The organism is Caldanaerovirga acetigignens (assembly GCF_900142995.1).
GTDB classification, from domain to species: domain Bacteria; phylum Bacillota; class Thermosediminibacteria; order Thermosediminibacterales; family Thermosediminibacteraceae; genus Fervidicola; species Fervidicola acetigignens.
Genome location: NZ_FRCR01000002.1, coordinates 1 through 57,671, shown reverse-complemented (window position 1 = coordinate 57,671; position 57,671 = coordinate 1). Strand labels below are relative to the sequence as shown.

Annotated in this window: 44 protein-coding genes, 1 rRNA gene and 1 riboswitch (1 of these 46 running past the window's edge); of the genes, 35 read left to right on the top strand and 10 right to left on the bottom strand. The window is 47.4% G+C overall.

Annotated features, from left to right (window positions below):
• From BUB66_RS01810 to BUB66_RS01770, 9 genes are all read left to right on the top strand, one after another.
• Nucleotides 1-186, top strand: the 3' portion of a protein-coding gene (locus tag BUB66_RS01810) for a UxaA family hydrolase (RefSeq protein WP_073253776.1). Its footprint begins 1,302 nt before the window's first position; 186 of the gene's 1,488 nt are visible here — the last part of the coding sequence; its start codon lies beyond the left edge, outside the window; the stop codon is at nucleotides 184-186.
• Between the two features lie 110 nt (nucleotides 187-296).
• Nucleotides 297-1,058, top strand: a complete 762-nt coding sequence (locus BUB66_RS01805) for an IclR family transcriptional regulator (protein WP_244269709.1) — start codon at nucleotides 297-299, stop codon at nucleotides 1,056-1,058.
• A gap of 101 nt (nucleotides 1,059-1,159) precedes the next feature.
• Nucleotides 1,160-1,810: a bifunctional 2-keto-4-hydroxyglutarate aldolase/2-keto-3-deoxy-6-phosphogluconate aldolase gene (locus BUB66_RS01800; RefSeq protein WP_425291864.1), complete on the top strand. Its 651-nt coding sequence runs from the start codon at nucleotides 1,160-1,162 to the stop codon at nucleotides 1,808-1,810.
• Nucleotides 1,811-1,890: 80 nt separating this feature from the next.
• Nucleotides 1,891-2,916, top strand: a complete 1,026-nt coding sequence (locus BUB66_RS01795) for a sugar kinase (RefSeq protein WP_073253770.1) — start codon at nucleotides 1,891-1,893, stop codon at nucleotides 2,914-2,916.
• A gap of 68 nt (nucleotides 2,917-2,984) precedes the next feature.
• Complete coding sequence (locus BUB66_RS01790; protein ID WP_073253767.1) at nucleotides 2,985-3,740, top strand: fumarylacetoacetate hydrolase family protein; 756 nt, start codon at nucleotides 2,985-2,987, stop codon at nucleotides 3,738-3,740.
• A 215-nt stretch (nucleotides 3,741-3,955) separates the two neighbouring features.
• A complete protein-coding gene (locus BUB66_RS01785) occupies nucleotides 3,956-5,137 on the top strand; it encodes a polysaccharide deacetylase family protein (protein WP_073253765.1) in 1,182 nt (393 codons plus the stop codon).
• Nucleotides 5,138-5,399: 262 nt separating this feature from the next.
• Nucleotides 5,400-12,275 carry an IPT/TIG domain-containing protein gene (locus BUB66_RS11985; RefSeq protein WP_073253762.1) on the top strand — a complete coding sequence of 2,292 codons (6,876 nt, stop codon included), beginning with the start codon at nucleotides 5,400-5,402 and terminating at the stop codon, nucleotides 12,273-12,275.
• A gap of 6 nt (nucleotides 12,276-12,281) precedes the next feature.
• The gene (locus tag BUB66_RS01775) at nucleotides 12,282-14,732 is read left to right on the top strand and encodes an S-layer homology domain-containing protein (protein WP_073253759.1); all 2,451 of its coding nucleotides are present in this window, start codon (nucleotides 12,282-12,284) and stop codon (nucleotides 14,730-14,732) included.
• A 20-nt stretch (nucleotides 14,733-14,752) separates the two neighbouring features.
• A complete protein-coding gene (locus tag BUB66_RS01770; RefSeq protein WP_073253756.1) occupies nucleotides 14,753-16,243 on the top strand; it encodes an S-layer homology domain-containing protein in 1,491 nt (496 codons plus the stop codon).
• 81 nt (nucleotides 16,244-16,324) lie between these two features.
• On the opposite strand, the gene BUB66_RS01765 is transcribed toward BUB66_RS01770, so the two are convergent.
• Together BUB66_RS01765 and BUB66_RS01760 are read right to left on the bottom strand one after the other, a co-directional pair.
• Nucleotides 16,325-17,689 carry a PFL family protein gene (locus BUB66_RS01765; protein WP_073253753.1) on the bottom strand — a complete coding sequence of 455 codons (1,365 nt, stop codon included), beginning with the start codon at nucleotides 17,687-17,689 and terminating at the stop codon, nucleotides 16,325-16,327.
• Nucleotides 17,690-17,700: 11 nt separating this feature from the next.
• The gene (locus BUB66_RS01760; RefSeq protein WP_425291863.1) at nucleotides 17,701-18,006 is read right to left on the bottom strand and encodes an ACT domain-containing protein; all 306 of its coding nucleotides are present in this window, start codon (nucleotides 18,004-18,006) and stop codon (nucleotides 17,701-17,703) included.
• Between the two features lie 324 nt (nucleotides 18,007-18,330).
• Between BUB66_RS01760 and BUB66_RS01755 the strand changes: the two genes are divergently transcribed.
• From BUB66_RS01755 to BUB66_RS01710, 10 genes are all read left to right on the top strand, one after another.
• Nucleotides 18,331-18,558, top strand: a complete 228-nt coding sequence (locus tag BUB66_RS01755; RefSeq protein WP_073253750.1) for a CLC_0170 family protein — start codon at nucleotides 18,331-18,333, stop codon at nucleotides 18,556-18,558.
• A 17-nt stretch (nucleotides 18,559-18,575) separates the two neighbouring features.
• Nucleotides 18,576-20,183 (top strand): spore germination protein, encoded by a 1,608-nt coding sequence (locus BUB66_RS01750; RefSeq protein ID WP_073253747.1) that lies wholly within the window; start codon nucleotides 18,576-18,578, stop codon nucleotides 20,181-20,183.
• Nucleotides 20,170-21,267: a GerAB/ArcD/ProY family transporter gene (locus tag BUB66_RS01745; RefSeq protein WP_073253744.1), complete on the top strand. Its 1,098-nt coding sequence runs from the start codon at nucleotides 20,170-20,172 to the stop codon at nucleotides 21,265-21,267. The genes BUB66_RS01750 and BUB66_RS01745 overlap by 14 nt, the downstream gene beginning before the upstream one ends.
• On the top strand, nucleotides 21,264-22,397 hold the full coding sequence (locus BUB66_RS01740; protein WP_073253741.1) for a Ger(x)C family spore germination protein: 1,134 nt from the start codon (nucleotides 21,264-21,266) through the stop codon (nucleotides 22,395-22,397). The genes BUB66_RS01745 and BUB66_RS01740 overlap by 4 nt, the downstream gene beginning before the upstream one ends.
• A gap of 43 nt (nucleotides 22,398-22,440) precedes the next feature.
• A complete protein-coding gene (spoIIR, locus tag BUB66_RS01735; RefSeq protein ID WP_073253738.1) occupies nucleotides 22,441-23,208 on the top strand; it encodes a stage II sporulation protein R in 768 nt (255 codons plus the stop codon).
• A 201-nt stretch (nucleotides 23,209-23,409) separates the two neighbouring features.
• A complete protein-coding gene (locus BUB66_RS01730; protein WP_073253736.1) occupies nucleotides 23,410-24,918 on the top strand; it encodes an aminotransferase class I/II-fold pyridoxal phosphate-dependent enzyme in 1,509 nt (502 codons plus the stop codon).
• A gap of 156 nt (nucleotides 24,919-25,074) precedes the next feature.
• A complete protein-coding gene (locus tag BUB66_RS01725; RefSeq protein WP_073253733.1) occupies nucleotides 25,075-25,266 on the top strand; it encodes a small, acid-soluble spore protein, alpha/beta type in 192 nt (63 codons plus the stop codon).
• A gap of 119 nt (nucleotides 25,267-25,385) precedes the next feature.
• On the top strand, nucleotides 25,386-26,627 hold the full coding sequence (locus BUB66_RS01720; protein WP_073253730.1) for an outer membrane protein assembly factor BamB family protein: 1,242 nt from the start codon (nucleotides 25,386-25,388) through the stop codon (nucleotides 26,625-26,627).
• Nucleotides 26,628-26,700: 73 nt separating this feature from the next.
• Nucleotides 26,701-27,510 carry a glutamate racemase gene (gene murI / locus BUB66_RS01715; RefSeq protein ID WP_073253728.1) on the top strand — a complete coding sequence of 270 codons (810 nt, stop codon included), beginning with the start codon at nucleotides 26,701-26,703 and terminating at the stop codon, nucleotides 27,508-27,510.
• Between the two features lie 88 nt (nucleotides 27,511-27,598).
• Nucleotides 27,599-28,609 carry an asparaginase gene (locus BUB66_RS01710; protein ID WP_084098554.1) on the top strand — a complete coding sequence of 337 codons (1,011 nt, stop codon included), beginning with the start codon at nucleotides 27,599-27,601 and terminating at the stop codon, nucleotides 28,607-28,609.
• Here BUB66_RS01710 and BUB66_RS01705 read toward each other — a convergent pair.
• The 6 genes from BUB66_RS01705 to BUB66_RS01680 form a co-directional block, all read right to left on the bottom strand.
• Entirely contained in the window at nucleotides 28,595-29,263 is a 669-nt protein-coding gene (locus tag BUB66_RS01705; RefSeq protein WP_073253725.1) for an aspartate/glutamate racemase family protein, read from the bottom strand. The genes BUB66_RS01710 and BUB66_RS01705 overlap by 15 nt on opposite strands.
• A gap of 15 nt (nucleotides 29,264-29,278) precedes the next feature.
• Nucleotides 29,279-30,115, bottom strand: a complete 837-nt coding sequence (locus tag BUB66_RS01700; protein ID WP_073253722.1) for a MetQ/NlpA family ABC transporter substrate-binding protein — start codon at nucleotides 30,113-30,115, stop codon at nucleotides 29,279-29,281.
• Between the two features lie 36 nt (nucleotides 30,116-30,151).
• Nucleotides 30,152-30,805: a methionine ABC transporter permease gene (locus BUB66_RS01695; RefSeq protein WP_073253719.1), complete on the bottom strand. Its 654-nt coding sequence runs from the start codon at nucleotides 30,803-30,805 to the stop codon at nucleotides 30,152-30,154.
• Nucleotides 30,798-31,832, bottom strand: coding sequence for a methionine ABC transporter ATP-binding protein (locus tag BUB66_RS01690; protein ID WP_073253716.1), 1,035 nt, complete (start codon nucleotides 31,830-31,832; stop codon nucleotides 30,798-30,800). Before BUB66_RS01690 ends, BUB66_RS01695 begins: the two co-directional genes overlap by 8 nt.
• Nucleotides 31,833-31,902: 70 nt before the next feature.
• Nucleotides 31,903-32,017: riboswitch (SAM riboswitch) on the bottom strand.
• Nucleotides 32,018-32,446: 429 nt separating this feature from the next.
• Nucleotides 32,447-33,175: a hypothetical protein gene (locus BUB66_RS01685; RefSeq protein WP_143156178.1), complete on the bottom strand. Its 729-nt coding sequence runs from the start codon at nucleotides 33,173-33,175 to the stop codon at nucleotides 32,447-32,449.
• Between the two features lie 190 nt (nucleotides 33,176-33,365).
• Complete coding sequence (locus tag BUB66_RS01680; protein ID WP_244269726.1) at nucleotides 33,366-34,388, bottom strand: DNA methyltransferase; 1,023 nt, start codon at nucleotides 34,386-34,388, stop codon at nucleotides 33,366-33,368.
• Between the two features lie 461 nt (nucleotides 34,389-34,849).
• Between BUB66_RS01680 and tsaA the strand changes: the two genes are divergently transcribed.
• The 10 genes from tsaA (at nucleotide 34,850) to BUB66_RS01630 (ending at nucleotide 43,776) form a co-directional block, all read left to right on the top strand.
• Nucleotides 34,850-35,293 (top strand): tRNA (N6-threonylcarbamoyladenosine(37)-N6)-methyltransferase TrmO, encoded by a 444-nt coding sequence (gene tsaA / locus BUB66_RS01675; RefSeq protein ID WP_073253711.1) that lies wholly within the window; start codon nucleotides 34,850-34,852, stop codon nucleotides 35,291-35,293.
• Complete coding sequence (locus BUB66_RS01670) at nucleotides 35,294-36,421, top strand: iron ABC transporter substrate-binding protein (protein ID WP_073253708.1); 1,128 nt, start codon at nucleotides 35,294-35,296, stop codon at nucleotides 36,419-36,421.
• Between the two features lie 24 nt (nucleotides 36,422-36,445).
• Nucleotides 36,446-37,519, top strand: a complete 1,074-nt coding sequence (locus BUB66_RS01665) for a FecCD family ABC transporter permease (protein WP_073253705.1) — start codon at nucleotides 36,446-36,448, stop codon at nucleotides 37,517-37,519.
• Nucleotides 37,516-38,268, top strand: coding sequence for an ABC transporter ATP-binding protein (locus BUB66_RS01660; protein WP_073253702.1), 753 nt, complete (start codon nucleotides 37,516-37,518; stop codon nucleotides 38,266-38,268). The genes BUB66_RS01665 and BUB66_RS01660 overlap by 4 nt, the downstream gene beginning before the upstream one ends.
• Before the next feature lie 39 nt (nucleotides 38,269-38,307).
• Nucleotides 38,308-38,847 (top strand): FmdE family protein, encoded by a 540-nt coding sequence (locus tag BUB66_RS01655; RefSeq protein WP_425291862.1) that lies wholly within the window; start codon nucleotides 38,308-38,310, stop codon nucleotides 38,845-38,847.
• A gap of 139 nt (nucleotides 38,848-38,986) precedes the next feature.
• Nucleotides 38,987-40,693: an arginine--tRNA ligase gene (argS, locus tag BUB66_RS01650; protein ID WP_073254194.1), complete on the top strand. Its 1,707-nt coding sequence runs from the start codon at nucleotides 38,987-38,989 to the stop codon at nucleotides 40,691-40,693.
• Nucleotides 40,694-40,735: 42 nt separating this feature from the next.
• Nucleotides 40,736-40,906: a hypothetical protein gene (locus tag BUB66_RS12115; RefSeq protein ID WP_159431491.1), complete on the top strand. Its 171-nt coding sequence runs from the start codon at nucleotides 40,736-40,738 to the stop codon at nucleotides 40,904-40,906.
• Nucleotides 40,867-41,205, top strand: coding sequence for a helix-turn-helix domain-containing protein (locus tag BUB66_RS01640; RefSeq protein WP_073253696.1), 339 nt, complete (start codon nucleotides 40,867-40,869; stop codon nucleotides 41,203-41,205). The genes BUB66_RS12115 and BUB66_RS01640 overlap by 40 nt, the downstream gene beginning before the upstream one ends.
• Nucleotides 41,206-41,381: 176 nt before the next feature.
• On the top strand, nucleotides 41,382-42,023 hold the full coding sequence (locus BUB66_RS01635) for an MBL fold metallo-hydrolase (protein ID WP_073253693.1): 642 nt from the start codon (nucleotides 41,382-41,384) through the stop codon (nucleotides 42,021-42,023).
• A 136-nt stretch (nucleotides 42,024-42,159) separates the two neighbouring features.
• A complete protein-coding gene (locus tag BUB66_RS01630; RefSeq protein ID WP_073253691.1) occupies nucleotides 42,160-43,776 on the top strand; it encodes a CTP synthase in 1,617 nt (538 codons plus the stop codon).
• 122 nt (nucleotides 43,777-43,898) lie between these two features.
• Here BUB66_RS01630 and BUB66_RS01625 read toward each other — a convergent pair whose 3' ends face one another.
• A complete protein-coding gene (locus tag BUB66_RS01625) occupies nucleotides 43,899-44,327 on the bottom strand; it encodes an exoribonuclease R (RefSeq protein WP_073253688.1) in 429 nt (142 codons plus the stop codon).
• 147 nt (nucleotides 44,328-44,474) lie between these two features.
• Here BUB66_RS01625 and BUB66_RS01620 point away from each other — a divergent pair, with 147 nt between their 5' ends.
• The 3 genes from BUB66_RS01620 to BUB66_RS01605 all read left to right on the top strand — a co-directional run bounded on the left by BUB66_RS01620 (nucleotide 44,475) and on the right by BUB66_RS01605 (nucleotide 54,124).
• Nucleotides 44,475-46,853: a Lon protease family protein gene (locus tag BUB66_RS01620; protein WP_073253685.1), complete on the top strand. Its 2,379-nt coding sequence runs from the start codon at nucleotides 44,475-44,477 to the stop codon at nucleotides 46,851-46,853.
• 434 nt (nucleotides 46,854-47,287) lie between these two features.
• Nucleotides 47,288-50,005, top strand: coding sequence for an S-layer homology domain-containing protein (locus BUB66_RS01615; RefSeq protein WP_073253682.1), 2,718 nt, complete (start codon nucleotides 47,288-47,290; stop codon nucleotides 50,003-50,005).
• A gap of 810 nt (nucleotides 50,006-50,815) precedes the next feature.
• On the top strand, nucleotides 50,816-54,124 hold the full coding sequence (locus BUB66_RS01605; RefSeq protein WP_073253677.1) for a M6 family metalloprotease domain-containing protein: 3,309 nt from the start codon (nucleotides 50,816-50,818) through the stop codon (nucleotides 54,122-54,124).
• 41 nt (nucleotides 54,125-54,165) lie between these two features.
• Here the strand turns inward: BUB66_RS01605 and BUB66_RS01600 are convergent, their stop codons facing one another.
• Complete coding sequence (locus BUB66_RS01600; protein ID WP_073253674.1) at nucleotides 54,166-54,873, bottom strand: B3/B4 domain-containing protein; 708 nt, start codon at nucleotides 54,871-54,873, stop codon at nucleotides 54,166-54,168.
• Nucleotides 54,874-55,030: 157 nt separating this feature from the next.
• On the opposite strand from BUB66_RS01600, the gene BUB66_RS01595 reads away from it, so the two are divergent.
• From BUB66_RS01595 to BUB66_RS01585, 3 genes are all read left to right on the top strand, one after another.
• Nucleotides 55,031-56,212: an MFS transporter gene (locus BUB66_RS01595; RefSeq protein ID WP_073253671.1), complete on the top strand. Its 1,182-nt coding sequence runs from the start codon at nucleotides 55,031-55,033 to the stop codon at nucleotides 56,210-56,212.
• Nucleotides 56,213-56,356: 144 nt separating this feature from the next.
• Nucleotides 56,357-56,791, top strand: coding sequence for an MFS transporter (locus BUB66_RS01590; RefSeq protein ID WP_073253667.1), 435 nt, complete (start codon nucleotides 56,357-56,359; stop codon nucleotides 56,789-56,791).
• A gap of 463 nt (nucleotides 56,792-57,254) precedes the next feature.
• A 16S ribosomal RNA gene (locus BUB66_RS01585) occupies nucleotides 57,255-57,671 on the top strand; the annotation flags it as partial.

Sequence of the window (57,671 nt, the reverse complement as noted above, 5' to 3'; positions counted from 1 at the left end):
ATATACAAAAAGAAACAGCACTGGATGGACTTTAACGCGGGGAAGCTGCTGGAAGGGAAGGCAATTGAAGAATTGGCTGACGAGCTCATGGATTACGTAATAAAAGTGGCATCGGGGATGCCTACGAAAGCAGAAACCCTGGGTTTCAGGGAAATTGCCATATTTAAAAACGGCGTGACTTTGTGATATCTAAAAGAGCAATCAAAGTATTGACTTGAAAATTATGAAATGATAAGAATAAATTGCCCGTTTTAATGACAACTACGGGACAACGAAATGAGGGGGAAATCTTGCCTGTGGAAAACACGGTCCAGTCTATAGAGAGAGCCATAAGAATAATGGAAGAGCTGGCAACAGAAAAAGAGGGCATGGGAGTTACGGAACTTTCGCACAGAGTTCAACTTCACAAGAGCACCGTGCACCGCATCCTCAATACTCTATTGCAGTACGGTTACGTCGAGCAAAATCCCAATACGGAAAGATATCGCCTCGGGATGAAGCTCCTTTACCTGGGCGGGGCGATCCTTGACAGGATGGACATAAGGCGCGAGGCCCACGACGCATTGAATGCCCTTGCTGAAGAGGTAAACGAAACGGTGCATCTTGTCGTGCCTGAAGGCGACAGGGCTATATATGTTGACAAAATAGACAGCAAGAGGACCATAAGGATGTATTCTCAGATAGGTAGAAGAGCGCCTTACCATGCATCGGCTGTGGGAAAGGCGATTTTGGCTTTTCTCCCGCAAGAAGAAGTAGAGAGGATAATCTCAAAAGGTCTTGAAAAATACACAAAAAATACAATAACCGACCCCGAAAAGCTAAAAAAGCACCTGGAGATGATAAGGCAGAAAGGATATGCGGTGGACGACGAAGAAAACGAGGTTGGAATCCGCTGTGTAGGGGCGCCCGTATTTGACCACACGGGAATGGTAATAGCAGCCATAAGCATCTCGGGACCCATCGTTACAGTAACGAAAGAGAAGATAGCCGAGCTTTCAGAAAAGGTCATGGAAAGTGCCCGTCGGATATCGGAAAAAATGGGATGGAAGGCAGGGTAATAAAAATTTTGAATTAAAGAAGGATTTTCCGACTAAATGTAGAATATTTTTTTATGCAACATTATGAAACATAGTTTTATATTATGAAACAAGGAGGGTGTATTGTGGATAGGTTCGAAATAGTGCAGCGGATAATAAACTGCGGTGTGGTGGCGGTGGTCAGGGCCGAAACCCCCGAGCAGGCTATGAAAATTGCCGAGGCCGTAAAAGCAGGAGGAATCGACGCCATCGAGATAACAATGACCGTTCCGGGGGCAATAGACGTGATAAAAGAACTTTCAAAAGCTTACCCGGGAGGGGAGATAGTAATCGGGGCAGGCACGGTACTCGACGCTGAAACGGCGAGAGCAGCCATGCTAGCGGGGGCGGAGTTTTTCGTGAGCCCGGGCTTTGACCCAGATATGGTAAGGCTTTGCAACAGATACCGCAAAGTGACCATGCCCGGAGCTATGTCCGTGACGGAGATAATAAAAGTTATGGAATCCGGCGCGGATTTTGTAAAATTGTTCCCGGGAAGTTCCTTCGGCCCGTCTTTAGTCAAGGCGGTAAAAGCACCGCTTCCACAGGCAATGCTGGTGCCTACAGGAGGAGTAAGCCTTGACAACGCAGCCGAATGGATAAAGGCGGGTTGTCCTGCGGTAGGCGTTGGAGGAGAGCTCACAAAAGGGGCAAAGACAGGCGACTACGCCTTGGTAGAAGAAACTGCAAGGAAGTTTGTTGAAACGGTGAAACGGGCGAGAAATAAAGAATGATAAGAAATTTTGCGGTTGATATGGTGGTAGAAGTAAATTTCGTTAAGTTTATCTATAAATAAAACAGAGGGGGAATATTTATGCCGAATAAAGTTGTTACTTTTGGAGAGATTATGATGAGACTTACGCCGCCCAATTATCTTAGGATAGTACAGGCAGAATCCTTTGACGTCACTTACGGCGGCGGTGAGGCAAATGTGGCGGTTTCTCTCGCGAATTACGGCGAAGAAGCCTATTTTGTAACAAAAGTCCCCGACAACCCGGTAGGACAGGCGGCGATAAATCACCTCAGGCGCTATGGAGTAAGGACGGATTATGTCCTTAAAGGTGGGGAGAGATTAGGCATATACTTCAACGAAATAGGTGCTTCCCAGCGTGCCTCATTAGTAGTCTATGACAGGAGCTATTCGTCAATCTCCCAGGCAAAGCCAGAAGAATTCGACTGGGAGAAGATCCTAGACGGCGCGAAGTGGTTCCATTTTACGGGGATAACGCCTGCTCTTGGAGACAATTTAGCCCAAGCCTGCCTTGATGCTGTGAAGACTGCAAAGAGATTGGGAGTAACCGTGAGCTGCGACCTGAACTACAGGAAGAAACTTTGGACCATTGAAAAAGCAAGGGAAGTGATGACAAAGCTCATGGAATACGTGGATATTGCAATAGGAAACGAGGAAGACGCTGAAAAGGTATTCGGGATAAAGGCAGAATCTACTGATATAACAAAAGGTGTCCTCAGCGAAGAAGGATATAAGGAGGTTGCAAAGAAACTGTACGACACTTTTTCGCTCAAAGGTGTTGCCATAACCTTAAGAGAGAGCTTTTCGGCTTCTGACAACGGTTGGTCCGGTCTATACTACGATGGCAACGAAATCTATCGCTCCAGAAGGTATGAAGTCCATATTGTAGATCGCGTAGGCGGCGGAGATTCGTTCGCAGGCGGTCTCATTTACGCGCTGTTGAACGGATATTCATCAAAAGAAGCCGTTGAATTTGCAGCAGCCGCTTCGTGCCTGAAACATAGCATTGTGGGAGACTTTAACCACGTAACTTTGAGCGAGGTAATTAATCTCATGAAAGGGGATGCCTCCGGCAGGGTGCAAAGGTGATATTTTTGACTTATATTGCCTGCTTTTGCAGGCAGTTTTTTTAATTAAGCATTACGAGGAGGGTGGAAATGATTAAATTCGTTCGTTTTGACGCTGGAGCTGGTGCGGCTTATGGAATAATGGAGGATGACAGGATTGTCGAGGTCAAAGGGAATTTATTCGAAAACTGGGAAAAAGGGGAAAAAGAGTACGCGCTAAAGGATGTTAGACTTCTTGCCCCTTGTGAGCCCACAAAAGTGGTGGGTGTTGGCACTAACTATAAGGAGGTTGTCGCCAAAAAAGGAGAATTGTTGCCACAGGAACCGGTCATATTTTTAAAACCGTCTACTTCGGTCATAGGGCCCGAGCAGGAAATCATAATACCAAAAGGGGTTAATGAGGTGAACTTTGAGGCAGAGCTGGCCGTGGTGATAAAAAAGAAGGCTAAAGACATATCGCCCGAAGAGGCGACAGAATACATTCTTGGATATACCTGCGGAAATGATATAACGGTTAAGGACTTTATGGAAAAAGGGAAACCCTGGACCAAGGCCAAGTGCTTTGACACCTTCATGCCTTTAGGGCCTTGCATAGTTGCCGGAATTGATGGCGCAAATCTCGCCATAAGAATGTACCATAATGGAAACCTAGTGCAGGACAGCAATACTTCAGACATGATATTCAATGTGCCCCTGCTAATTTCCTACATTTCTAAGATAATGACGCTCAATCCTGGAGATGTGATAAGCACAGGCACTCCGCCAGGCAAAGGAGTTTTAAAACCCGGGGATGTCGTAGAGGTCGAAATTGAAAATATAGGCAGGCTCAGGAACTACGCTCTTTAGTTAAAGTCGGGCGAAGAAATATAAAAATACATAACGATTCTATTCCCCAACATTTCGGTTGGGGATTTTTATTTGAAAAACAATGGATTTTCTGAGAAAATATTTAGTAAAGGCAAATATGGTAGAAGTATATAAGAAGGAACAGATAAAGTTTAAAAAAGTTTTTTCTTGGTAAAAGGCAAAAATGTAGAAAAATAGAGGAGGTTACTTCAAAAGTGGTGAAATGTAGAAAATATCTTGCTGTCGCCATATTATTGCTCATTACAATTAATTTTGCCACCTCATCTAAGGCCTATTCAGAAGAACTCGACAAAGCCCAATTCATTGTCCCATTGCTTTACCATCACATAGTGCCGGACGGCATCCCTACGCACAAAAATCCGGCAGTCATTTCGCTTTCCGAATTTGAGGCTCAGATGAAATTCCTTTATGAAAACGGGTATTACACCGTGTCTTTAAAAGAATTGGAAGATTTTTTGTCTGGCAGCGGCAACATTCCCCGCAAGGCGGTGATGATAGCTTTTGACGACGGCTATGAGTCCAATTATTCGCTTGCCTTTCCTGTCCTAAAGAAATACGGATTTAAGGCAGTGATTTTTTTGATAGGCAGGGACATGCTTGAGAAAAGCTCAGGGAGCATTCCGCACCTTTCCGATATTCAAATAACTGAAATGGCAGAAAGCGGCCTTATTGAGTTCGGCTCCCACACCTTCAATGCCCATTACTATTTGGAGGGTAGGCCCATCGCTACAGTTATGCATGAGGAGGAACTCAAAAAGGATTTTGAAAAGATGAAGGAAATTTTTGAAACTAAAGGTCTTACGGAACCAAGCGCAATTTCCTATCCTTACGGCAAATACAATGAAAAGGTCTTGAAGGTAGCAGAAGAATTTTATAAATTTGGGTTTACTACTGAGAGAGGGATCATTAATAAGGATTCACACCGATATAGGCTGTGCCGCAACGTGGTATTGCCGGGGACGGATGTAGAAAAATTTAGAAAGCTTCTAAACGCGTGGGAGTATAATTCGCCCGGAGTAATTTTTAAGATTGGCTCAAAAACTGCTCAGGTGAAGGATAGGATTGCAAGCCTGACTGCTCCTCCTATGCTGGTAAATGGCAGGGCATTGGTGCCGGTAAGGACAGCAGGGGAAGCGCTTGGGCTTGAGTTAAAATGGGATTCTGAAAGACATGTCCTCGTGTTGAGTCGGGAAAGAGAAAAGGTATTGATAAGATTAAATTCCCCGTATGCGGTAAAGTCCCATGGGGAGATGGTCAATATGGGGGCAAAGCCCTTGTTAAGAGGCAAAGTACTCCTGGTCCCTGCAAATTTATTCAGGGAACTGGGTTTTAATGTGATGTGGGATTCAAAAGCGAAGACTATAGAGATTTTCTGAAGTTCGTACGTGTGGTTTTTGTGGATAAGTTATCCCCAATGGGGATAAATACCTCGGATTTAAATTTTTCGATGGTAACAAGGCCTCTGATTTATCAACAATTGTGGATAACTTTGTGGATAACGTGGATAAAAAGTCTCATTTTTTTATAAGACGAAGGGACTATAGTACGTGTCGGTAAGTTATGTTGGAAAAAGAGGATTTAATTGGCACTTTGTCGAATTATACAATCTAAGTTTTTTAATCGGAGTGATTGAATGATATGCTTTCGAGGAGAAGGGAAGCATTAAGTATATTGGCCTTAATATCTGCTGCTGTCCTGGCTGCCCTGCAGTTTTTTCCGCTAACGCTCGCCTTTGCTGCAGTCCCGGTCATAAACGTAATTAACCCTTCCCAGGGGCCTACAGCCGGTGGATACGAAGTTACAATATCGGGCCAAAACTTTGCGCCGGTCGGCCAGGTTGAGGTGCTGTTCGGCGGTGTGAAGGCCCAGGTGGTAAGCTCCGATGGCAGCACAATAGTGGCTATAGCGCCGCCTTACCCCGAGGCAGGTACGGTGAGCATCACCGTGCGGAATTCTAGTGGGGAGGAGGCCATCAAGACAAATGCATTCCAGTACATAAAAAGTTCTCCCAAAATAGAAAAAGTCGAGCCGCTCGTAGGTACTGCAGGGACTGAAATCACCATCACCGGCAGCGGCTTCATGAAGGACATAGATTCAAGCCACAAGCTAAATGTCCTCATAGGTGGGACACTTTCTACAAAAGTAACTTATGTGAGCCCTAGTATAATAAAGGCTGTCATTCCTCCAACATTTTCGGGATACAAGGAAATAAAAGTCGAAAACCCCGACGGCGGGAGCGACGTGTATTTCCCTTCGGATGACAGCCAAAAGTTTTTCTATCAGAAGAGCACTCCAACCATCAGCAGCATAGACCCCGTCAAGGGCCCCGTAAATACCGCTACAACAATTACCATAAAGGGTACCAATTTCGTCCCGGGATATTACCCAAATACCTCCATCCCTATAACGACAGTTACGATAGGCGGCCAGCCTGCTACTGATGTCCAGGTAATAGACGACAAGACCATCGTGGCGAAGACCCCCGCTACTATTTCCATAACCGGGCCCCAGTACGTAGTGGTGACGGTGGACGGAGTGAGCGCCATTAAGCAAAACGGCTTTACCTTCATCTCAAATCCAAAAATAAACTTACTTACAGATTCCCCTCCCGGCGTGAGTCCTTACATGGGGAGCGTCCTCGGGGGATACAAAGTGACCATCAACGGCTCCGGCTTTATGGCCGGGGCCCAAGTGAAGTTTGCAGGGGTTCAGGCCAAGGATATCGAGGTCCGAAGCGACAGCGTGATTACGGTTACGGTACCTTCGACTACTGTGCCAGGCCCTGTCTCGGTGTCGGTAATAAATCCCGATGGGGGAAGTGCCGTTCTTGAAAACGGCTTTACCTATACCCAGAGCACACCTCGCATAAACGCAGTATCGAAGACCCTCGATTTTACCGGCCCTGCTGAAGGCAGCGTCCTCGGAGGGGAGACCATTTACATAAAAGGGACTGACTTCGGGGCTGACGGCTATCCTAACGATGTCAAGGTGTATATAGGGAATAACCTGGCCACCGTATTGTGGCTTCAAAAAGGGGCTAGTGAAGATATAATGTCGGTGAAGACTCCGCCTAGTTCGACGGCGGGGCTTACCACGCTGAAGGTAGTCAACAAAGACGGCGGGAGCGATACGGCTAATTTCACTTATACGAGGAGCGAGCCTAGGATAATCGGTATTGACGTTAATTCTGCAACCACGGTAAGTCAAGGCAATATAACGATTTCTGGAACTGGCTTTATGTCGGGCGCGAAGGTCTACTTTGGCAGCTTGGAAGCTAAAGATGTAATTGTATCTCCGGATGGGACCTGGATTAAGGCTACAATACCCGAAGCTTCGGCGCAAGGTGTGGTGGACATAAAGGTTGTGAATCCGGACCAAGGCGAAGCCGTGCTGAGAGGAAGCTTTACGTTTTTACAGAGCTGCCCGGAAATCCAGGTCATAATGAATATAGACCTCAAGACCCTGATAGGGGAGGAAAAAAATACGGGCAGCACGGCTGGCGGCACGCCGATACGCATCATCGGCAAGGACTTTTCCAATGCGGTGCAGGTGACCATAGGAGGAAAAGCCGCGACCAATGTGAAAGTCATTAAAGAAAGTCCCGACAGGCACGTGATAGAGGCAACGGCGCCTCCCAACGAGGTCGGGATAAAACAAGTCGTAGTAAAAAATCCTGATGGCTCGACGGCGACTGGAGAATTTCAATATGTGGTAGCTCCGACCATAACCGGCGTAACCCCGGATAGGGGGTCCACCGAAGGCGGAGATATCATAGTGATAAGCGGCACTGGCTTTGCTCAGAATATCAGGGTGTTTTTGGGCGGCGCCGAGGCTGAGGTGCAGGAAGCTGCTTCTACCTCCATAAAAGTGAAGACCCCTAGGAATTCGGAAGGCCCTAAAGATGTAACAGTGATAAATTTGAGTGACTACGGCAGCTTTGTAAAAAAATCAGGATTCACTTATGTTCTTCCGCCGAGCAACCCCATAATTGAGAGCATCGAACCCACGTCGGGTTCGACGGCAGGCGGCACCGAGATAAAAGTCGTCGGTGTCGACATAAGGAGCGGAGCGAGGCTATATATAGATAAAAGTGAGGCGACGGTTGCGGAGATAAAGGTGGAACTGATAAACGGCGAGTATAAAAGTGTCCTGAAGGCTATAACTCCGCCGGGCACTGCAGGCGAAAAGCCGGTAAAAGTGGTAAACCCTGACGGAAAAGAAGCTATTTCTCCAAAGCCGTTTACTTACAAGATACCGGAAAAAGCGCTTTCTGTCACCAGCATTACCCCCAATAAGGGCTCGGTGCAGGGAGGTACTGCTGTTACGGTAAAAGGTGCAAATTTTGTAAAGACCGCCGACATTTTGGGAGAGGACGGCAGGACTTATAGCCGGGAGACTAGGCTTACGATTGGAGGGAATCCCGCAACTGAAGTGATGGTAAAAGATGACCTTTCCACTCTGACCGCCGTAACTCCCGGCGGAAGTGTGGGGGCGCAGGATGTAATAGTAAAAGTGGTCAAAGTTGACAAGCAAACTGGAGAAGAAGTCGAAATAGAAAGCCAGGCGGTTTTAAAAGGAGGGTTCACCTACGAACTTCCCAAGAGCCAGCCGGTCATCGAAAAAGTAGTGGTATACAATCCCAGAACAGGGATGGAAGAACAACCAATAGGTCCGATAGGCGGAGGCAGCATTGTAAGGATCTACGGCGAGGATTTTATAGCGCAACTGGCGGGAAAACCCATTGAAGTGTATTTCGGGAAAAACAAGGCTTCTATGGTGGATGTAGTGCATTCGGGACTCATAATAGCCATAACTCCCTCGTCGACGCAAGTAGGGGCGGTGGACGTAAAGGTCGTAAACCCTGACGGCGGCGAAGCAATTTTGTGGGGAGGATTTGTGTACAAGAGCAACGTGATGGTGATTACCTCCATTACCCCCAATTCCGCCAGCGTATCCGGGATGATCCCTGCTACCATCACCGGGGCCAACTTTACAGTGGGCACGAAAGTGACCATAGGCGGAGAAGCGGCCTATAACGTAAACGTAGAGGATTCAACGAAGATAACGCTTATAGTTCCTCCAAATACGCCGGGAATCAAGGACGTCGTTGTATACAATGACTATGGCAGCGTGACATTGAAAGGCGCCTTTCAATACTATGTAGAGCAGAGCAGGCCGCGGATTGACAGCATATCCCCGGAGCAGGGCAGTGCTGCCGGAGGAGAGCCTATAACGATTACCGGTGAAAACTTCATGAGCGGCGCCAGAGTGCTGATAGGAGGTAAAGAAGCTTCAGGAGTAACGGTGAAAAACCCCGGAGAGATAAACGCCCTTACGCCTGCTGGTTACCCCGGCTTACATGACGTGGCCGTGGTAAACCCCGATGGAGGGACTTACGTCCTGAGGGAATGCTTTAGGTACATAAGCAGCCCCATGATCGAAACCGTGACCCCGTCGAGGGGGCCGGTGCAGGGCGGAGTGTTCGTGGAGATTAAGGGCAAAAATTTTGAGAGCGAAGCCAGGGTGTACCTTGTCAAGGAATCTTCGGGGCAGGCTGTAGAATTGGAAAATGTAAAAGTAATGAGCGAAAGCCTCATAAAGGCCAGAATTCCTGCATCACCCGACGGGACTACCGGCTATGCGGATATCAAGGTAGAAAACTCCGACGGAGGCAGCTTCGCGCTAAAACGAGGCTTCCTATACAAGACTACGAGTACAGCCCCGGTTATCCATACGATAACTCCCAACCGAGGGCCAGTTCAGGGTGGAACCGACATCACCATAAAAGGTGTGGAGTTTGAAAAAGATGCCCTGGTGGTCATTGGAGACTCCTTTGCAACAGGCGTTAAGGTTATCGACAGCACTACTATTACGGCTAAGACCCCTGCGGGAAAAGAAGGATATGCCGATGTGCTGGTGATAAACGCAAGCGACGGCGCCTTTGCGATAAAACCGGGAAGCTTTCTCTACACCGTCCCGAGGAGCAGCCCCACTATAACAGCGGTTGAACCGGCAAAGGGCAGTTCCGAAGGCGGGACGCCGGTGACCATCAAAGGGACAGACTTTAGAGAAGGAATAACCGTTATAATAGACGGCATTGAAGTGCCGAAAGATGACGTAAACCTGATAAGCCCTACTGAGATAAGGATAGTCACTCCCAGGGCAGCAAGCTACGGCAAAAAGGACGTGACGGTGGTTAACGAAGACGGTGGGAGTTTTACATTAAAAGGCGGTTTTGAATATGTACCTCCTGCTACAATTCCTGTGATATCCGACATAGACCCAAAATACGGCACTATTTACGGCGGCACTATAGTTAAGATAACAGGCCAAAAATTTTCAAAGGGAGCGAAGGTGTACTTTGGCGGCGTGGAGTCCCGCCAGGTGACCGTGGACGATACGGGCACCCTTGCCACGGCAATTACCCCCGAATACACTGTCGGAAGCGCCGACGAAATGGTAAACGGCAAGTACCAGGTAAGGGTGGTGCTGGTAAATCCCGACGGAGGGCTTGCGACTTACGGCGGCTATTTTGAGTATACCGTGCCGGAGACTAAGCCTAGGATAACAGGGATAGCGCCTTCGAAAGGCCCTGCTTACGGAGGAAACCTGGTGACCATAGAGGGACTGGATTTTCGCCCGGGGCTCAGGGTGTTTTTCGGGACATCGGAAGCTAAAGTTGAAAAGTTAGAGGACGACCATGGCAGGACCGCAGATGTGGAAGGTTTTGTATCGGGCATTAAGGTTACCGTAACCGTGCCGCCGGGGACGCCGGGCAAAGTAGATGTGCGGGTAGCGAATCCCGACGGCGCAATTGCCCTTCTCAAAAGCGGATATGAATATCTTAATATCACAGGACAGATCCACCTTGAATCAATTGATCCCACTGAAGGCGCCATATCCGGTGGGACGCCATTTACGATAAAAGGCAAAGGATTTGTTAACCCGGTGAAGGTATACTTCGGCGGCGAAGAGGCGGTCGGAGTTGTGGCAGTAAGCCCTGATACCATAACAGGAAGGACTCCTTCCAATACGCCGGGCAAAAAGGACGTGGTGGTTCTAAACGGCAACGGCCTTTCGGCAGCGATGCGAGATGCTTTCGAATATAAAGTGCCTGCAAAATACCCTCGGATAAGCCAGGTGAATCCCAACCGCGGGCCAGCTTATGGCGGTATAACCGTAGAGATATACGGCGAAAACTTCCAGAACAACGTCAAAGTCTACATCGGAGAAAACCAGGCCCAGGTGACTTCTGTCGAGTCAAATAAGATAACCATAATTCTTCCCCCCGGAGACTTAGGGCCTAAAGACGTAATAGTAATAAATCCCGACACGGGACTCGACGTGCTCGAAGAAGGTTTTACTTACGTGACGTACCCGAAGATAGAAAAAGTAGAGCCGCAAGAAGGTCCGGTGGAAGGGGGGACTGAGGTCACTATAACTGGTGAAAATTTTGCACCAAACGCCCGGGTATTCATAGGCGGGAAGGCGGCCCAGGAAGTAAAAGTGCTCAACGAAAGGACTATAAAGGCAAAGACGCCTCCCCATTCGGCTGGATACAAAGACGTGACCGTTATAAATCCGGACGGCGGGCAGGCCACCTTGAAGGACGGCTTTTACTATAAACCACCGAGGACGAAGCCGGATACTCCGGAAGACTTTACGGCAAGGAGAGTAGACGAGACGGCGGTGCTGCTCACCTGGTCGGAGGCTTTAAATGCCAACTACTACGAAATATACGGCGCCACGTCGTCGAAAGGGCCTTTCAAATATATAGACAGGACTGCGAGCACTTCCTACATTGTAACAGGACTCGAGCCCGGCACCCGCTACTACTTCAGGGTGAGGGCTGCCAACGAGCTGGGATTTTCTGATTATACCTACGCTGATTATGCTATAACCAAAGAGGGGACGAAAGAAAAACTTATAGAACTTCCCGCCGACATAGTCGTAGATGCTAAAGGAACTTATGCGACTTTGACTGTAAAAGACCTCGACTACCTCAAAAAAGAAGACTACAGGGTCGTAGTAAAGTCGCCAAAGGGAAACTACCAGCGCTATACGGCTGTACTGCCCTATGGGGTAATCCAGAAGATCTCGTCCCTGAGTTTTGTTTTCGACGACATCAGCCTTGGCATATCGCCGTCGTCCCTTTACGTGCCTGCCTTCAGCGGCTTGAGTTCCGCCGAAAAGGACGATGCGGCGCTGGTCATAGATGTGACAAGAGCCGAGGGCGCAAAACTGGATGAGCTATTGAAGTTCAAAGAGAAAAACATGATGCAGCTTTCCGACCTGGTTCTCGTGGAAATGTCGTCCAGGGTAGGCAAAAAGGTTCAAAAGCTGGCAAGCTTCAACGCAAGGCTTTATATCGAAATAAAAAGCGGTATATCATACCCATCTGCCGTGACAAGCTCCGGCCTTTACTGGTACAATGCGGAATTTAGAAAATGGGAAATCAGCGGGCAGTATATATACCGGCCCGGCTGGTATGGCGTCTTCGGAAAGAGAGAGTGATTCATAATGACAAGACCAAAGGCTATAAAAAGTACATTGGCATTGCTACTTTCAACTCTGACAGTTCTTTGCCTTTTTGGGGACGTGAAAGCGGGGAATCTCGAGTACTTCGGGACGCCCCGCGGCCTTTATTTATCAAAGTCAACCGGATTTTTAGATACTTCAGGCCACTGGGCCGAAATTTCTATTGCAAGAGTTTCTGCAATGGGTATAATGCAGGGAGATGGGAGTAGATTTTTCCCTCAAAGGCCAGTGAGCCGCGAAGAAGCGCTGGCGACACTTGCAAGGCTAGCCGGATTTGACCCGTCCAGGGCTGCCGGCAAAAGGGGCAGCGGGGCGACAGATTTTCAGGCATCTGCCTGGGCTGTTCCCTATTTGGAACTTGCCCTTCAGATGGGATTTCTGGACAGAAGCGAAAGCTCTGTGGACTTTAAAACACCTGCATTAAGGCAGGAAGTATTTGCATGGACTGCCAAAGCCTTGAAGCTTTCGCCTCAATCCGCAGGCGATGCGCTTTTGTTTGAGGATTCAGGGGATATTGACAGACAAAAGCTGCCATACATAGCTTCCCTTGCAAAAAAAGGTATTATCGGGGGTTGGGGAGGAAAGCTCTATCCTCTCAATTCCATGACGAGGGCGGAGCTTGCTGCGCTAGTCGACAGGATAAAAGGGGAAGAAGCCTTCAGGCTGACGGTTTTCCGGGGGATTATAAATTCAATTGAAAAAGCAGGGGCTTTAGAATTGGCATTTTCGGTTAAGACCGACGAAGGTCCGGTTTATGATATAAAGGTGACTCAAGGATTGACCGATTTTCCGGTATTGAAAGACAAAAAAAGGTATGCTTCGGGAATTTTAAAAAAAGGAGACTATGTTGAAGTCCTTGCAAAAGAAAACGAGGTCATATACGCCGAGATAGCAAGTTATTCGACAAGGAAAATATCAGGACAGCTTTCCATGATAGGAAAAGGGCAGCTTTATATAAAAGATGAAAGAGGAAATACCGTCTTTCTGGAGCTTCCCGAATTTCCAGAAGTCTTCGTGGATGGAAGGAAGGCCAGACTAAGTGACCTTCTGCCAGGAATAGATGTTACTGCCTGGGCGGTGAACGGCAAAGTAAGCCGCATTGAAGCGGCAGTAACTTCTGAAACCTTCTCGCCGGCCTATGAAGACCAGGAAGCTCTCCTTAATTTTCCCCTCGAAGGGACGGTAAAGGAGATAAAGGAAGACGGCGGGACATATAAACTCATTTTGTCCACAAAGGATGGAGAAAAAGAGGTATCGATTTCCAAGTTGGATACTGTCTTAAAAGAAGGCCTCAAGGTCACCCCTGAATCGCTGGAATTGGGGGACAAAGTGACGATTTATCCGGATAATAAAGAAAAGAGCCTGAGGGTGGAAGTGGCAAAAGGAGGGAAAATTTCCCGCATTGTAAAGGGGAAGATCGCGGGCCAAGCAGGGGAAGAATATCTCATCGTGTCGGACGTGAAAGAATTCTACTACGGATTGTTTAAGGATGTAAAAGACATGCTCAAGGTAAGGTTGCGTGGGGCTGAGGCTTTTTCCGAACGCGGAATCACGGATATAGGTAAACTTGCGGCGGAATACAAGGGGAAGGATGTGTACCTAGCCTTGACTGACGAAGGTGGCGTCAGCAGGGCAGTTAAGGCTGTGGTAAAGTCCGGTGACGAGTACCTGGATAACGGCTTTATTGAGAAGGTGCGGTGGTCTACGGGTGAAATCTACGTAGGCGAACTGGAGATGCTCATGGACGAGGGGACCATAGCCGTTGCGGGCAGCTCTTCAGTAAGGCCTGAGTATTTAAAAGAAAAAGGCGGCGTCTTTGTGATTGCCAACAAAAGCTCTTCCGGCTCAAAGGCGGTTTTAATTTACCAGCCGAGATTTCTTGAGCCAGAATTGAAAGTTGTTAAAGGACAAATCTATGACATTGAAAAAGGCAGCATAATATTAAGATACAGAAGCGAACTGGAAGAAAGCTTATGGTCTTCCGAAAGGAAAAGCAGCGAGAGCTTGGAAATTTGCGATGATGCTGTGATAATCGATGCTACGGCCAGCTCACCAAAGGTCATATCCAGGGACGAACTTTTGTGGGACAGGTATGAGGAAAAATATTTCGGAAAAAGTGCTTATATACTCTTAGAAGCCGGCAAAGTCAGGGCCATGGTAATAAAAGAAGGCGCAAGGAGCGACGATGTGATAAGCCTGGGCACATTTGCAGGGTTTACTGCAGAGGGCTATGTGAAACTCGAAGACATGCTGGATTTCAACCAGTTCAGCGAAAAGTGGAATAGGAGTTTAAAGTCTTTAGAGCTGAACAAAACGGGGGCCATAATCCTGGAAGGGGCAAGACCTGTAAATTTCGATGATTTGAAAAAGGGACAGGTGCTTTACGTAATCAGGGAAAACAACAACTGCCTGCTTGTCTTTGTCCAGAAATAAAAAGTGGGATGTGGTATGCTTTGAGAAAAACTTTCGTCATCCTGATTTTTATGGCTGCATTTATGCTAAGCGGCGCTGCCCCGGCTTTTGCCCAAAAGCTTCCCGGCTTCGAAGGCGGTATAATGGACGAAGTAAAATACAGCGAGATGGTCTTCATCACCGGAAAGCCCGTTCTCCTGGAGGGAAGTGTAGACATATCCCGGGGTGCGGTGAGAAACGGCAGGAGGCAGGACCGCATATCGTATAACCTTGCAAGTTCCGACGGCAGCGTGAAACTATCAAGGGGTATAACCCTCCTTGTTACAATGTCTACTGGGGATGGGAAAAAGCAGGTCAAGACGAGTTATGAAATAGTCCGGGCCAGCGAGACTATAACTGTAAAAAAGGGCAGGACCACCGATAGATATACCCTTAAAAACTACGCCTTTACAGCCTCTTCGATTTCCGACTTTTCCGCTGCGGTGGATTATACCACTACTGTCATCAGGGGGAAAAAAGTATATGACTTAAACAGCGGAAAAGGCACGGTGGAAGTGGAAATATCGGGCAAAGGTGCGGGCTACGGCAGTGCCTGGGGTTTTGCAGAAACGAGGGAGATAGAATATATAATATCTTCGCACAGAAAAGCCGATGAGAAAAACAACGTGCAGGAGGCAAGCTGGACCGGAGTTGTCGAGGAGAGGCTCTCGTCTTCTCAAAAAGTACAAGTGTCTTATGTGGAAAACCGGCCAACCCTCATGAGCTTCGAGGGTGCTTATGTAAAAACGGTCTTTGCGGATGCTACTTGCAGGTACGATTACACCTTGCCGCAGTTTGATGAAAACGGCGTGCCGCTGAAGAGGCAAAACAAGGGGAGCGAAAAGATAAGCCTTTCCTCAACGCCGAAAGTCGAGACGGGCTATATACCTGAATTTTACGATATAAAGTCCCACTGGGCAAGGCAGGATGTAGAAAGACTCGCTGCCCTTGGCATAATCAGGCAGGAAGGGAACTATTACTGGCCTCAGATTCCGGCAAGGAGGCTCGACTTTGCCCTGGCCTTAGGCAGGCTTTTGGATGTAAGCTCCAGGGCGGAAAATTTGATAGATTACAGGGCCGGTGCAAATATGGAGTTTGATGATTTATCCCTGGACGAAGAGGGAGCGAAGATAGTTTCAGCATTGGCGAGGATGGGAGTGGTTGAAGGCACTTCTCCAAAACGGTTTTCCCCCGACCGGGTCCTCACCAGGGCACAGGTAGTAACTATGCTGGTTCGGGCGCTGGGACTTGAGAAAACCGCCCCCTTGGCGTACCGCCTTGGGTTCAGGGATGAAAGAGAGATACCCGATTGGGCAAAAGACTCGGTTTATATAGGAAGCAGCATAGGACTGATCAAAGGAGATGAGACGGGCCACTTCAGACCTCATGACCCCGTGACGAGGGCGGAAGCCGCTGCATTTTTAAACCGCTTCATAAACTATTTAAAAGATGATCTGGAAAAGGATTTCCTAGAAAAGGTGATGTACTATTAATTCGCTACGAATTTCGGAAGAAAAAATATCCCCGCATTTTTTGATCAAAGCGGGGATATTTTTTATGAAATATTTTTGTTATCAATTCACCAGGCTCTGGATAGGAGGAGGTATCCTTCCTCCCCTCCTAACAAAAACCGAGGAATCGAAGGTGCTTACAGGCATCACAGGAGCCCTGCCTAAAAGCCCTCCGAATTCCACGAAGTCTCCGGCCTTTTTCCCAGGGGCGGGGATTATCCTAACTGCTGTGGTTTTTTTGTTTACTACCCCGATTGCCATCTCGTCGGCTATTATGGCAGCTATGGTCTCAGGGGTGGTATCGCCGGGTATGGCTATCATGTCAAGGCCCACCGAGCAGACGCAGGTCATGGCTTCCAGCTTTTCTATGGTCAAAGCGCCATCCTTTGCAGCCCTTATCATCCCTGCGTCTTCGCTCACCGGTATGAAGGCGCCGGAAAGGCCGCCTACATAAGATGCGGCCATGGCACCGCCTTTTTTTACTGCGTCGTTGAGGAGCATGAGCGCCGCCGTAGTCCCCGGCGCGCCGCACCGCTCAAGGCCCATGGCTTCAAGGATGTTGGCTATGCTGTCGCCTACCGCTGGGGTCGGGGCGAGGGAAAGGTCTATGACTCCGAAAGAAGCCCCGAGGCGACGCGCAGCTTCCCTTCCTATGAGCTCGCCGGCCCTCGTTATCTTGAAGGCAGTCCGCTTTACGGCTTCGGCGAGTTCTCCGAAGTCGGCGTCTTTTCCTAGACGCCTTATTACCGTGTTCACCACTCCGGGCCCGCTGATACCTATATTTACGGTAGTCTCGGCCTCTCCGGGGCCATGGAAGGCTCCTGCCATAAATGGGTTGTCCTCCACCGCATTGGCAAATACCACCAGTTTAGCACATCCTATTCCGTCGCGATCCGCTGTGAGTTCGGCAGTTTTTTTGATGACGTGGCCCATTGCGAGTACAGCATCCATGTTTATCCCGGCGCGGCTCGATGCCGCGTTGACCGAAGCGCAGACCCTTTCGGTAAAAGAAAGGGCTTCCGGGATTGAATTGATGAGATTAATGTCGCCCCTGGTAAATCCCTTTTGCGCGAGTGCCGAAAAGCCGCCGATGAAGTCTATTTTTAATTCCTTCGCAGCTCTGTCCATAGCCTCGGCTATGGGGGTCAGGTCCTTTTCCCTGCAGGATTCGGCCACAATCGCAATGGGGGTCACGGAAATGCGCTTGTTTACAATTGGAATTCCGAATTCTGCCTCAAGTTCCTCAGCCACCGGAACTAGATTTTCTGCAGTTTGAGTGAGCTTGTTATAAATTTTTTCTGCTGCTTTGTAAACCCTTTCATCGGCGCAGTCCCTCAGGCTTATGCCGAGGGTTATTGTCCTTATATCTAGATTTTCGGCTTGTACCATTCTTATCGTCTCTATAATTTCATCCCTAGAAAAGCTCATCTTTATCCCCCTTATATCCTGTGCATAAAGCGAAAGACTTCTTCTCGCTGGGCGTCGACCCGAACGGAAAGGGAATTTCCCCTCTCTTCTAGCAGTTTCTTCAATTCATCAAAGCTCACCCTGCAATCGGCTATGTCGACCACCATTATCATTGTAAACAGCCCCTCTATGGATGTCTGGGTTATATCGAGAATGTTTACGTTGTTTTTCGCAAGCACTTCAGATATTCCGGCTATAATACCCACCCTGTCTTCTCCTATCACTGAAATGACTGCCCTTTTTGTGGGCTTTAAGTTTACGGGGAATGGTTCTTCCAAAAGCTCGTCTCCCACGTAAATCTTTATACCCCTTGATGCGGCAAAAGTCCGGGCCTCCTTTGTGACTATAGAACCCGAGGGGAACTTTAAGACTTTACTGTCCTGGTGATTCTTTATGGTATCCAGAGTTACGAGGATTTCCATTTTTTAAAGCACCCCTTATCAATTTTTGATTAATTTTCCTTATATAGTTCAAAAGTATAAGTATAAAAATACAAAACATCAAGATGTTTGAGGAAAATTTTTTGCACCTTAAAGCGGAATAAAATGACACATCAAAGAGAAAATACATAATGAAAATCACAAAAAAGGTGGTAGCAACTTGTGACTGTATTATCGGAGATACTAAAGATTATTGCCGGAGATTTTAAAGAGGCCTTTACCTTATTTACTGCCATCGTATTCATGGTCACGGGAATATTCATGTTTTTAGTAGAAGCCCGGAGCATGGAGCAAAAGAATCTGAAGGCGGAAAGGCTTTTGCTGAGAATATTAGGGGTCATTTACACTATTGGCAGTTTGTTGACATACATAATATTTATCAGCCGGTGAGGCAGGGGTGATAAATTGTGGGAATCTTCGACACGCTGGGCAGCAAAAAGAAGACCGAGATATATTACGAAAGGGATATGACTCCTGACACCAGCCGCAAGCTTCATAAAGACATCGACGAAAATATAAAGGTATTCAAGGAGTATCTGGCAGACTGCGACGACTTGATAATAAGGGAATTTGTGATGGGAAACCCCGAAAGGCAAAAGCACAGGATGGCCATGCTAAGCATCGATGGCCTCGTGGACAAGAGGCTTATTCACGAAGAAGTGATGAAGTCCTTGATGTTATACGCCAGGCAGACACCGCTGGAATACAGTGCCGGGGATAAGTTTTTCGAGCTCATAAAAGAAGGGCTGCTCACCGTCGCAGAGATAAAAGAAGCGGATAATTTCGGGGAGCTGGTGCTGGCAGTTCTCTCGGGGGATACAGCTTTGATAATTGACAAGTTGACAAGGGCCGTAATATTAAATACAAAAGGATGGGAAAAGAGAGGGGTCGAGGAACCTCTCACGGAAGCAGTCATAAGGGGGCCGAGGGAAGGGTTTACAGAGACCTACAGGGTCAATGTGGCATTAGTTCGCCGAAGGCTTAGGGACCCAAATCTGAAAGTAAAGACAATAAAGCTGGGAAGGCACACCAGGACCGACGTGGGGGTGCTTTACATCAAGGGAATTGCAAACCCTTCCATCGTGGAAGAGGTCTTAAAGAGGTTAAACAAGGTGGACATAGATGGTGTGCTGGAAAGCGGCTATATAGAGCAGATGATTGAAGACAACTGGGTTTCGTTTTTTCCGCAGTTCAGGCGCACCGAAAGGCCCGACGTGGCGGCGGCTGCTCTTTTAGAAGGAAATGTAGTGATAATTTGCGACACTACTCCTTTTGTGCTTATCCTTCCTACTACTTTATTCAGCCTTTTCCACTCGTCGGAGGACTATTACGAAAGGTGGTACATCGCATCACTTGTAAGGTTTCTCAGGTATGTCGCTGCAATTTTAGCCATAGCATCGCCTTCATTTTACGTGGCCATGGTGGCATACCACCCAGGGATGCTCCCAACTGACCTTGCCCTTTCCATCGGGGCGACGAGGGAGGGAGTGCCTTTTTCCACGACGGTGGAAGCCCTCATAATGATGCTTGCGCTGGAAGTGTTAAGGGAAGCGGGAATAAGGCTTCCGGGCCCAATCGGTCAGACTATAGGCATCGTAGGCGGCCTTGTCGTAGGGGAAGCTGCCGTGAGAGCCGGGATAGTGAGCCCAATTATGGTGATCCTTATTGCCATAAATGCCATATCATCCTTTGCAGTTCCCAATTTCAGCGTGGCCATAGGGTTTAGGCTGCTTGCCTTCATATTTTTGATCCTCGCGTCGGTGGCCGGGCTTTACGGCGTCATGCTCGGGTTTTTGGGGCTCACTGTTCACCTTGTGACACTCAAGAGCTTCGGGGTCCCGTACCTTTCTCCCATAATATCGTTTAAATTTGGTACGCTCCGGGACCTGGTGCTCCGGGCGCCGCTTCCAATGCTAAAGGAAAGGCCTGAATACACGATGCCTGCGGATAAGACGAGGGTCCAGGACCCCCGAAAAAAGGAAAGGGGAGGTGAAAAAGAAAATGATGATGGATGACGACCGCATATCAAGCGAGCAGGCGATAGCCCTGGTGGTGAATGCCGCGATAGGTGTGGGGATATTGAGCCTTCCAAGGGTTACCGCAGAAATCGCAGGCCCCGACTGCTGGCTCGCGGTGCTCCTGGGTGGGTTCATAACCCTTCTGGGAGCGTTAGTGGTAGCGCAGATAATAAAAAAGATGGAAGAGAAAACTTTCATTGATTACATTTCGCACACATTAAGTAAGCCTGTTGGAGTGCTGCTTGGCCTGTTGTACGGTATGTATTTTTTGATGATTACGTCGGTAGTCTTGCGAGACTTCGCCGAGGTGATGAAAAATTTCGCCCTGGAGGATACTCCTTTAGAATTTTTCATCGTGACATTGCTTTTGCTCTCCTTTTACCTCGTGCGACACGGCCTTGAGCCGATGGTGAGGCTCATGGTGGTTATTTTTCCTTTTTGGCTTATCCCGGCGGTTGGGATGCTGCTATTAGGCCTTTATGCAGCCGACTTTTCAGAACTTTTGCCTTTTCTGAGGACCCCTCCCAAAAACCTTTTAGAAGGGGCATTAAGTTCGATGCTGAGCCTGGTGGGCTTTGAGGTGCTATTGACTTCAGCACAGGGATTGAAGACGAAAAAGGACATAAACAAAATAATGTGGGTTGCTATAGGGATAATTACTGCATTTTATATTTTTGTAGTTGTCACCGTAGTAGTGGCAATGGGCATAGCCGAAACGACAAGGAGCCTTTGGCCCACCATGTCCGTTGTAAGGCGAATAAGCGTGCCGGGAGAGGTCCTGGAGAGGCTTGATGCATTAGCAGTGGCGCTTTGGGTCCTGGTAGTTTTTACCACTGTATGTGCCTACTATTTCGCAGCTTCCGTCACCTTCACTAATGTATTCAAAGCTAAAGAGTTTAAGATTTTTACCTCGGTACTTTTACCGTGGATATATCTTTTGGCCATGTTCCCGAGGAACATAATGGAGGTCGAATTATGGCTTAAGCTTTCAGGGAACTTTACGCTGATTACCTGTTTTATCCTACCTATATTAATCCTGACCGTGGGTATTATAAGGGCGAAAGCGGGGAAGAAAAAGTGAAGCTAAAAATTGCAGTATTTTTAGTTATGCTGATTTTTGCAGTTTTAACCATATCAGGCTGCTGGGACATGGTGGACATAGACCGCAGGTTTTTCGTTGGGAACATAGGTATAGATAAAGCACCGGTGGAGGGAAAAATCAAAGTAGAGTTCACCATGCCGATAGTCAGGAAAATATCGGGCGAAGGAGGCCAGGGAGGGGGAGGAGGAGGCTCTACCATCGCAACGGTCAGCACTCTTGCAAACTCGATCCACTCCGCATCCCGCCAGATGTCTCGCCGCCTGAGCAGGAGGCTGTTTTTCGAGCACACCCGGGTTATATTGATAGGAGAAGAGGCTGCGAGGGACGGGATTGAGGGTGTAGTTAATTTCCTTTCGAGGAACACCGAAGTAAACCGCCGCGGCAGGATAATGGTGGTAAAAGGGAAGGCAGAAGATGCGCTCAAAGCAAAAAACGAATACGAGACGCTCCTTGCGCTTTATATTTCTAACATCTTTGAAAACTGGAATTTCTGCTCAAGATTTGTTGAGATCACCATAGACGACTTTTTGAAAAAGGCCTATACGACAAAGGGAAATGTCCTCCTCCCGAGGCTGACCCCCGGGAAAACGGATGTCTCGATAGGCGGTGCGGCGGTTGTAAAAAAGTACAAGCTGGTGGGGTGGCTGGATGAAGACGAGACCCTTGGGGTCAACTTCGTCCTGGGAAAAGTGAGGGGTGGAGACTTGACTTTTAAAAAGCCGGGAATGGATTACCCGGTGGTGATGAGCATAGTCCAGATTTCGACTAAGATGGAACTTATAGAGGCCGGAACCTATCCGAAGTTCAAAATAACGCCGGAAATATTAGCCGACATCGTAGAGACGCCGGTCGATATGAAAATAGATGAAAGTGCCTTAAAAAAACTGGAAAAAGACCTAGAAGGAAAGGTGAACCAGATAATATTAAAAGGGGTTAAAAAAGTGCAGAAAGAATTTCAGGTGGATGTCCTTGGCTTCGGCGAATATCTATATAAGTACAAACCCGACGTCTGGGAGTATTACAAGGAGGACTGGGAGAACGTTTTCCCCGATGCAGAAATCATTGTCGATACAAAGGCTACTATCCGCGGTATAGGTGCTTATCTATAGGGGAATAATTTTAGATGGAAAAATTAGCAAGGGGGAGGACAAAATGTCGGCTCTTAAAAAAGTGGCTACAATAACTGCGATGGTGGCGGTGCTTTCCGTTGCTGGTGCACTTGCAGGGGTATCGGGCATAGCGGGTCATAGTATAGATGCCCAAAAAAATCCCACTAATATAATAAGGTTTCACGTAGTGGCCAGTGGCAATTCTAAAGAAGAGCAGGAGCTGAAGCTTCATGTTCGCGATGCGGTGTTGAAAGCACTGGAAGATGACCTTTCTAATTTCGACAATATAGATGAAGCTAGGGATTATATTAAGTCTCACCTCGAAACCATAGAGGCCATAGCAAAAAAAGTAGTAAGAGAAAGAGGAAAGGATTACGATGTAAAAGCCCTCTTCGGCAAGTTCCAATTTCCCGTAAAGACCTACGGTTTTATCACCCTCCCGCCAGGCGAATATGAGGCATTGAGGATTATTATAGGGAAAGGAGAAGGCAAAAACTGGTGGTGCATCCTGTTCCCGCCGCTTTGCTTCGTGGACATCACCCACGGTATAGCAAAAGAAGAGCCAAAATTGGTGGAAAATCAAAGCTTGATGGCAGGCGAAAGTAGCAAAAAAGAAAATAAAGCGCAGGAACATAAGAAAGGCAATAAAGTACAAGCGTCTGCAAAAAAAACCGAAAGCAAAGGGAACTGCGTAGATATTATTGAAACCAGAGAAAAAGTGCCTGTAGTGGTAAAATTCAAAACTGCGGATTGGCTTCAGGCGGCGTGGGATAAGTTCCAGCAGAGCTTTAAACTTGCCGCAAATAATTGAAAAGCGGCATTAAACGGGCATATTTCGCCGGAATTTTCGATTAACCCAAATGGCGTGGATAATATTAGGTTATAAAAATATTTATTCATTATTACACCGTTTCTTAACAAAAAATTAACATTTTGTTCTGGTTTTTATATTGAAATTCCACTCGTTCTGTGCTTTAATTAGTATGTTAAAAAGATGGGAGGGAGACTGATTATGAGAGTTGAGGAACAGCAAGAAACGCCGCTCTTTACCGCCCTAAAAAAGTACGTGGAAGACGGCACCATATCTTTCCACGTGCCGGGGCATAAGGGCGGCAGGGGAATTCCAGAATTCAGGGAATTTGTAGGAGAAAATATTCTGGCCATTGATGTCACCGCAGGCCTCCTCGGCCTTGACAACGTCTGCAACCCCCTTGGCGTAATCAAAAGGGCAGAAGAATTGGCAGCAGATGCCTTCGGTGCTGACCATGCCCACTTCTTGGTAAATGGCACTACTTCGGGCATCCAGGCTATGATCCTTTCGGTGGCAGGGCCCGGAGATGAGATATTAATCCCGCGAAATGCCCATCGTTCGGTGGTCGGAGGCCTGATATTGAGCGGTGCAAGGCCAGTTTATATAAAGCCCGTGATAGACGATTACATGGGAATTGCCATGGGCATCACTCCGGAAAGCGTAAGGCGAGCTTTGGTGGAGCACCCTAACGCCAAGGCCGTTTTCGTTATAAACCCCACTTATTACGGCGTGGCATCGAACCTCAAAGAGATAGTAGAAATTGCCCACGCCTTTGAAAAGCCTGTAATAGTGGACGAGGCCCACGGAGCCCACTTCGGCTTTCATCCGGAGCTTCCTCTTTCTGCGATGGAGGCCGGCGCAGACATGAGCGCCGCCAGCGTCCACAAGCTCGTGGGGTCCATGACGCAAAGCTCCATACTGCTGGTAAAAGGGAATCTGGTTGACGACAAAAGAGTAAAGGCAGCCATGAATTTGACCCAGACCACCAGCCCTTCCTATCCTTTGATGGCATCGCTCGATGTTGCTCGAAAACAGATAGCCTTGAAGGGCAGGGAGATGCTTGAAAGGACCATAAAACTTTGCGAAGAGGCAAGGAGTAAGCTCAATTCCATAGACGGAATATACGTGATGGGAAGGGAAATCGAAGGCACCGAGGGGTGCTACGCATACGACCCGACGAAACTTGCCATTAACGTTAGGGAGCTAGGGCTTTCCGGCTTTGAAGTAGAAAGGATACTGAGGTACGAATATCATATCCAGGTAGAACTTTCCGACCTTTATAACGTTTTGGCTGTAGGCGCCATAGGCGACAGCGAAGAGAGCTTGGCTGCCTTGGTCGATGCCATAAAAGAAATAGCGCAAAAATACGCGAGGAAAAACGTCATAAAGATTGCTGCAAGCCTCCCGGAAAACCAGGAACTGGTGGTTTCGCCTAGGTTTGCATTCTACAGCGAAAAAAGGGTTATGCATCTTGAGGAGTCAGAAGGCGAAATCAGCGCCGAGATGCTGATGGCGTACCCGCCCGGAATACCTATTATATGTCCTGGAGAGCGCATTACAAGAGAAGTCATAGAATACGCAAAGGCACTCAAGGCCGAAGGCTGCCACCTGCAGGGCACCGAAGACCCCGAAACCAATTTCATAAAGGTGCTGGCCGACAGGGAAAGCGTGGAAATGGAGTATTACCGGCAGGCCGAACAGGTCGGATGAAAGCGGTCAAGAGCCCCTGATTAAAAGGGGCTTTTATGGTATGCAGGGAATTAAATTTTTTAACAATAAATGGCAAAATTAGAGGGTACTATCAACATATTTTTCTGCTTATTACGCACCATAATAATGTGCGAAAAAATTTAAGGAGGGAGCTTGATGGCCCGAAGGCGCGGCGTCATGTCTGAAGCCCTCAAGTACGAACTTGCAAAAGAGCTTGGGGTGGCGGATATCGTCGCGAGAGAGGGTTGGGGAAGCGTGTCTTCCAGGGACTGCGGCAACCTGGTAAGGCTTGCCATAGAAAGAGCAGAGCGAATGCTCATGGAAGACAGCGCGAAAAATAAAAAATAGCTCCCGAGGGCGCACAGCCAGGGCTTTTAAAAACCCTGGCTTTATATTTTTCACAAAAAAAATTCATTGCGAATAATCTGAGATTATGGGGGGTAAAATGCCGGGGTAGGTGGTGAAGGGTGCGGCTTGTTTATATCCAAGGGGGTAGCAGGGAACTTCGAAAAACGAGGCCTTATATGGTGGGTACTGATGTAAGGCACATTCAACAGGCACTAAAGTGGTTCGGACTTTATTGCGGAAAGGTCGACGGCGTATTCGGCCCTGAGACTGAGCACGCCGTTAGGAAGTTTCAAAGATTAATGAAAATAAAGCCGACCGGGATTGCTGACGGAATTTTCTTCGATGTTCTGCAAAAGATGATAAAAAAAGGGGCCGGAGAATGGGTGACGCTAAAAAGAGATTTTTGCCATACCGGTCATTCTCCGGTGTTTTTGGGCTCATCCCTTGAGGTTTCGAAACTGGCAAAAGTAAAAGGGCTGGTTGCCCTAACCGCAAAGAAAAACTCGGTTTTTGTTGCAGAGGAAAATTCAATAGGGGCCTTCGACCTTGGAAACAAAAAATTTAAGTGGAGGAAAAAGATTTCCCCGAGCTCTATGAGCCTTGCCCAGGAGGCAGTTTTAGTTTCAGCATCTTCGCTAGTTGCATTAGATGCCTATTCCGGTGAGGCAAAATTTGAATTTGCCCGTGATGATTTTGAATCTCCTGCTGTAGCAAATGAAAATGGCGTGTACGCCTCATCAAGGAGTGGAGTTTTATACGCCCTGAACTGGAGTGGGGAAATAATGTGGCGGTACAGGACAGGTGCTGACTACATCACCCCTATGACTTTAGCCTTGGATTTTTTGTATTTCGGCTCACTTTCAGTAGTATACTGCCTAGATGATAAAGGCGCGCTATTTTGGAAAGCAAGACTTCCCGGGTTCATAAAAGGGCCTGTTTCGGTTTTTGAAAAAAAAGCGTTTGCGGTAAACGATGAAGGAAGCATATTTTGCCTGGATGCGAGGACGGGGAAGATGCTCTGGAATAAAAATTTTGGGGAAAAAATTCATGCGCTCTGTTTTTTGGAAAAAAGTGCGATTGTTGTAGCTAGTAGCGGAAAGGTAATGTCCATTGATACCGAAGAAGGAAATGTAAAGTGGGAAGAGGATTTAAATGTGTCCCCTGCCGCATTGCCTCTTTCATGCGCCGATGCTATATTTATTCCCACCGATGCTGGCCTTGTGATGCTAAAGCCCGGCGGTGAAAGAGTAAAGACGTATTTTGAAGGAAGGAGTATAAGTCATGTCATACAGGCAAGACTTGGACTGTTAGTCGCTGCAGATGGCTGTTTGTGGGATTTTTCTCCGCTGGAAAGATTATAAAAACTGGTGTAAACTAAATAATATTATTATCACAAAGATAAAAAGTTTTTATACTTGCGCAGGAGGTCGGAATATGGAAAGTCAAAAACCAATAGGAATCTTCGACTCCGGCATCGGTGGACTTACGGTGGCAAAGGAAATAATGAACCTTATGCCTTGGGAAAATATAGTTTATCTGGGCGATACTGCAAGGGTGCCTTACGGTTCCAAATCCAAGGAGACCATCACCCGGTTTGCCAAAGAGGGAGTAAGTTTTCTTATGAAACAAGATGTGAAGATGATTGTGATCGCCTGCAACACCGTCAGTGCTACGTGCTTGGAAAAGCTTCAAGACATGTTGCCTGTACCGGTGGTCGGAGTTATAGAACCGGGAGCCAGGGCAGCCGTGAAAGCTACAAAAAACAGGAAGGTGGGGGTGATAGGCACCGAGCGGACGGTAAAAAGTGGAGCTTATGAAAGGGCAATACGCGCCATAAATGAGAATATAGCTATATTTTCAAGAGCGTGCCCCCTATTTGTGCCCCTAGTTGAAGAAGGTTGGCTGGAAAACGAAGTCGCATACCATACGGCAAAAATTTACCTTGCTCCGCTTCAAAAAGAGGGTATAGACACGCTGGTGCTGGGATGTACCCATTACCCCCTCCTGAAACCGACGTTAAAGAAAGTAATGGGAGATAAAGTTACATTGGTAGATTCGGCGCTTGAAACTGCCAGGGAAGTAGCAGCCATACTTTTTGAAAAAGGCCTGGAAAGGGGACAAGGGCTCTTACCTCATTATAAATTTTTTGTGAGCGACGACCCGGAAAGGTTTATAAAAGTGGGCGAGGCATTTTTACAGCGCCCCATAAATCCTATAAACGTAGTAGACCCCGAGCACTGGTAATTATGGTATAATTTGTACATCGTATGCTTAGTATATTTGCGGGGAATGAATATTATGACAGACAAGTTACTTAAAAGGAGGGAAATGGATGAACTTAAAAATAAAAAAATTGGCATTTCTTGCAACAGGCGGTACCATCGCCTCGGTACCCGGTCCTGAGGGTTTAAGGCCTGCCTTTACTGAGAAAGAAATGCTCGCACTTTTGCCTGAACTTTCGGATTTTGCGCAAATAGAAGGGAAGCTCATAATGAACATAGACAGTTCCAATATGCAGCCTGAGGACTGGGTGACCATAGCCAGGGCGGTGAGCGATGCGCTTTATGATTTTGACGGAGTGGTGATTTCCCACGGCACCGATACCATGGCATACACTGCAGCGGCCCTTACATACATGCTCACCTATTTAAAAAAGCCGGTAGTGCTGACCGGCGCCCAAAAATCCATCGGCGAGGAAAAAAGCGACGCCAGAAAAAATCTGCTCGACAGCTTCAGGGTGGCCGCTTCGGGCCGGCCCGGTGTTTTCGTGGTCTTTGACGGAAAGGTTATTTTCGGCGACAGAGCGAGCAAGATGAAAACCTCGAGCTTTGATGCCTTCTGGAGCGTAAACGCTCCTTATGCCGGCAAGGTGTGCGAAGGGGCCATCGAATGGGATGAGGAGGCCTTGAAGGCCGAAGGGAGGCGGATTGCAAAAGTTTGGAACCTTATCGCCGAAAGAGGAGAAATAAACCCTGAGGAAAAAAAAGCTTGCCCTGCCGTCCTTTACGACAGGCTCGACACCAGGGTGCTTCTTGTCAAACTCTACCCGGGCATCGAGCCAGAAGTGCTGCTTTTTGCCAAAGAAAAGGGTTACCATTCGGTGCTGATAGAAAGTTTCGGGGCGGGGGGTATAACGTTCCGTCCGCCGCGGAACCTTCTTCCTGCCATCCGTGAACTTGTAGAGTCGGAAATAACGGTGGCGGTCACCACCCAGGTGCCCTTCGAAGGGGTGGACCTGACTCTCTACGAGGTCGGAGTAAAGGCCCTGGAAGCCGGAGTCGTCTCTATGGGTGCGGACACAAAAGAGGCGGCCTTGGCAAAATTGATATTAAAATGCGTTTAAGCGTAAAACGAAATCTCTCAGCACTTCCTCCATCGGGTCGACGACTGTTACATCGAGCTTTTCTTCGAGTATTTTTTTCAAATAGGGGAAGTGCGTGCAGCCGAGCACCAGTCCCTCGGCTCCGAAACTTTTTGGCAAGAAATTGGCAAGGTTGAACTTCTCGAAGATGTCTTCCGGCGGCATTAAATTTTCAATGGCATTCACCACCGGGAGGAGGGTAACTCCGATGACCCGGATGGATGGGTTGCTTTCGTATAGAATCTGTTCTATGACCTTGAGGGACTGGGCGTTGGCGGCCCAGACGATAAGGCGGCTGTATTTTGACGCCAGGTTGCGGTACGATTGAAGTGGTGTTAAGATATAGGAAGAAGGATATTTGTTTTCTACGAGGTTAAAGTCTATGGCTGCCGAAAGAGAATTGCAGTATATCATAATGCTTTTTATGTTCTTTTTATGGAACTCGTCGATAATGGCGATGACTTTTTGAGTAAGGGTATCGGCTTTTTGGTACTGCAGCATATTTTGCTCTTCGGGGTTTGAGGCGGTAGGAATTCCCACCGCATCAAACCCCTTTTTTCTCATGAATTCCACGCCCATTTTTGTGTCTTGAGGCGTTCCGGCGATTACGCCGAAAGTTTTGGAAAAGTATGCCATAAAATCACTCCGCTATTAGAAGGCGGGCACGACGGCCCCTTGATATTTCTCTTCGATGAACTTTTTGACTTCGGGCGAATTCAATGCTTCGGCGAGTTTTTTGAGTTCCGGCCTTGATTCGTCTCCTTTTCGGACCACCAACACGTTTACATAGGGCGAGTTGGCATCTTCAATGATGAGCGCGTCCTTTGTGGGAACGAGCCCTGCCTCCAGAGCATAGTTGGTATTGATCACCGCCAGGTCCACGTCCGGCAGTACCCGGGGGAGGGTTGCAGCCTCAAGTTCGGTTATCTTCAAACCTTTTGGATTTTCAACAATGTCGCCAACTGTAGCTTTTATCCCCTCCTCAGGCTTTAATTTAATGAGTCCCGCTGTTTGCAGGAGCAAAAGAGCTCTTCCGGCATTGGTCGGGTCGTTGGGTATGGCGACGGTGGCTCCTTCTTTTAGTTCGCCAAGATTTTTAATCTTTTGGGAATAGGCCCCCATGGGCTCGATGTGGACCTTTGCGATGTAGGTCAAATCTAGATTGTGCTCCTTTGAAAACTCCTCAAGGTACGGAATGTGCTGGAAATAGTTGGCGTCGAGTTCCTTTTCTGCCAATTTCAAATTGGGCTGAACATAGTCGGTAAATTCCACAATTTCTAGATTAATCCCCTCTTTTTCCAGAATCGGCTTTACAACTTCCAGGATTTCGGCATGGGGCACCGGAGAAGCTCCAACCTTTATCGTCACTTTTTCATTTTGCACCTGCTGATTTGCGCTATTTTCGCTGGCAGATTGATTTTGCCCGCATCCCGAAAGCAGGAATGCAAGGATGCTGAGTGTTAAAAACACCGCAAGAAATTTTTTCATTCAAGGTCCCTCCTTAATGCAAAAATTTTTGATTGATTAACGATGTTTGGAAAGGGACTTTACCACCAAATCTCCAAGGACCTGGATGAGCTGCACCATAATCACGAGTATTGCCACGGTGTAGAGCATGATGTCGAGCATGAAGCGCTGGTATCCATAGCGCACCGCCAGGTCTCCTAGTCCACCACCTCCTATCACGCCGGCCATGGCGGAATACCCCACCAGGTTTATGGCGGTTATAGTTATTCCAGCGGCGATCGAAGGCAGGGCCTCGGGGATTAAAACTTTTGTGATGACCTGAAAAGGAGACGCCCCCATGGCCTGTGCCGCTTCGATGACGCCGCGGTCTACCTCGCGCAAGGCCGTTTCGGTGAGCCTTCCCATAAAGGGAATGGCTGCCACCGAAAGGGGAACTATGGCGGCCGTGGTGCCTATGGATTTTCCCACGAGCCACCGGGTAAAGGGAATGAGCATTATTAACAAAATGACGAAAGGAATGGAACGGAATATATTGACGATGGTGCCCAAAGCTTTATTCAAGGGGCTGTTTTCCAAAATCCTTCCTCTGTCGGTGGAATAAAGCAGGACGCCGAGAGGTATCCCGAAAATGGATGCTATGAGCACCGACACCGCCACCATGTAGATAGTCTCACGGGTTGCACTAAAAAGCAGCTTTACACTTTCAGCCAATTTCCACCACCTCCACGTCAAGGCCTATATATTGCAAGTATGAAAGAGCCCTGTCGGCCGTCCCGTTTTTCCCCTCGAACTGCACCACCAAAGTTCCAAAGGGAGTACCTTGGATGTGGTCTATGTTTCCGTACAGGATATTGGTGTTCACGCCGAATTTTTTCACAACCTCCGAGAGGATGGGCTTTGCAGTAATTTTACCGAAAAATCCTATTTTGACCACGCGGCCCTCTGCCAGGTTTCCGTTTAAGGCCTTTATTTTCACTTTAAGCTCTTCGGGAATTTCGCAGATGAAAATAGATTTTAAAAAGTTGCGAGCCGTCTGAGTTTTCGGCCTTGAAAATATTTCGAAAGTCGTCCCCTGCTCCACCACCCGGCTTTTTTCTATAACTGCCACTTTGTTGCATATTTGCTTTATCACGTTCATCTCATGGGTCACGACCACCATGGTGATGCCCAGCTTCTCGTTGATGTCTTTTAAAAGTTTCAGGATTGAAAAGGTGGTTTCCGGGTCCAGTGCCGAAGTCGCCTCATCGCAGAGCAGAACTTTCGGGTCGCAGGCAAGAGCCCGGGCGATGCCGACTCTTTGTTTTTGCCCTCCCGAAAGCTGCGAAGGGAAGGACTTTGCCTTGTCGGAAAGCCCAACCAGATTCAAGAGATTTTCTACCTTTTCGTTTATGGTTTTCCTGTCAAAACCGGCTATTTCCAGCGGAAAGGCCACATTCCCCCACACGGTCCGGGAGGAAAGCAGGTTGAAGTGCTGGAAAATCATGCCGATTTTCTTGCGCATCTCTTTAAGCTCTTTGGGGGAAAGTCCGGTCATCTCCACGCCGTCTATTTCTATAGAGCCTGATGTGGGCTTTTCCAGCAAATTGATGCACCGAAGTAGGGTGCTTTTCCCTGCGCCGCTTAAACCTATTATTCCGAAAATGTCTCCTTTTTCGATGTCGAGATTTATGCCGTCTAACGCTTTGACGGTTCCCGAAGCCGAAGTGTAGACCTTTGTGAGATTCCTTATCCGAATCAATTAAATCCCTCCCCTTCCCAAAAATGCAACAAAAAACCCCCTTCTGACATCGAGAAGAGGGTTAAAAAACCTCTTATCTGCCAGAACGTAACGTTCTGCTGGAATTAGCACCGCTGCAACTGCGCTCGCAGTTGCCGGTTGCCGGGTTTCATCGGGCCAGTCCCTCCACCTGCTCTCGATAAGAGTTTTCTTATTCAATTTTGATGATATAAATATTAACATTCATTTAGGATTATGTCAATCGATTTTTTTAGGGAAGCACGCAGGATAGAATAACCCCTTATGGTTGTTGCATCAGCCCTTCAATATTAAAGCCGCTAAGGAGTTGTTTTTTAACTGATGTCAAGGATGCTGAATGGATTGCAAATTTACTGCGTCACGGCCTTCTAAAGGGCAGCTTATAGGTATGGGCTTACTTTTTTATTGCTTTTTTTCGGAACATTATTTTCAGGATAGACTAGAAATTGATTTATCATAGTACCGTTGGTAGTATTTGTACTTTATGGAAAATTATATCATAACTTCAGTGATATTATTTTGTTTTCCAGATTTCAAAATTCAGAAGCTAGTCGCTCTATTTCCCGGAAGAAGAGCTCTTCTAGCTAGCTGTTCCTCTAGGAATCAGTCCCGCTCTCTTCCCATATTAAACGCCGCAAACCGGTTAATATCATCCAAACACTTTCTATTTTTCCTTCATTTTTACCGTACCTACCTTGTTCTATCTCTCGTTCAAATCGTTCAAATTCCTGCTCTATTTCCTCTCGCGTTCTTCCTTCACTAAAAATTTTCACAAATCGCAACCAATGACGAATCTCGATACCCGCTATACGTTCGTTATATATTTCCTCTATGTATTCTTCCATAATACCTGTTCTGGCAATACGCCCAAAATTCTTGCCACGATCGGATACAGGTCTATCGTTAATAGCATCGCTCTTACGCGGATAGGGACGTACATCTTCAGGCACTATGATTCCTCTATCGTCCTCGGTCTGTCTAGTATGCTCCCAATAATAATTCCGCCATGCAGCGACATACCTTGCGTTTTCCACGAATGGTTTTAGGAGTTTCGGACGTCCAGAAATAACTTGTGATAATAGCCAGGGCACAATAACAACCAAATCCGCAGGTGCGCATGCCTCTTTTGTAGCACAGAATCGAAAGTTTGGCTCTTTTTCTTTTGCCAATAGATACCACGTTTTAAGCTCAATGCCAAGAATAGGAGTGATATCTCCTCCGCCCGATTTCGTGAGAAGAACATCAGGAAACGTCTGCGCCTGGCGAATGAACGCATATTCGCTGTACCTGCCTTCCGGGTCCCACACTGACCGTATTTGATTCAAATTATCCACCAGCTGCTGCTCGATCGTCGTCCCTACCGCAGGAGATAACGTTGGAAGATCCGTAAGGCTAACACCTTCAATGTACGTATCTGTGTGAAATTGGTAAGGAAGATTGTAAAGAGCCTCTTTGACGTTAACCCATAAGTTATAGTGTTCCCATTCCCTACTCGGTTCTTCACGTATTGGTGTCCTAGGACCTGTCATACGTCTTCAACCTTTCAATAGCAATTTTAAAGTATCTAGGGTTAATTTCAGCACTGTAATGGACTCGGCCCAACTTATGGGATGCAATGGCCTCCGTACACAACCCTCCAAATGGTGCCCAGACAACATCTCCCGGATCAGAGCTAGCCCGAATAATCCGTTCTGTCAGCTTAAGTGGCTTCTGATTAGCATGTAACGCCTTATTGATACGATCAGGAACCTTAATACGTTCAGGACCGCGCACAGACGGTTCATCCCAAACATTCGTAACCCCTGGCTCGCAATAAAACTTTGGGCGCATGTTTGCCCACTCTTTGGCGGTAAGAGGACGCTTCCCGTCAAGCGAGAAATATGGACGGCCGTTCGGGTCTCCGTACTGGTTGGCGTAGGCAACAAGGCGCTCAAAAACGTCCGGCGGTGGACAATACCAAAGGTGATCTTTGGTCAGATACTTTCTTGTGGCTGCATTCTTGACCCCGGCTGCTTCATTGGCTTTTGAAAGGGGAAGACCGCTACGTTCCCATTCATAGCGCAACCATTCCTGCATGGTCATAACCCGATGTCCCACACGGAATTCCGCCCTTCGTACATACTGCACACATACTTCAGTAACAACAGGGTACTTGCGAAGCGTTTTTGTATTAGAGTTGCCAGCTATATGGCTTATACCTTTGTTCCAAATATGACAATTCACAAAAGACCATCCATACTTTTGCAGCACCCCGTGAACATTTGCCCATCCGTGTTCGGAATTCCAAAACCACAGGGTGGTCACAGGAGTAGCCGCCTTCGACCAGGCTACAATATGGGGTTCATACCATTCAGCTAAGACATCAGGCGTCGGCGGATCGCCGGGAAATCCCGCAATACCATAAGGGCCATCTGAAATGATTACAGTTGGGGAAGGCCATTGGTCATACCAGTCCAACGCATCCCCAAGAACAATATGAACCTTATCTCGCACAAACACCCGCTCATCACTATCCAAAGCTAAACCCAGGTTGCTCACACTTTGCAATATTTCACCCCTCTTACCGAACCAGTTTCGCAGATTTTGCTCCTAGCTATAATGTATTCCTCTCTCTCAGAACTGATCTAATTCCTTTTTAACATGAAAATACCAAAAAAAGAGTCTTGAGTCAACCAGAGCCATATTTTTCTAACCAAAAAAGGCAACACTAAAGTAAACCACTGTTTATGTGGCTTCTTTGTTTTTTTATTGCTTTCTACAGTTAATAGCTTATTTTTATGCAACAGCCGATTTCTAATCTGCTGTTTATTCTTTCTACTGCTGTCCTTTTTTTGTAATACTTTTCCCATTTGTAGGTTGAACGGTCTATCGCTATTACGAGACGTATCTTTCAAGATGATTGTTAAAAATTTAACTTGATTGAGTGCAAAAAGTGTGATAAAATTAGTGTTACAAAATTAAAAAAGAGTAACACTATATGTCTGGAAGGGGATGCTTTGATGGAACTTATGCCCATTGGAAAGATTCACAGCCCGTACCGAACGGTGAAGGAAGCACCGCGCCAGGGGCGGCTTTCGGATGATATTTCGGAAATAGAAATTTATCCGAAATTTTGCGGCGGGTTAGAGGGTATAGAAAGTGCGTCTCATCTTATCGTTTTATACTGGTGTCACCTGGCATCGCGGGATACCCTTCAAACCAGAACGCCCTTTGGTCCCGAAATCCGAGGGGTTTTTGCCTGCCGCTCCCCATCCCGGCCCAATCCCATAGCATTTTGCGTGGCCGAGCTGCTGGAGGTCAGAGAAAACCGCCTGGTGGTAAAAGGTCTCGATGCTGTTGACGGCAGTCCTTTGATAGACATAAAGCCATATTCTTCTGATCTTGACAGCATTTCAGGGGCGTGCATCGGTTGGTTCGAAAAATCAAAAAAGGAGGAGAAATAAATGCGCATGAAAGCCTTTAAGGCAATGGCAATGCTGTTTGCCCTGCTTGTTCCCATTATTATGATTAGTGGGTGCGGTGCTAAAACAACTAAGCAGGAAGAAGCAGCGGCAGTGCAGAAAACTGTTGTTACCGACCTGGCCGGCCGGCAGGTACAAGTTCCCGTTCCGGCAAATAAGGTGGTGGCCATCGGCCCCGGTGCCCTGCGGCTGGTTTGCTATGTCAAAGGCGTCAGTAAGGTAGTAGGCGTGGAAAACGTAGAAAAACAGTGGCCCTCCACAGGCCGACCTTACATTTTAGCCTATCCTGAATTAAAAGATTTGCCCGCCATTGGTCCAGGAGGGCCCAATTCCACGCCGGATGCGGAAAAGCTTGCAAAGGTCCAACCTGACGTAATTTTTGTAGTCTCGCTGGTGGACAGGGCTCAGGCAGATGAACTGCAGGCTAAAACGAATATTCCGGTAGTGGTCTTAAGCTACGGCAAGGTTGCCACCTTTGACGAAGATGTTTATAAGTCCCTGAGGCTGATTGGAAAAATTATCGGCAGGGAGGAAAGAGCCCAGGAGGTTATTGATTACATGCAAAAATGCCAGCAGGACTTGCATGATAGGACAAAGGATATTCCTGCAGACAAAAAGCCCAGAGTTTACGTAGGGGCCTTGGGCATGAAGGGGGCGCACGGCATCGAGAGCACCCAGGCCAAATATCCGCCATTTGCAGCTATCAATGCCCGGAATGTGGTTGATGAAACGGGTAAAACAGGGAGTGTCATGATAGACAGGGAAAAACTCCTGAGCTGGGACCCCGATATCATTTTTATCGATGCAGGGGGGCTTTCCCTGGTGTTGGAAGATTACAAGAAAAACCCCCGGTTTTACCAGTCCCTGAGGGCGGTCAAAACAGGCCAGGTTTACAGTCTGATGCCCTATAATTACTACACCACGAACATCGACACCGCCATTGCTGACGCTTATTTTGCCGGAAAAGTGATTTTTCCCGAAAAATTTAAAGATATAGACCCGGCCAAAAAGGCCGATGAGATTTACCAGTTCCTTTTGGGCAAGCCTTTGTACGAACAGATGGCGAAAGATTACGGCGGATTTAGGAAGCTGGAATTTCAAAATCCTTAATATGTACTCGAGGAGAAAGGAAATATGCGGCATCTAGCAATGGAAAACATGCAGGAAAGTTATCTGAGGTATACCCAAAGAAAAGTTTTCATCATTTGCCTGCTTTTTCTTTTAACTATTCTGCTTGGCGTATACGCCATCAATGCTGGTTCTGCGAAAGCTTCGCCGTCCCAGGTATTGTTGACGTTGCTTGGCAAAACACAGGGACATTTAAATATAATTATCTGGAATATCCGGCTGCCCCGGGTGCTGGCGGCTATCACAGCCGGGGCCGGCCTTTCCGTGGCCGGCTGTGTTATGCAAAGCATCTTGCGCAACCCCCTCGCATCTCCCTTTACACTGGGTGTTTCGCAGGGGGCAGCCTTTGGCGCAGCCGTGGCAATTATTGCCCTAGGGGCGGGAAGTGCCCACAGCGCCAGTGCTGACGCGGTAATCATCAACAACCCATACCTAGTTACCATTTCAGCCTTTGTGGGAGCGATGGCGACAACCGTGGTGGTTTTATTCCTGGCCCAGATCAAAGGAGTCACTCCTGAAGCGATGGTCCTAGCCGGGGTGGCTCTGAGCTCGCTTTTTTCAGCCGCCACTATTATTTTGCAGTATTTTGCCAGCGATGTGCAAGTGGCTTCGATCGTCTTCTGGACCTTCGGAGATATTGGCAGGGCTTCCTGGCGTGATCTTGAAATCATGGCCGTGGTAACCGGTGCCGCACTGATATACTTTATGGCGAACCGATGGAATTACAATGCCCTATACGGCGGGGAGGAAACGGCCAAAGGGCTGGGTGTTGATGTGGAGAAAATCAGGATGGCCGGGATGTTCGTAGCATCTCTGGTCACGGCTGTAACTGTTTCATTTCTGGGAATCATCGGTTTTATCGGGCTGGTAGGTCCGCATATAATGAGAAGGATATTGGGCGGCGATCACCGTTTTTTAATCCCGGCTTCTAGTTTAATGGGAGGGCTTTTGCTGCTTGCTTCCGATACCCTGGCCAGGACAATTATTTCCCCGGTTGTTTTACCTGTAGGGGCGATTACCTCCTTTATGGGTGCTCCGCTATTCCTTTATCTTCTCTCTAGGGGGTACAGCAAAAGATGATGCTGGTGGTAGACAAAGTAGAATTCACCTACCGCAGTCGGCCCGTGCTAAGGGATATCAGATTTGAGGTCAATAGGGGTGAACTTTTTTCTATCCTGGGAAACAACGGAGCTGGCAAGTCTACTTTGCTCAAATGCCTGAACAGAATTTTAAAGCCGCAAACGGGGACAATTCTCATTGAAAAAGAAGACCTATCTACGTTAAACCGGCGGGAGGTTGCCCGCCGCCTGGGTTACGTGGCGCAAAGATACGAAAGTGGCCGTTTCACAGTATTCGATGCTGTGCTTTTGGGCAGAAAACCTCACATAAAATGGAGTGCTACCCCAAGAGACCTGAAAATAGTCCAAGATGTTTTACAGGTCCTTGGTATGGAGGAACTTTCACTTCGCTACCTCGACGAGCTGAGCGGAGGAGAGCTTCAGAAAGTTGTCATAGCAAGGGCCCTGGCCCAGGAGCCGCGGGTACTTCTGCTGGACGAACCCACCAGCAACCTGGACTTAAAGAATCAGTTCGAGGTGCTAAAGATTGTAAAAAAAGCTGCCAAGGAACAAAACATTGCAGTGGTGGTAGTAATGCATGATTTAAACCTTGCAATGCGGTTTGCCGATAAATTCCTCCTTTTGAAAAACGGGACGATCTTCGCCTGCGGGGGAATGGAAATAATGACGCCGGAAAACATAGCCAGTGTCTACGGAGTTCAAGTAACGGTGGAAAGGCTTGCGGGAATCCCTGTAGTTGTGCCCCTGTAGGGCTAAACAAGAAACGTGGGGGTGGAGTGCGCGGTGGAAATATACTTGAATAAGGATGACTGGAAGAAATGTGTAGAGTTTCACGGTCACGTCTGCCCAGGCCTTGCCATTGGGTACAGGGCCTGCGAGGCTTTGAGGGAAAAGCTAGGGGCAGGCTTTTCGAAAGACGAAGAACTGGTGTGCGTCACGGAAAACGACGCCTGCGGCGTCGACGCCGTGCAGGTACTTACCGGATGTACTTTTGGAAAGGGCAACCTGATATACAGGGGGACAGGCAAGATGGCTTTCAGCTTTTTCAAAAGGGATACGGGTGAGAGCATACGTATAATATATAGTCCAAAAGAAAATTTTGAGGACCGGCAAAAGAGGCTGGAGCACATTTTGATTTCCCCTCTTGAAGATTTATTCTTGTTTAAAAAACCAAATTTCCCCCTGCCAGAAAGGGCCAGGATCTTTACGACGATAATTTGCGAAATGTGCGGCGAAGGTGCGCCGGAACATAAAATACGTCTTATGGATGGCAAAAAGGTATGTCTCGACTGCTTCGGGGACTATACAAGGCAGATGTTATTTTTATAAAAGTGAAGTGAAATGCCCTCTCACTGCATATTATGATTGGTGAGGGGGCACCTTTTTATTGCATAAAATAAAGCAAAAATATATAATAGTAGTATGCAGCAGGGCAAATAACTATTCTGACAATTTTGGGAGGATTTTTATGAAAGATGTTAAGGCCAAGATAAAGGGCAAGATAAAAGAAATTACGATAGATGCGCTGAGGAAAGCCATCGAAGAAGGGGCCGTCAACCTTTCCCAAATTCCCGAATTTACCGTCGAGGTGCCTCAGGCAAAAGAGCATGGAGACTTTGCAGTGAATGTGGCCATGCTTGCGGCAAGGGAGGCCAAAAAGCCTCCTAGGGAGATTGCGAACATAATAGTGGAGAGAATGGAAATCGCCGGTTCAGGCGTGGAAAAGGTGGAAGTGGCCGGGCCGGGTTTTATAAATTTTCACCTCGAGCCTACTTGGGCCCATGAGGTAATCCGAATTATCCTGGAGGAAGGAGAAAATTATGGGCGCATAGACCTCGGAAAAAGGAAAAAGGTGCAGGTGGAGTTTGTGAGTGCCAACCCCACGGGGCCGATGCATATAGGGAATGCCCGGGGTGCAGCCCTTGGGGATGCCCTGGCATCGCTGCTGGAAATGGCGGGATACGACGTTACCAGGGAGTTTTACATAAACGACGCCGGAAACCAAATAGAAAATTTTGGCCTTTCCCTGGAAGCGAGGTACCTTGAGCTTTTGGGCTATGAAAGCCAGATTCCCGAAGGGGGGTACCACGGCGAGGACATAAAAGACCACGCCAGGGAGATCATCGAAAAAGAAGGGGACCGATTCCTTTCGGTAGACCCCGCCGAAAGGAGGGCCTATTTTGTAGAGTTTGCTTTAAAGAGGAACGTCGAGAGGATGAAAAAGGACCTGGAAGACTTCGGGGTGCACTTCGACGTTTGGTTTTCGGAAAAAAGCCTGCACGAAAGCGGGAAGGTAAAAAAGACGATAGAGCTCCTCACCCAAAGGGGATATACTTACGAAAAGGACGGAGCCCTCTGGTTCAAGGCGACGGAATTCGGCGTTCCGAAAGATGAAGTTTTGATAAGGCAAAACGGAGTGCCGACCTATTTTGCCGCCGATATAGCCTACCACAAGGATAAATTCGACCGGGGCTTCGAATGGGTCATAGACATCTGGGGGGCCGACCACCACGGACACGTCCCCAGGGTAAAAGGGGCCCTGGCGGCCTTAGGATACGACCCGGATAAGCTCACCATAATTATAATGCAACTTGTGCGCCTTTTCAGGAACGGCGAGATTGCCCGCATGTCAAAGCGCACTGGCCGGGCGGTGACGCTCGCGGACCTGGTTGAAGAGGTGGGGAAAGACGCCGCGAGGTTTTTCTTCAACATGAGGGGGGCCGACACGCACCTGGACTTTGACCTGGACCTGGCGGTGAAGCAGTCGGAGGAAAACCCGGTTTACTACGTGCAGTATGCTCATGCCCGTATAGCCAGCATCATAAGGCAGGCAAAAGAGCAGGATGTAAAAGTGCCTGAGGGCAGTGACATTTCGCCACGTGAAACGGAAAGGCTTTTTTCGATGCTCACTCACGAAACCGAAATAGAGCTTGTAAAAAAACTTGCGGACTTTCCGGAGACCATAAAGGTTGCTGCCACCACCCTTTCCCCTTACCGCATTGCCAGTTATACCCTCGAACTTTCTGCGGCATTCCATTCTTTTTACAACGTCTGCCGCGTGCTGACCGGCGACGAAGACTTAACTAAAGCCCGGCTGATGCTGGTAAAAGCCGTAAAGCAGGTCTTGCAAAACGCCTTTAAGATTTTAGGGATTTCAGCCCCCGAGCGGATGTAATTTCTATTGCTAAAAGGCAAGGGCTTGAAAGGCGGAATCCCGATGAGTGAAAGCAATGCCAGTGAAATCCTGAAGGCGCTGTTTGAACTTTTGCTTTCCCACGTGGAGGAAGGGGTCCACACCCTGCCGGTTAAAGTAGGTGGCAGGGTTATGGGCGCTGTTGAAAGGAAGTCATGGATATTTTCATGGAATACCCTTGGCCGGGAAACGTGAGGGAACTTGAAAATGCGATAGAAGGTGCGCTGGTGGTGATGGATGGAGACGAAATAAGGCCCGAACACCTTCCGCTGCAGATTAGAGCTTACTTTTTGCCGAAAAAAGGCACTATTTTGTCCGATGAGCGGCTCAATCTAAACGAAGCACTGGAAAAGGTGGAATCCGAGCTCATCAAAAAGGCCATCAGGGAATCGGAGGGCAACGTCACCAGGGCAGCGAGAATGCTCGGCATTCCGAGGCAGACCCTGCAGTATAAATTGAGAAAGCTAAAGGGTGATGGCATTACCAAGAATTAACTTAAAAGGAAATGGTTAAAATAAAAAAGCCAAGCAGGAATTTTGCGTTTTTCCAAGAATATATTATTAAAGTATGGAGGTTTTAAGATTTTTGCATCGAGAAAAACGAAGAAGATGAAAATAAAGCACTTTTCTCAAGGTTTGCCCAAGCCTTGAAAGAAAGGGAGGTTTTTGTTGTGAAAATTCGATGGTTCGGCCATGCGTGCTTCCTTCTTGAGTCCCAGATAGGGACAAAAATAGTGACCGATCCTTTCGACGGAAGCGTGGGTTACAAGATACCCAAGGTGGAGGCCGACGTTGTAACGGTAAGCCATGACCATTACGACCACAACTACGTGGAGGCCGTGCAGGGAGACCCGACCATTATAAAGGCTCCGGGAGTATATAACACCTGCGGGGTCAGCATAAAAGGCGTCTCGTCGTACCACGATGAGGCCAAAGGAGCAAAGAGAGGCCCAAACATAATTTTTGTGTTCGAGATGGACGGCATAAGGATTTGCCACGTGGGAGATTTGGGACACCTCCTCACCAAGCATCAGGAAGAGGAAATAGGGAAGATCGACGTGCTGCTTTTGCCGGTAGGCGGGACGTTCACGCTGGATGCCGAAGGGGCCGTTGCGGTCATGGAGCAGCTTTTGCCCAAAGTAGTGATACCCATGCATTTCAAGACTCCTGCGGTGAGTATGCCGATAGATCCGGTTGAAAAATTTTTGGAAAAAGTGGGCGGCGGGGAATTTCTGGAGAGCAACACTCTCGAGATAACCGAAAAAGACTTAAAGCAAGAAGGAAGGAGAATTGTTGTCTTAAAGTACGAATAGGAGACAAAAAGCAGTGGCGATGCCTTCACCGCTGCTTTTTATTTGCGAGACGGATATTGACAATTGTTTTTTAAAATGCCTAGAATAAAATGTATGGCCTTTTTTATGTACGGAATTTCCTCAAGGAGGACTCGGGATGCATACCAAGTTTATATTCATAACGGGAGGAGTAGTCTCTTCGCTGGGCAAGGGCATCACGGCGGCATCACTGGGTAGGCTTTTGAAGAGCCGGGGGCTGTCGGTCTTCATGCAGAAATTTGACCCTTATATAAACGTGGACCCTGGTACCATGAGCCCGTATCAGCACGGAGAAGTATTCGTGACTGAGGACGGCGCAGAAACAGATTTAGACCTGGGGCACTACGAGAGATTTATAGATATCAACCTCACGCGAGACAGCAACGTTACGACCGGCCAGATTTACTGGTCTGTAATAACTAAGGAAAGGCGGGGGGATTACCTGGGGGCTACGGTACAGGTGATACCCCACATCACCAACGAGATAAAAGAGCGCATTACCCGAATCGCCCGCTTGTCTTCCCCAGATGTGGTGATAACCGAAATAGGAGGAACTGTCGGCGATATCGAAAGCCTTCCTTTTTTAGAGGCGATAAGGCAGCTCAAGGTCGACGTGGGGAAGGACAACGTGCTTTACATCCACGTCACATTGGTTCCATACCTCGGAAGCGCAGGGGAGCTCAAGACCAAACCCACCCAGCACAGCGTAAAAGAACTCCGGAGCATTGGCATACAGCCCGACATAATTGTCTGCCGCACCGAAAAGCGACTGCCCCGGGAGCTGAAGGAAAAAATAGCCCTCTTTTGCAATGTAGAACCAGAGGCGGTCATTCAAAACTACGATGTAAAGAGCATCTACGAAGTACCGCTCGTTTTGAAAAAGGAAGGCCTCGACGAAGTGGTGGCGAAAAAACTCGGCTTCGACGGCAGGAAGGCTGACCTTTCGGAATGGGAGGCCATGGTGGAAAAGGTCAAAAATCCTTCAAATAAAGTCACCATAGCCCTGGTCGGTAAGTACGTGGAGCTCCACGACGCTTACCTGAGCGTGGCCGAAGCCCTGTGCCACGGAGGCATTGCCAACGACGCCCGCGTAGACATAAAGTGGGTTCATTCCGAAGAGCTTGAATCTGGCGGGGTAAAAATCGAGGAGGCTTTATCAGATGTAGACGGCATCCTCGTGCCAGGAGGCTTCGGGGACCGGGGTATAGAAGGCAAAATAAAGGCGATAAGATATGCCCGGGAAAATAAAGTACCCTTTTTCGGCATCTGCCTCGGGATGCAGTGTGCGGTCATAGAATATGCCCGCAACGTCTGCGGCCTTGAAGGAGCTCACAGCACAGAATTCAAACCGTCCACACCCCATCCCGTCATTGACCTTTTGCCGGAACAAAAGGATGTGAAGGAAAAAGGCGGAACTATGCGACTTGGCCGGTATCCGTGCCGCCTCGTGCCCGGCACCAAGGCTAGGGAAGCCTACGGCGAAGAAATGATAGATGAACGCCACCGGCACCGCTACGAATTCAACAACGATTACAGGGATACCCTCGAAAAATTCGGAATGGTGATTGCCGGGCAGTCCCCTGACGGCAGGCTCGTCGAGATAATCGAGATAAAAGACCACCCCTGGTTCGTGGGGGTGCAGTTTCACCCGGAATTCAAATCCCGGCCCAACAGGCCCCATCCCCTTTTCCGGGATTTCGTAAAAGCCGCCCTGAAGCACAAGGAGAGCAAATGATAAGGCTGGAGTGCAAAATCCAGCCTTTTTTATATTTTTCATAGTCCTTTCCAAAATTCTTCTTAATATTTTTTACCATCACCCAACCGTCTTTTTCGCAATATCTTTTTAAGTCTCGAAATTTAGGAGGCATAACTAAATTTTAATAAAGCTTTTATCTCGTCATCGGAATCACAGAGCATCAACCGGAGTACATACGGAAAATGAGATTTGCGGTTGGGTGAGTTGATAAAAAGTTGGGACCTTTCCAGGTACTCTTTGGCGTAATCTATTAATTCTTTTATCAATTCCTCCAATGCACTTTCCATGTTGGGAGCGTTGACGGCAATTTCAAGGGTGTCCATTGAGAGAGTAATGGTTCCGTCTTTCTCCCGATAAATTTCTACTTTGAATTCCGCAGGTAAGTAGTCCCTTAAAAGGTCCTTTCTCAGCATTAATATTTCCTGATCTTTTCTTCTTTTGATTATGGCCGGCTTCAGCTCGTTATAAACTGTATTAAAAACTTTTGAAAAATCGTTTTTTGCCTCCGTAAACCCGTATTCGTTGATCATAAGATCATCTCCTCGAGTTCATGATAGCATACATACATGTTAAAGACAATCCAAAAAAGATGCATTGAACAAAATCTCCCAAAAGTTTATATTATAATTATAAATGCTCGTGCCCGATAAATTTTAAATGGAAAGCGAGGGATACCCGTGCTCAAGGAACTTTCGGCTCAAGAACTTTGCGAAACCTGCGACCCGTCGGTCTTCAATTTTCTTTCCACGGAAGAACTCGAGCCCCTTTCCGGCATAATAGGCCAGGAAAGGGCCGTCCGGTCCATGGAGTTCGGGCTCAGGATAGAAAAAAAGGGATACAACATATTCGTGGTGGGGCCTAAAGGCACCGGCAAGACTACTTATGCGAGGAGCGCGGTCTCGAAAATCGCGAAGGAAAAACCTGTCCCCGACGACATATTGTACGTATATAACTTCTTAAAGCCCGAAAAGCCAAAAGCTATATTCCTTCCTGCAGGCAAGGGTTCGGAATTCGCAAAGGACATGGAAAAGCTTATAGAGGAACTGCGGCGGGAAATTGCTCGGGCCTTTGACGACGAAAAGTTCGAAAACCAGCGGCAGGAGCTGGTAGAAAAATACCAGAAGATGTCGGTAGAGCTCTTTGAAAAGCTTGAAAAACTCGCAAGAGAGGAAGGTCTTTCCATACAGCGCACGCCCCAGGGCTTCATAACGATACCATTAAAAGACGGAAAGCCCATGAGCCAGGAAGAATACGACGCGCTGACGGAGGAAGAAAGAAAAACCCTGGAAGAGAAAAGCCGCGCCGTGCAAAACAGGATTGACGAAACGATGAGGAAGATGAGGTCTCTTGACAGGAAGCTGAGGGAGGAGCTTTCGGAACTCGAAAAAAAGACGGCCCTTGCCGCCGTTGATCCGTACTTCGAGGAGATAACGGCCAAGTACGCAGAATTTGTAAGCATTATAGATTATCTAAAAGCCGTCAAAGACGACCTTATCAAAAACCTTCCGGCAATAAGGCAGGGCGATGCCCAAAAAGCCGAGCTCCAGGAGATAGCCGCCATCTCCGGCCATGCAAACCCGAAAGAAGACTTTTTCGTGCGCTACAGGGTGAACCTCTTTGTCGACAACAGGGCCACCGAAGGCGCACCGGTGATATTTGAAACCAATCCTACATATTATAATCTGTTCGGCAAGATTGAGGGAAGGGCCTTTTTCGGAACGGTAGTGACCGACTTTACCCTGATAAAAAGCGGAGCAATCCACAGGGCAAGGGGCGGGTACCTGGTGCTTCAGGCCGAGGACCTCTTTAAAGACCCATTCGCATGGGATACCTTAAAGCGCACCCTCAAAAACGGAGAGGCCAGGGTTGAAAACATCGGCGAGCAGTACCGCACGGTCCCGACGGTCACCCTAAAGCCCGAGCCCATACCAATCGACGTGAAGGTCATAATTATAGGCACTCCGTTTATTTACTACCTCCTGAACGAATTCGACGATGACTTCAGAAAACTCTTCAAGATAAAAGTCGACTTCGACGTAGAGATGGAAAGAAACGAAGAAAATATGAAAAATTACGCCTCGTTTATATGCAACATCTGCCGGGAGGAGAACCTGCTCCCCTTTGAGCCTTCGGCGGTGGCGAAGGTGATAGACTATAGCTCCCGCCTCGCCGGCGACAGGAAAAAGCTTTCCACGCGCTTTAACGAAATTGCGGAGATAATATACGAGGCCGGCGCCTGGGCGGCGATGGAAGGTGCTGAAAAGGTCTCGGCAAAACACGTGGAAAAGGCCATAGAAGAGAAGGTCTACCGTTCGAACATGATAGAGGAAAAACTGCTCTCCATGATAGAGCGGGGCGAGATAATAGTAGATACGGAAGGCAAGAAAGTGGGCCAGGTCAACGGCCTTTCGGTCATAGACATAGGAGACCACGTATTCGGCCAGCCCTCGCGCATAACGGCGAGGACTTTCCTCGGAGACGCCGGAGTCATAAACATCGAGCGGGAGGCAAAGCTCTCCGGCAAGATACACGACAAGGCTGTGATGATCCTTTCCGGGTATCTCGGGGAAAAGTATTCCAGGGAAATCCCCCTTTCTGTCACGGCCAGCATCACCTTCGAGCAAAACTACGGCGGTGTGGAAGGGGACAGCGCCACCTGTGCCGAGCTTTTAGCCCTGCTTTCCAGCATATCCGGGATACCTGTGCGCCAGGACCTTGCCGTAACGGGGTCACTTGACCAGCACGGCAACGTGCAGCCCGTCGGGGGAGTTACGGAAAAAGTTGAGGGCTTTTATCACGCCTGCCGCATAAAGGGACTCACGGGGACCCAGGGAGTTATAATACCTTCGAAAAACGTCGACAACCTCATGCTGAAAAGGGAAGTGGTGGAGAAAGTAAATGAAGGCAAATTCCACATCTACGCTGCCGAGACCATAGACGACGTCATCCAAGTGATGACGGGCCTGTCTCCGGAGGAATTCCACGGCAGGGTCATGGAATCCTTAAAGCTTATGGCCGAAAAGGCCAGGGAATTCTTCGACGGCGAGGGCAAGTGATTTTTTGGCAAAAATTTTTATAAGAGGAAGGAATTTAACGGGTTTTATCGAATATATATAACTACCGGGAAAGCTTGTATGCTACAGAAGTATTACCCGATTTTTACATTTATATTACAATTTTGCCAATTATATTGACGCTCCAAAAGACTGATGCTATAATAACCATAGAATTTGAACTTTGAAAACCTAATAATGAGCCTTGAGCTCATACTCAAATCCGATGACGGAAAGAAAGAAGGCTCATTATTTCAGGATAAATTTTCTAACCGTGACCTTGCGAATTGCACGCAATATCTTCCATAATGATATTGCGTGTGGCTGTCATAATGAAAAAAGGAATAAACCTTTTTAGATACCGAGAGGGGGGATACCAAGAGAATAAAAGCTTTTTAAATAAAAATAAAAGATAAAAAAATAAGGAGGATTTGGGTATGAAGCGATTCAAAAAGTCACTCGTGACCCTGCTCGTGCTGGTCTTCGTACTCAGCATCATGAGCACAGGGTTCGCGGCAGCGAAGTTCAGCGACGTGAAGGACGAAGACCTCTCCGATGCGCTCGCTAGACTCGTTGCACTCAAGATAATCGATGGTTACCCTGATGGAACATTCAAACCCAATAACAACATCACAAGAGCAGAATTCGCTAAAGTAGTCGTGACATCTCTCGGACTTGGCAATGCTGCTCAGTATGCTCAGGGAATGACCAAATTCAAGGATGTAACCGCAGCTCACTGGGCATCCGGCTACATAAAAGTAGCTTCCGATCTCGGCGTTGTGAACGGGTATCCCGATGGAACCTTCAAGCCCGAGAACAACGTAACCTACGCTGAAGCAATCACGATGATCGTAAGGGCTCTCGGCTATGAACCCAAAGCTCAGGCCCTCGGAGGATATCCGGGCGGATATCTTGCCATTGCTGCTGAAAAGGGCATAACCGACAAAGTTAATGTGGTAAGTACTCTTGCAGCGACTCGCGCTGATGTAGCAAAAATGGTGAATAACTCCCTTGATGTCAATCTGATGGAACAGACAGGGTTTGGTACTAACGTTACGTTCCAGGAAGTAGATAAGACATTACTAACAGCTAAACTGAATGTAAAAGAGTATAAAGATTACAGAGTCGTAGCCACGCCCAAAGTTGATAGCAAACTTGATAAAGATGAAATAAAGATAAAAAGTAAAGATGGTAGCATCAGCACATTTAAGGTGGGAGATTTCGTAAAAGCTGATGAACTTCTCGGCCTAAAGCTCACTGCTTGGGTTAAGGATGACAAGATTATTTTCGTAGATTATGACGAAGCTCAGGTCGTATTTGATATGGTGGCTGAAAATAGCGATGGCAAGGAAATCAGCTTGATCAAAGCAGATGATACTTATGACTTTGCTGAAGATGTAACAGTGTACGTGGATCATACGAAAGCTAAAGCTGCTGACCTGAAGGAAGGACAGTATGGTAGGTTTATACTTGAAAAAGGTGAAGTTGTATTTGTTGATGTTGTAACACCTGAAGTCGGTATGGACGGAATAATTGTAAAAGATGTCAGCACCAAGGATAAAACAATTACCTACATTTACGATAGTGATGAAGAAAGTGAGCTTGACCTTGCCGATGCCGACGCATACTACATCTACAAAGATGGCGAAGAAATTTCCCTCGATGATGTAAAAGAAGACGATGTTCTCTATGTGGCCAAGATTGACGACGAATACTATATCACTGTCGTGAGAGACAAGATTAAGGGCAAAATAGAAAAAGCTAAAGACGGCAGCATAACCGTTAATGGAAAGACGTACGATAAAGGTTTAGTGGCTACAGCCTCTCAGGATAATGATAAGACTGTAGTAGCCTATAATGCTGATGCAGTTAAGGATCTTATCGGTGAAACCGCGGTTGTACTCTTAGACATGAATGGTCAAGTAAGGCATGTCCGCGGCGATGTCCAAGAAACCTCCGATAAGATGTATGGTCTCGTAATAAAAGGGCAGGATTATTACGACACTATAAAGATATTCGTAAACGGTGAGACCAAGACTTATGAGGTCAAACGGGGCAGCTCTGATGTTCCCAATACTGAAAAGCTTGACAACTTAAAGGGCAAGATAGTTGAATTTACTCTCAATAAAGATGGCAAGATTAATTATCTGAATAACGTAACACCAACAACAGGGTACACTGGATATAGATTTGATGATGATTATAATGCGATTCTTAGCAGCAGCGGTAGTGTTTTGGCTTATGTAACTTCTTCTACGCAGATTGTAAGGGCAGAAGCATATAACAGTGGTGAATTTGATACTGATGATCTTGACGCTCTGAAATGGGACGATATTAAATCTAAGACTCCGGATATAAGCTCATCAATTTATGTAGTAACTAATTCGAAGAGAGAGGCAGTATTCGCAGTAATAATCGGCGATGCCTTTGCTGAAAACAAAGCTGGTATAGTAGTTGACAAGTATCGCACTGCAGATGGCTGGGTCGTAAAAGTAGACGTATTTGATGCGGGCGAAAAAGAATATGTCCTTGCCGGAACAACCGGTCTGAATGCAAACCTCAGCAAAGGTGATGTAATTGAATTTAAGCTGAATGCAGATGGTAAATTAGTAACTCAAAACTTATTATTCGATGCATCAAGCACTGCGACTTACAGCAACTTTGCTTCTGTGCCTGTGGTTGAAAATGTATATGCAAGAGATGGAAGATACATTACATTCGAAAATTCTGTTGGAAATCTGAGCGATTATCGGATAACTGACAAGACCGTCGTCTACAGGGTGAAATTCAAGGATGACGGAAAATATGATACAATAGAGAAAACCAGCTACACTAAGATAACAAAAGGTATGAAAGCAGTATATGTCGTTGGCGATGCCGGAACATTAAAAGTTATAGCCTACGCCGCAGCATCTACAGGCTCTACTTCTTCTGGTACACAAACCACGCTTCAAAAAATAAATGCTGCAGCAAATGCTGGCGAGATGCTAACCGAACTCAAAGCCCTAGGGTATGCACCTTTCGATGCACTTAGCGAACAACTAAAAGCAGTTGTTGCTTCAAGAGTATTCAATGCAAGACCCGCAAGTGGATTTGCTTCAATGAACGCTGTATATGCTCAAATCGACACTGAGATAGCTGGGCTAAACCAGTGAGGTAATCTTAAAGGAAGGAGCTAACCAATGCTCCTTCCTTTTTCATGTGCGCCCGGCATGGGGAAAGCTCTGGTGAATGTCCACTGCAGGCGAGGCAGCAAAGTCTCTCGCCAAAGGCAAGGGTGTCCACCGTGAGGGCGGGTACCCACCGCAGGTGGGTGCCGAAGGAAGCCGGAGGCGAGGCAACGGCCCGATGAACAAGAACCCGTTATGAGGCCAGACCGTTCGGATGAGCTGGCACAACACAGCGAAATCCAGGGCTGCCAAGGGCCGGTAGAGTATATGGGGCGGGCGCGGGGAATCTTTTGCTCTTATCTGAGTCAGCACCTCACGAAAATAAGTATTACCGGAGCCCCAGTCAAAGCTGGTAACCCGTGCCTAAAGAGGATGGCTATACAAGCATGGGAAGCTGCTAGTATAGAGAGAGTAACCGAACGCTAAGTGAAAGAAGTTAAAATACTTCGAGAGAAAAGCGAAATTGCCAGATTTTCATTAAAATATAACCCTGCCGGTTTTAAAATCTATCCCCGCGGGGTTTTTTAATGTGAAAAATAGGAACTAATTTGAAATAAATAAAAGGAGTAAAACCATATTACCTAAACGACGATGTACTTACCAGAACCCTAGATAACCTATACGATACAAACCCAAAGGTAGTCTTTCCACTCGTGCGCTTAAAGCCGTTATACACGAAAACGCTAAAAAATAATCAGTCAAGCCTCCAGACCTATTTCAAATAATTTTACATTATGATATATTGGAAATCAGTATATTAGAAAGATACAACAGTAGAAAGGATGGTTTGACAGCATGTTAAAACGTTCTGTTATTCCTCTCATACTTTTTCTATGCATTATTTTAAATTCGAGTGCTTCCTTTGCAACGCTGGCGGTGCCCGGTGGAGAAAGCTACCGGGTAAGTCTGAGGCACTATGTGCCGCCTAAACCCGGGGTTTATGATTTAAAGCTGAGGGGGCAGGGGTTCTTTTCAAGTAAGTCCGATCGGCTGCCTGTTATACCGACGGAAAAATCGGCTCCTGCCCCGGAGGGCCCCGTCACAGGGACACATAATGTGCTGGTACTGCGGGTCAATTTTCCCAGTGAGGATTTCGAGCAGGCTCACGATGATGTCTACTGGGAAGACTTGATATTCGGCAATGAAGAAAACAGCAAAAGCCTTTACAATTATCTAAGAGAAAATTCTTACGGCAAGTTTTTAATCGAGGGTGATGTGTACGATACAGTAATAACGGCAAATAATCCTATAACCTATTATGGGCAAAATTCGGGGAACCTCATTGATGTAAATGTAGGAGAGCTTATAGGAGAAGTCATCTCCAAAGCTGATCAAAATATTGATTTCTCTAAGTACGCAAACGAAGAAAAAGTTGTCGACCATCTCATTATAATCCACGCTGGTCCCGGCGAGGAGGCAGGTGGCGGCCCATACGGAGCCAATTCTATATGGTCCCATTACGGGAGGTTCGGAAGTCCGGTAACCGTGGACGGCGTTAAGATCGAAGATTACATAATTGTTCCCGATGACGGCCTTTTGGGCGTGCTTGCCCACGAGTTCGGCCATGACCTGGGATTGCCCGACCTTTACAGCACCGCAGATGGACTGCCGGTAGTAGGAATATGGGACGTCATGGATTACGGTGCCTGGGCGGGAGATCCTCCCGGAAGCTCACCCACTCACTTTTCCGCTTGGTCCAAGGCGTTGCTCGGTTGGGTTGAAGTCCAAAATATTAATTCCGACGGGACATTGACGGTAAAACCGGTTGAAAACAACTTTTCGGGTAGCGTATACAGACTCTGGACAGATGGGGATGTGAACTCTCAGGAGTACTTCCTCATCGAATACAGGAAAAAAACCGGCTTTGATTCGGCATTGCCGGGTGAAGGATTGTTGCTCTGGCACATCGACGACAGCATCGGGAGCATAGAAGAAAACGATGTAAATGCGGACTGGCAAAATCCCAGGGTCGCTTTGAGACAGGCCGATGGCAGGATTGATTTGGAGACAGGTTATAATACTGGCGATGCCGGAGACCCGTTTCCGGGAGAGTACAATAAGAGAGAATTCACTGCTTTTACCATTCCCGGTAGCTATTCAAGGAATGGTGAATTTACTTTTGTGGAATTAACCTGCATCAGTGATCCCGGCGATTCTATGACTGCTGACGTATACGTCAAAGCACAGGTTCCGGCCGGGGCGCCGGGCGAATTGGGAATTGGTCGTGAAAGATCAGGGATTGCTTTCTTCTGGCAACCCGTTCTTAAAGCTGAAGCTTTTGACCTGCAGATTGCTGGAGATATATATTTTAAAAACATTATTGTGGATGCTAAAGATATATACGGCACTTATTACATAACCGATAGCATTACAGAAAATGGGGTTTATTACTGGAAAGTTAAAGCAAAGAATTCTCTCGGTGTGGGCCCATGGTCAAAGATAAGCAGTTTTACAAACTCTACCGATGCTGCTTTTAAAAACCTTAACCTGTACCCGAATCCTTTTTCTCCCAAAGTGTCTGACAAAGTAATTATAACGTATACAATGACGGATAACGCTACGGTAGGCGTATTCGTATATAAAGGCGATGAAAAACTGGAAACTGTGCAAAACTGGGTATACGGCGAGGCAAATACGCTATACCAAATTGACTGGGAATCGCTTACTACTTATGATGATGGCAAATACACAGTATTACTCTCTGCGTATAATGAGCAGGGAAAATGGGAATTGGGTCTTGACTTGATTGTTGACCGCGTGGCGGAGCTTAAAGAGCTGAATGTGCCCAGTATCATTTCTTCGGAGACGCTAACGGTGAAGGGGAAATCTGAACCGGGAGCGATTGTTAAAATTTTTATATCCGGTGCCGAAGACATTGAAATAACGACTCCGACTACGGATGACGGTACCTTCGAAGCCCACCTAGCCCTCAGCAAAACAGGAGACTATTACGTCAGAGTAAACGCAATTGACTGGGCGGGAAATGAAAGTTATGCCGGACCATTTAAAGTAACCCGGATATCTTCCCCCAGGGACACCGGCGGTTCGGGCGGATCGGGAGGTACAGGGGGCACGGGCGGCTCCGGTGGCGGAGGTGGGGGAGGCGGTGCGACACCGGTCACAGAGGTACCCGGACTCCGCGTGGAACAGGAAGTCGCTCCCGATAAGGGCGGCAAGATTGAAGTTTATGGCGGGAACTTGGTCGTCGATGTACCTGCCGGTGCCGTCGAGGAAAAGCTGAAAATATGGGTGCAGATCGTAAAGGCTGCTGACAAACCCATCTCTGAAGGCCATGTGCCGTTCTCGAGCGTATTCAATTTCGGGCCAGAAGGCATTAAATTCAAAAAACCCGTGACCATCATTATGAAATACTCCGAAAAGGACATGAACGGCTTCCCGCCCGAAAAGCTGTCGATATTTACCTGGGATGAGAACCTGCATAAATGGGTAAGCCTTGGCGGCAGGGTTGATAAGGAAAAGCAGGAAGTATCTACTACTGTAAATCACTTTTCTCTCTACAGGTTGATGGGATACAGCCCCACCTTCGACGATATCCAGAACAGTTGGGCAAGGCATGAGATCGAGATGCTGGCTTCAAGAGAGATCGTCGACGGTGTGAGCCCGAACGCTTTCGCCCCCGGGAGGAACGTCACCAGGGCCGAGTTTATAAAGCTCCTTGTAAAAGGGCTTGGACTGGAGACGGACGTTTCCGGCGATTCTAGCTTCAAAGACGTAAAAGCCACCGACTGGTTCTACGCCAGCATAGAGACTGCCTACAGGTACGGTTTGGTCAGAGGTGATCAGGACAGCTTTTTCAACCCCGGAATGAACATGTCCCGGCAGGAGATGGCGGCTGTACTGGTCCGCGCCCTGGGGCTTGAGGAAGAGGCCGGCCTGATGTCCGATGTCGAGGTGGAGTCGCTGCTTGCCTTCAAAGACAGCAGTGAAATCTCGCCATGGGCGCGGAAGTACGTCGCGGCTGCCGTAAAGCACGGGCTCATGAAGGGCAATCCCGACGGCACTTTCAGGCCGAAGGATTTCACAAGGCGCGACCAGGCAGCGGTGGTGATCTTCAGGCTGCTTGAGCAAAAGGGTAGGATATAGATTGCAATAGAATGCCCGGCGGCAAAAAACCACCGGGCATCTTATTTAAGTATTTTCACCGAATGGTTGCCAGCGTGGAGGAAGAAAACTTCTGGTTCAACATTGAAAAATTTCCTGAAATATTCAGCCAGTTCATCTCTTGCCCTTAATACAGCGTCCTTGTTGTAATCTATAAAGCCGTCTATGGGGATAAAAATATCAGTGCTTTCTTCGGTTATTTTGCCTATTTCCGATTGGCGCCAAATCCACCGCCGGGTTTTTACCGTGCGGTCGTCGGCGTATACTAGCTCTCCTTCTTCGACGTACTCGGGCTTTGACTCGCCAAAGGGGATAAAAGGCTCTCCTCCCTTAGAAAAGCAAACCTTTAGGTTTCCCTCCACACATTTAAGGTCGTGGGCGCCCATGGGGAGGGTATGTTTTAATGATACGGCGTTGATGAGGTTTACGACGTTGTTGATGGAGGGAAGATTGTTCCCCTTTACCACCCGTGATGTCATGGATTCTACCGAGCATGGAAACTTGTTAGGGTTGATATTTACTTTTCTTAAAGCCTCCCTATAACAGAGGATGTCAGGATGTTCCTTTATGTTGATACCCTCAAATTTTTTTCTCGCAAGCTCGATGCTTTCTTCGAGGAGCTTTAGGATTTCCTCGTTTTTCCCGCGGTTGTTCACGCCTCTTGCTACAACCACGCCGAAACAGACATTGGGCAGCAGATCAAATACCCTATCTTCAATTAGGAATTCCATCGGTTTAGCCTCCCTTTTTGGCTATATTTTACCAGAAATGATGTGGAAAATGATGTGATTAATTCCGATAATTTAGTTTCAAAAATAGCATAAAGCAGAAAGAGGAATAAGGGAGATAATGGCGAAGATATAAAAACAAAAACAAGAGGTGCATAAGATGGGGCAGAATTTTTTGGATAAACCTTTAAAGCCACCGCTTTGGACAAAGGACTTCGTCCTGATTAGTATTGCCACTTTCATGTTCTGGGCGGCGTCCCACATAGTGATGCCGGTGCTGCCAAAGTACGCATTAAGTCTTGGGGCTGACGCCAGGTTAATAGGCTTGATCAATGGATTTTATACTGTGGCTGCACTGGCGATGAGGCCTGTGGTGGGGATGGAATGCGACAGGCGGGGGAGAAAGTTAGTTTTTATAGTGGGGCTTTTGGCCATATTGCTTTCGGCTGTGGGGTATTATTTTGCTGGGTCGGTTGTATTGCTCCTAGTCTTGAGGCTACTTCATGGCATGGGCTGGTCTGCGTGTTCTACGGCTTCTAACACAATAGCCGCAGACATAATCCCTGCCGAGAGAAAAGGCGAGGGCATGGGGTATTTCGGGATATTCCAGACCATCGCCCAGGCCGGGGCGCCTGCTTTGGCCTTGAGCCTCCTTGCGTCTTTCGGATTTGGCCCTATATTTTTGGCTTCGATTTCTTTTGCAACTTTAGGCCTTATAATGGGGGGAATATTGAAGACGCAAAATGAGCTTGGATTGAATAAAAAAGGAGTGAGGCCTGCCTTTTTTGAAAAGAGGGCACTCGACGTAGCTTTTTTGATGTTTTTCCTCGCCTTTACCTATAGCGGTATAGTTTCCTATATAGCCCTCTGCGGTGAAGAAAAAGGTATAGCGAACATGAGCCCTTTTTTCCTGGCGTATGCCCTTGGCATTATAGCCTCAAGGCTTTGTGTTGGCAAATACTATGATACGAGAGGGCCGCATCTAATAATCCTGTGGAGCTTTATACTCCTTGTTTTATCCGATTTAATGCTTGCAATATCTTCATCGGTTTTTGCTTTTTCAATTGGTGGCGCGGTCTTTGGCATAGGCTACGGAGCCCTGCAGCCGACCTTGCTTGCCATGGCTGTTAGGGACATAGAGGCAGAGAGGCGGGGTGCTGTAAACGGTACTGTAATGGGAGCTTTTGATATAGGAGTAGGGGCAGGGGCGTTGATTTTGGGATATGCGGCAAGCTACATGGGATATTCTGGTATATATTTTGTTTCGGCCATCGCGCCGTTTTTAGGCCTTCTAGCATATATGGCGGACAGAGTTATAAATAAATATAGTAAAAACAACTAAGAGAATACTTTATTAGCATTAAACGCTTACGCTTTTTTTATCATCATTCACAACCAATATTGTATCATTTACAATCACTTATGGATGCATTAGCGGTGCAGGCGTTGGGATCGCGTATGGTGTCCCACTATCTGTTGTTGCAAAATGGTTCCCGGAAAAGAAAGGCCTTGCGGTAGGATTAGTATTAATTGGATTGGGTGGTTAACTGATCGATATACTCCTGCAAAAGCAATGCTTTTCTCGTATGGACTTATTTTATTATCTTCAATCTTGTTAATTGCTTTTGGGGATGATAACCCATTTATATATACAGTCTCGTTTGCGATTTTTTGGTTTAATCTTGGAGGTTGGCTTGCAATAGCGCCAACATCGACTTTAAAATTGTTTGGATTAAAAAACTATAGTCAAAATTATGGTTTAGTTTTTACTGCGTATGGTTTGGGCGCAATTACTGGAGTTTTAAAATCGGGATTGCTACTTGATTATTTTGGCAATTATTACAATGTATTCTATTACGTAATAGCGTTATGCGTCTTAGGCGTAATTATTACGATCAAGTATATGGAATCTTCTCCTTGAGGAACTAGAGAATTCATATAATGTAATTCTTAAGAAAAGTTCTATTGCTCTAGGTATTAAAACTTTAACAAACAAAGCTAAGAATTGTATAAAAGCATTAAACAAGATTGTATAGATGAGTAAAAAAGAGTTAACTTGGTATTATCTGCGATAAATGCGAATAAAAATGGACAAGGCTGTTTGAAAACGGACAATGGTCTGTGGTATATTATAAAAGCGTCCGGCGGGAAAGCGCCGGACGGAAACGAGTAGAAAGTTGACAAGAGGAATTTTACAGTGTATAATAAAGAGCTGTCGGCGGAAAAGCTGAAGATGAGGTGGTTGACAAGAAGAGCAAAAGATGATACAATAGAATTCCGCCGAAGAGATGAACCTTGAGAACTGAACAGTGCCACGCCTGAGAGTTTCAATCTAGAAGGTGTGTAGGAAAAGCGAGCGAAGAGCTTGCTTTGGGAATTAAATTTAACCTGAGAGTTTGATCCTGGCTCAGGACGAACGCTGGCGGCGTGCCTAACACATGCAAGTCGAGCGGGGGATGCTGAAAGCTTTGCTGGAAGCATCCTTAGCGGCGGACGGGTGAGTAACACGTAGGCAACCTACCCACCACACGGGGATAGCCCTGGGAAACCGGGGGTAATACCCGATGACTTTGCTAGCCGCATGGTTAGTAAAGAAAGCTGCCTTTTAGGTGGCGGTGGTGGATGGGCCTGCGGCCCATCAGCTAGTTGGTGAGGTAACGGCTCACCAAGGCGACGACGGGTAGCCGGCCTGAGAGGGTGTACGGCCACACTGGGACTGGGACACGGCCCAGACTCCTACGGGAGGCAGCAGTGGGGAATTTTGGGCAATGGGGGGAACCCTGACCCAGCGACGCCGCGTG

Coding starts and splice junctions, on each gene's coding strand:
- BUB66_RS01795 (WP_073253770.1), top strand. CDS start 1,891: ATGCCGAATAAAGTTGTTACTTTTGGAGAGATTATGATGAGACTTACG.
- BUB66_RS01790 (WP_073253767.1), top strand. CDS start 2,985: ATGATTAAATTCGTTCGTTTTGACGCTGGAGCTGGTGCGGCTTATGGA.
- BUB66_RS11985 (WP_073253762.1), top strand. CDS start 5,400: ATGCTTTCGAGGAGAAGGGAAGCATTAAGTATATTGGCCTTAATATCT.
- BUB66_RS01775 (WP_073253759.1), top strand. CDS start 12,282: ATGACAAGACCAAAGGCTATAAAAAGTACATTGGCATTGCTACTTTCA.
- BUB66_RS01765 (WP_073253753.1), bottom strand. CDS start 17,689: ATGAGCTTTTCTAGGGATGAAATTATAGAGACGATAAGAATGGTACAA.
- BUB66_RS01745 (WP_073253744.1), top strand. CDS start 20,170: ATGATGATGGATGACGACCGCATATCAAGCGAGCAGGCGATAGCCCTG.
- spoIIR (WP_073253738.1), top strand. CDS start 22,441: ATGTCGGCTCTTAAAAAAGTGGCTACAATAACTGCGATGGTGGCGGTG.
- BUB66_RS01730 (WP_073253736.1), top strand. CDS start 23,410: ATGAGAGTTGAGGAACAGCAAGAAACGCCGCTCTTTACCGCCCTAAAA.
- BUB66_RS01725 (WP_073253733.1), top strand. CDS start 25,075: ATGGCCCGAAGGCGCGGCGTCATGTCTGAAGCCCTCAAGTACGAACTT.
- murI (WP_073253728.1), top strand. CDS start 26,701: ATGGAAAGTCAAAAACCAATAGGAATCTTCGACTCCGGCATCGGTGGA.
- BUB66_RS01710 (WP_084098554.1), top strand. CDS start 27,599: ATGAACTTAAAAATAAAAAAATTGGCATTTCTTGCAACAGGCGGTACC.
- BUB66_RS01705 (WP_073253725.1), bottom strand. CDS start 29,263: ATGGCATACTTTTCCAAAACTTTCGGCGTAATCGCCGGAACGCCTCAA.
- BUB66_RS01700 (WP_073253722.1), bottom strand. CDS start 30,115: ATGAAAAAATTTCTTGCGGTGTTTTTAACACTCAGCATCCTTGCATTC.
- tsaA (WP_073253711.1), top strand. CDS start 34,850: ATGGAACTTATGCCCATTGGAAAGATTCACAGCCCGTACCGAACGGTG.
- BUB66_RS01670 (WP_073253708.1), top strand. CDS start 35,294: ATGCGCATGAAAGCCTTTAAGGCAATGGCAATGCTGTTTGCCCTGCTT.
- BUB66_RS01665 (WP_073253705.1), top strand. CDS start 36,446: ATGCGGCATCTAGCAATGGAAAACATGCAGGAAAGTTATCTGAGGTAT.
- BUB66_RS01660 (WP_073253702.1), top strand. CDS start 37,516: ATGATGCTGGTGGTAGACAAAGTAGAATTCACCTACCGCAGTCGGCCC.
- argS (WP_073254194.1), top strand. CDS start 38,987: ATGAAAGATGTTAAGGCCAAGATAAAGGGCAAGATAAAAGAAATTACG.
- BUB66_RS12115 (WP_159431491.1), top strand. CDS start 40,736: ATGAGTGAAAGCAATGCCAGTGAAATCCTGAAGGCGCTGTTTGAACTT.
- BUB66_RS01640 (WP_073253696.1), top strand. CDS start 40,867: ATGGATATTTTCATGGAATACCCTTGGCCGGGAAACGTGAGGGAACTT.
- BUB66_RS01630 (WP_073253691.1), top strand. CDS start 42,160: ATGCATACCAAGTTTATATTCATAACGGGAGGAGTAGTCTCTTCGCTG.
- BUB66_RS01625 (WP_073253688.1), bottom strand. CDS start 44,327: ATGATCAACGAATACGGGTTTACGGAGGCAAAAAACGATTTTTCAAAA.
- BUB66_RS01615 (WP_073253682.1), top strand. CDS start 47,288: ATGAAGCGATTCAAAAAGTCACTCGTGACCCTGCTCGTGCTGGTCTTC.
- BUB66_RS01605 (WP_073253677.1), top strand. CDS start 50,816: ATGTTAAAACGTTCTGTTATTCCTCTCATACTTTTTCTATGCATTATT.
- BUB66_RS01600 (WP_073253674.1), bottom strand. CDS start 54,873: ATGGAATTCCTAATTGAAGATAGGGTATTTGATCTGCTGCCCAATGTC.
- BUB66_RS01595 (WP_073253671.1), top strand. CDS start 55,031: ATGGGGCAGAATTTTTTGGATAAACCTTTAAAGCCACCGCTTTGGACA.
- BUB66_RS01590 (WP_073253667.1), top strand. CDS start 56,357: ATGGTTCCCGGAAAAGAAAGGCCTTGCGGTAGGATTAGTATTAATTGG.